The sequence below is a fragment of the Micromonospora sp. BRA006-A genome (assembly GCF_033433935.1).
GTDB lineage: Bacteria > Actinomycetota > Actinomycetes > Mycobacteriales > Micromonosporaceae > Micromonospora > Micromonospora aurantiaca.
In genome coordinates, this window is record NZ_JANCLW010000001.1 from 2,432,580 (window position 1) to 2,487,531 (window position 54,952).

Sequence of the window (54,952 nt, forward strand, 5' to 3'; positions counted from 1 at the left end):
GGCTGCCCCCGGACGACCCGGTGCAGGACGCGCTGTCCGCCGCCGGGGTGCAGCAGCGGGCCAGCCGGGCCGCCCGGGAACGCCTCGACGAACTGGCCGAGGGCGCGCCGGAGGCGGTGGTGGAACGCCTGCGCGGGCTGACCACCTCGCGGGCCAACCTGGCCTGGGAGCGGCTGGGCGGCACCGGACGGGAGACCCCCTCCCAGGCGTACGCGCGCCTGCGGCAGGAGATGATCGACGCGGAGCGGGAGGTGTTCCGGGCCGCCCGCGACTCCGGCCAGATCCCGGAGGAGGTGCTCACCCGCGCCTATCGTGATCTGGATCTGGAGGAGTCCATGCTGCGACAGGAGGTCGTCGAATGAGTTGCCAGCACCTGGCCGAGGCGGGCACGGCCGAGCCCGGCACCACGACCGAGTGCCCGGACTGCGTGGCCATCGGCAACCCGGACTGGGTGCACCTGCGCGCCTGCCTGACCTGCGGGCACGTGGGCTGCTGCGACTCGTCGCCGTACCAGCACGCCACGAAGCACTTCGAGTCGACCGGGCACCCGGTGATGCGGTCGGTCCAGCCGGGGGAGTCGTGGCGCTGGTGCTTCGTGGACGAGGAGATCGGCTGACTCAGCCGACCCGGCGCTCCAGCACCTGCCCGGTCCACGTCGGGCGGCCCGGCCGCTCCACGGTGAACGGCTCGGTGGCGGTGAACCCGCAGCGCTCGTAGAACCGCACGAGCGCCCGGTCCGGGCTGCGGAAGCAGTCCACCCGCAGCAGGCCGACGCCGCGGTCGCGGGCCAGCTCCGCCGCGTACGCCAGCAGCCGCGCCCCGACGCCGCGTCCCGCGTACGCCCGGTCGGTGACCAGCAGGTTCACGTACAGCTCCGGCTCGGTGGCGGGCGGCACGTACTCGGTCGCCGCGCCCACCACCAGCGCGCCCGCCACCGTCGCGTCGATCTCGGCGAGGTACAGGCCGTCGCCGGTGGCCCACGCCTCGGCCTGGGCGATGCGGCGCGGGTCGATCGACGCCGGCTCGGTGCCCCACTGGTCGGTACGCCCCAGTTCGGTCAGCCAGGCGGTGGCGCTGTCGAGCAGCCGCAGCAGCGTGGGCGCGTCGCCGGGCCCACCCGGGCGGATCGTGATGCTCTGCCGGTCGGTCATCCCGCCATGCTGCTACACGCGGGTCACGCGGGTCACGCGGGTCACGCGGGCACACCGGCGGGCCGGGTCTCCGGCGCCCGCCGGTTCGCGATCGCCCGGCCGGCCAGCGCCGGAGCGGCCAGCCCGGCGGCGGCGAGTATCCCGCCGAGCACCAGCCAGCCGACCGGACCGCCGCCGAGCACCAGCAGCGTGAGCAGTCCCCGGCCGAGCGCCTGGGCCAGCCCGGCGAGCAGGCCGTCCGCACCCTGGTAGGCGCCGATCGCGCCGGGCGGGGCCAGGTCGTAGGCGAGGCCCGCGCCGGCCGTGCCGTGCCACAGGTCGCCCACCGTCCACACCGCAGTCGCGACGAGCAGCAGGATGACCGCCGGGAGCACCGGCAGCGCGGCCGTCGCCGCGTACAACGGTGTCGCCGCCGCGAGCACGAGCCCGGCCCGGCGCAGCTTCCGCGCAGCCGGCGCGGCCCGCTCGGCACCCCGGCTCAGCCGGACCGCGAGCAGCACGGTGAGGACCGTGTTCGCCAGCAGCACCGCCGACACCACGGGTGGCGGCGCGCCGGCCCGGTCCACAGTCCACAACGGCACGACGAGCACGAGCACCGTCACGTGTGTGCTGAGCACCGCCGACACGCCGCTCACCGCGAGGAACCGCCAGTCCCGCAGCGGTCGCCCGCGCCGCGGCGTGCCCGGCATGCGTCGCTCTCCGGCGGCCACGGGTTGTGGCGGCAGGCGCAGCAGCAGCGCTGCCGAGAGCAGGTAGGTGGCAGCGTTGCCGACGATCAGCACCTGGTACGCCCGGTGCGTGTCCACCGCGAGCGCGATCCCGGCCAGCGCGGTACCGGCGGTGATGCCCAGGTTCGCCACCGCGCGCAGCGTCGCGAACGCGTGCACCCGGCCGTCCGGGCCGCCCACCGCCGCGACGAGCGCCGCCCGTACCGCCAGGTTGCCGGCGGCGAGCAGCGCCTCCGGCACCGCCACCGCCAGGAACGCCGGAAACGAATTGACCAGCAGGTACGCCAGCGCGGCGACCGCCTGACCCACCTGGAGGACGGCCCGGAGCGTACGCGGATCCCACCTGTCCGCCAGCGCGCCCAGCGGCACGCTCGCGCTCAGCCCGACCAGCCCGGCGACGGTGAGCCCGGCGCCCACCGAGGTGGCGGAGAGGCCCACGTCCCGGGTCAGGTAGAGCGCCCCGCCCGCCAGCCACAGTCCCGCGCCGACGGTGTTGACGAGCGTGGCGTACGCGAGCGTGCGCAGCGGCCCGGGTGGCGGGAGCGGCGAGACGCGTCCCATCAGCGGGGTCCGGCGAGGGCCATGCGGTCGACGCTAGGGCCGTTCCGCCGGGCCCGGAGCCCCGCCCGGGGCGACGCCCGTCACACCACGAGGCGGCGCTGGGCCTCGACCCGGCCGAGCGGATCGCGATGCGCGGCGGCGATCGGTGGCCTTCCAGAAAGGTGAGACCTCAAGCGATATGACTCTCAGGCATATTCATGCCTCACGGTCATATCGCTTTCGGGGTGTTCCTTGTTCTCGCCACGACACGCCGGGGCGGAGGCCTGACGGAGAGCGTGCGGGGTCGGCGGGTGGGCCGCACGTCGCGAGGGGCATCGCCGCGAGGCGGGCCGGGAGCGGTTAACCGGTCGACCGGGGACGCGGGCCGTGCCACGATCGCGCGGTGCCCGCCTCCGTGACCGCCCTGCTGCGCCGGCAGTTCGACCTGACCTGGGCGCTCGCCGAGTACCACCTCGACCGGCTGGAGCCGGCTGACTTCCTCTGGGAGCCGGCCGCGGTGTGCTGGACCATGCGCCGGGATCCGGCCGGCGGGTGGCGTCCCGACTGGGCCGACACCGAGCCGGACCCGGTGCCGGTGCCCACGATCGGGTGGCTGACCTGGCACGTCGGCTGGTGGTGGTCGGTCGCGGCCGGCCACGTGCGGCAGCGGCCGGCGCGGGAACGCGACGACATCCGCTGGCCCGGACCGGGCGCGGAGACGGTGGCGTGGCTGCGGGAGCTGCGGTCGGAGTGGACGGACACGCTGGACGGGCTGACCGAGGCCGGCCTGGACCGGCCGTCCGCGTACCCCTGGCCCGCCGACGCCGGGCTCACCGTCGCGGACCTGGCCGCGTGGGTGAACGCCGAGCTGATGAAGAACGTGGCCGAGATCGGGCAGCTCCGGCTGCTGCGCGCGGCGGCCTGAGCCGGGCGGAGCTCAGTGCGCGCCGCCGAGGTTGAGCACCACCACCCCGGCGATGACCAGTCCCGCCCCGACCACCTTCGTCACGCTCAGCGGCTCGCCGAGGAACGCCGCGCCGATCGCCATGATGGCGGCCGTGCCGAGTCCGGACCAGACCGCGTACGCGACGCCGACCGGGATGTCCTTCACGGCCAGCGAGAGCAGCCCGAATGCGGACAGGTACGCCACGGCGAGGCCGGCAGTGGGCCAGAGCCGGGTGAAGCCGTCGGTGGCCTTGAGCAGACTGGTGCCGATCACCTCGGCGGTGATCGCGCCGAGCAGGAACAGGTACGCCATCGCAGGACCGTACCCGGTCCTGCGATGGCGTCCGGTCAGCTCGGTCAGGAGACCGTGCAGGCCTTTCCGTTCAGGGTGACCAGCCCCGGATCCGGGTTCGGGATCCGGGAGGCGGTCCCGTTGAAGCCGAACGTGGTGGACGCGCCCGGCGCCAGCTTCGCGTTCCAGGACAGGTTCTTCGCGGTGACCGTGGCGCCGCTCTGGCCGAGCTGCGCCGACCACGCGTGGTCGACCTTCTGGTCGCCGAGGAACGCCCAGCGCAGGCTCCACCCGTTCACCGCCGTCGTGCCGGTGTTGCGCACCGTCACCTGGGTGGTGAAGCCGGACGGCCAGCTCCCGTGCGTGGTGTAGGTGACCGCGCAGGACGGCGCCGGCACCGCGCCGGCGTCACCCTGGTCGGCCAGGAACGACGCGAGCCAGGTCAGCGCCGAGTTCCAGTTGATCGCCACCTCGTTCGTCGCGTACGAGTTGATGTCGTCGACGTAGCAGAACATCGGCGCGCACCCGGCGAGCAGGTTCGCCGCGAACGGGTCCTGCAGCGCGGCGTTCGGACCACCGGCGAGCGAACCGGCCGGCGGGCGCGGCAGGTCCGGGTTCAGCTGGTGGCCGAAGATCCGGCTGTGCTGGTTGCGGGCGTGCTGCTCGCCCCACCCGGTCACGTACGACATGTTCAGCGCGTTGCGGCCGAACAGGTAGTCCGCGGCCTGCACCGCGCCGTCCCGGTACTTCGCGTCCCGGCTCAGGTCGAACGCGGTGGCGAGCACGATGGCGTTGTTCACCAGGTTGCTGTTGCTGCCCCAGACGTACGCGTCGGCGCTGCCCGGGAACGGCAGCCCGTACGCCTGGCCGGCGATCGTGGCCAGGTAGCTGTCAGCGGCGGCGGTGATCGACTCGCGGATGCGGGTCTTCTCCGCGGCGGGCAGCGTGTTCGGCACGGTGGCCAGGTCGAGGCGGCCCAGCGCGGCGACGCTCTGCCAGCCGAACGCGCCGTTCGGGGCGAACACGTCGGCGGTGTGCAGCGGCGAGCCGGTGACGTCGGCCAGGTACGCCTTGTCGCCGGTGGTCAGCCACAGCTCGGCGGCGGCCCAGTAGAACTCGTCGGTGACGTTCGTGTCGTCGTACGCGCCGCCGCCGGTGCCGTCGCCGGCCGAGGCGTAGATCGCCGGGTGCGCCTTGGCCGCCGCGTACGCGGTCTTCGCGGCGGTGCCGCAGCGCGCGGCGAACGCGGCGTCGTACGGAGCGTACAGCCGCTGGCACTGCGCGGCGACGGCGGCCAGGTTCAGCGTGGCGGCGGTGGACGGCGCGTGCAGCTCGCGCGGCTGCGGGTCGTCCTGGGGCTGCAGCGGCAGGCCGGTCCAGTTCCGGTCGTGGATCTTGTGGTGGACCATCCCGGCCAGCGGCTCGCCCGCCGGCACCTGCATGCGCAGCAGGAACTCCAGCTCCCAGCGGGCCTCGTCGAGCACGTCCGGCACGTCGTTGCCGCGCTCGGGCAGCCGCAGCGTGGAGTCGCCCAGGGCGGCACCGCCGCCGGCGGTCTCGGCCGTCTTGGTCCGCTCGAACGTGCTCAGCAGCTGGTAGGCGGCGATGCCGCCGTTGACGACGTACTTGCCGTGGTCGCCCGCGTCGTACCAGCCGCCGCGCACGTCCAGCGAGTAGTCGCAGACGCCGGCCTGGCACGGCACGTCGGTGTCACCCTGGTTGGGCGCGACGCCGAGGTGGCCGGCCGGGCGGGCGTACTCCTCGCCGATCAGGTCGCCGTCGATCTCGATGCCGCTGCGCTGGGCGTAGAAGAACTGCAGCGAGTCGGCGCGCAGCCGGTCGTAGAGCGCGCCGGAGATGTCGAACGGGTGGCTGGTCTCGCCGTCCACTGTCAGCGTGTAGCCGGTGCCCGGCGTGCGGTACGCGGAGAAGTCGACCGTCTGCACGTTCTGCGCCGAGGCGGCGTCGGTGCCGCGCGGCGTGGTCTGCCCGCCGGCGACCACCGCGCCGCTGCCCGACTTCAACTGCCACGGCAGCGCGTCGGTGGCCTCGGTGACCACAGTCGCGTGCTTCGGCCCGCCGGGCAGGTAGCCGACCTGGTTGACCCGGACCCGGGGCCCGGTGTCCGGCTCGTACGGCGGCGCCGGCTCCCCGCCGCGCAGCGACACGTTGTCCAGGCAGAACGTCTGCGCCTGGGCGCTGCCACCGACCTGGAAGATCAGCTGGGCGGTGGGGTTGTCGGCCGGGGAGGTGAAGGTGGTGGTGACGTGCTTCGCGGTGCCGGTGGCGGTGGCGTCGACGCTCGCGTACGTGGTGTAGGGGGCGCTGCCGAGCTGGAGCACCGCCTTGACGGCCGCGCCGGGGGTCGCGGAGACGTCGAAGGACAGCTCGTACTCGGCACCCTGGGTCAGCGGCACCGCGTCCTGGCCGATGCCGGCGTCCCACGGGTTGGCGGTGCCCGCCGCGACGGAGGTGCAGAGCCGGCCGTCGACGACCGCGAGGTCGCCGGTGCCGTAGGAGAACCAGGGGGAGACACCGGCGCTGAAGTCGCCGTTGCGCAGTTGTTCGGGGGCGTCCGGCGGCACCTCGGCGCTCGCCGGACCGGCGGTGAGGCCGGTGAGCGCCAGCGTGGTGGCCGCGAGCGCGGCGAGCCGACGACGGGATCGGGTCACGGAGATTCCTTCCGTGCTCGGGGGTGGTGGGGAGACCGAGAGCTGGGAGCGCTCCCAATATCAGCCCGATGTTTCCACCGCGTTCCGTCGCTGTCAATCGATCCGGCCCGATGAGGCGCCCCGCCCGCGCGCGGCGCGATTCGGCGCGCCACGTACGATGTCAGTGATCTCCTAGAGACATCCGAGCCCTCGACCTGGCAGGCTGCGACCCATGACCCTGAAGCTTCGTTCCGTCGGAGCGAGCGACCGTGGGCTGATCCGCAGCGGTAACCAGGACGCGCAGCACGCGGGCGCCTGGCTGGTCGCGGTCGCCGACGGCATGGGCGGCATGGCGGCCGGCGACCTGGCCAGCCGCATCGCCATCGACGCGGTCGCCCCGTTGGACGTGGAGACGCCGGAGGACGCGCTCGTCGCCGCGCTCCAGGGCGGGATCGAGCTGGCCACCGCGCGGATCCGCCAGGCCGTCGAGGAGGACCCGGAGCGTCAGGGCATGGGCACCACGCTCACCGCGCTGCTGTTCGCCCGTACCGGCAGCTGTCTCGCGCTGGCGCACGTCGGCGACTCCCGGGCCTACCTGTACCGCGAGGGCGTGCTCAAGCAGGTCACCCGCGACGACACGTTCGTGCAGATGCTCGTCGACCAGGGCGTCATAACCGCCGAGCAGGCCAGCAGCCATCCCCGGCGCGCGGTGGTGACCCAGGCGTTGCAGGGCGACGAGGTCTCCCCGTCGTACGCCACGATGGTGCCCCGGGCCGGTGACCGCTGGCTGCTGTGCAGCGACGGCCTCTCCAACGTGGTCCGCGCGGACACGCTCACCGAGGTGCTCAGTGAGCAGCCGGAACGCGACGCCTGCGCGGCCCGGCTGATCGACCTGGCGTTGCGGGCCGGCGGCCCGGACAACATCACCGTCGTGATCGCCGACGTCGTCGAGGAGTAGCCCTCACCGCCGCCGCGGAGCGGCCCTCCGGGTCGGCTCGGCGGTGGTCGGGTCCTCCGGCCACGGATGGCGCGGGTAGCGTCCGCGCAGCTCCGCCCGTACCTGCTGATAGCCGGTGCGCCAGAACGACGCCAGGTCGGCGGTGACCGCCACCGGCCGCCCGGCGGGGGAGAGCAGGTGCAGCAGCACCGGCACCCGCCCGTCGGCGATGCGCGGCACGTCCCGCCAGCCGAACGTCTCCTGGAGCTTGACCGCCAGCACCGGCGCGGCCGGGTCGGCGTAGTCGACCCGGATCCGCGAGCCGCTCGGCACCTCCAGGCGCTCCGGGGCCAGCTCGTCCAGCCGCGCCGCCTGCCGCCAGTCCAGCAGCCGCCGCAGCGCCGCCGCCACGTCCACCCGGTGCAGGTCGGCCCGGCGCCGGGCGCGGGCCAGCTCCGGGCCCAGCCAGACGGGCGCGCCGGCGGTCAGCGCCGCGTCGGAGACGTCCGGCCAGTCGTCGCCGAGCGCCTGGTGGCAGAACGCCAGCCGGCGACGCAGCCCGGTCGCCTCCGGCGTCCAGCGCAGCAGGCCCGGCCCCTCCTGCCGCAGCCCGTCCAGCAGCGCCGCCGCGACCAGCTCCGGGTCCGGCGCGGTGAGCGGCCGGTCGACCAGTTCGACGGCGCCGAGCCGGACCACCTCGCGGGCCACCACGTCTCCGCCGGACCAGGCCACCTCCCGCCCGGTGTCCAGCAGCGCCGCCCCGGCCTCCCGGGCGGTCGCCTCGTCGATCGGCGCGGCGAGCCGCACCCGGGCGGCGGGCGCGCCGGGGGAGCGGTCGGCCACCGCGACGGCCAGCCACGCCGCTCCGGTCAGCCCCGACCCGGGCGCCAGCTCCGCGGCGGTGCCGCCGGCCATCAGGTACGCGGTCCCGCCCGGCCGCCGTGCCCGGGCCAGCCGTTCCGGGTACGCGAGTCCGGCGAGCAGCCCCGCGGCCAGATCGTCCGGCAGGCGCTCCCTCTCGTCTCCGGCCGACCGGCCCGCGTCGCGCCGCAGCGCCGCCCGGCCGGCCGGCGCCCCGGTCTGTCGCCGGTCCGCCGGGCCGGCGGGTGAGCCGGGGTGCTCGTCCGCGCCCTTTGCGGGCAGGGCGGCGCGGAGGCGGCGTACCTCGGCGCGCCAGCGGGCGGTGGCGGCCGGGTCGGTGCCGTCGCGCAGCCGCCGCCAGCGGGCGGGCAGGTCGTCCCCGGTCCCGCCCAGCGTGTCCTCGCCGAGGATCGCCACCACCTGGGCGGCCCGGTCGGCGCCGACCCGGGGCGCGCCGTCGAGAAGCGCCCGCGCCAGCCGGGGATGCGTGCCCGCCGCCGCGACCGCCCGTCCCCGCGCGGTGATCCGGCCGTCGTGGTCCACCGCGCCGAGGGTGGTCAGCGTCTCCCGCGCCACCGTGAGCGCGGCCGGCGGCGGTGGGTCGGGCAGCGCCAGCCCGGTGCCGTCCGGTGTGCCCCAGGCCGCCAGTTCCAGCGCGAACCCGGTCAGGTCGGCGGTGGCGATCTCCGGTTCGGGCTGCGGGGCGAGCCGCTCGTGTGCCGCCTCCGACCAGCAGCGGTAGACCGCGCCGGGTGCCTCCCGTCCGGCCCGGCCGGCACGCTGGGTGGCCCCGGCCCGCGACACGGGCACCGTGACCAGCGCGCCCAGCCCTCGGGCCAGGTCGGTGCGGGGTACCCGGCTCAACCCGGCGTCCACCACCACCCGGACGCCGGGGACGGTCAGGCTGCTCTCCGCCACCGCCGTCGCGAGCACCACGCGCCGTGCGGCGGCCGGGGTGAGCGCCGCGTCCTGGGCGGGCCCGGGCAGCCGTCCGTGCAGGGGCAGCACCGTGATGTCGCGGAGGTCGGCCAGCCGGCGCGCGACGGCCCCGATCTCGCCCGCGCCGGGCAGGAAGACGAGCACGTCGCCGTCGCGTTCGCGTAGCGCCCGGCGGACCGTGGCTGCCACGTGGTCGAGCAGTGCCGGGTCGACCCGGCCGGCGCCGGGCGGCGTCACCGGGCGCGGCGGCGGCGCCCACACCCGCTCGACCGGGTGCAGCGCGGCCTCGGCGCGTACCACGGGGGCGGGGTCGCCGGCACCGAGCAGCGCGGCGAACCGGTCGGTCTGCGGGGTGGCCGACATCGCCAGCAGCCACAGGTCGGGGCGCAGCGTCGCGCGGGTCTCGACGCCGAATGCCAGCGCCAGGTCGGCGTCGAGGTGCCGTTCGTGGCACTCGTCGAGCAGTACCGCGTCCACGCCGGGTAGTTCCGGGTCGTGGTGCAGACGGCGGACCAGCAGGCCGGTGGTGACCACCTCGACCCGGGTACGCGGGCCGGTCCGGCGCTCGCCGCGCACCGCGTACCCGATCCGGTCGCCGACCCGCTCGCCGAGCAGGGCGGCCATCCGGTGCGCGGCCGCGCGGGCGGCGACCCGCCGAGGCTGGGCGATCACCACGCGGCCGGTGAGCGCATCGGCGACCGCGAGCGGCGCGGTGGTGGTCTTGCCGGTGCCGGGCGGCGCCACCAGGACGGCGGTGCCGCGCTCGCGCAGCGCGCCGACGAGCGCCGGCAGGACCGGGCGGACCGGCAGGTCGAGCGGGATGTCGGCGAGCACGGCCCCACTCTCGCACCGCGCCGCCGGACGGTCCGCGCTGCCCCCGGAACGCGGAACGGCCCGGCCGGCGCACCGCCGACCGGGCCGCGTGGCCGCCGCGCCGGGTCCGCCGACCCGGCCGCCGCCCCCTTGCTAGTACGTTCCGTCGAGCTGACCGCGCAGCTTGGTCAGGGCCCGGGCCAGCAGCCGGGACACGTGCATCTGCGAGACGCCGATCTGCTCGGCGATCTGCGACTGGGTCAGGTTGCCGTAGAAGCGCAGCGTGAGGATCTTCTGCTCGCGCTGGTCGAGCGTGGCGAGCGCCGGGCCGAGGGCGACGCGCATCTCGGCCAGCTCGAACTCGCCGTCCTCGCCGCCGAGCAGGTCGCCCAGCTCGGTGGCCCGCTCGCCGTCGCCGGTCGGGGTGGACAGCGACACCGCGTTGTAGGCGCGGGCGCCCTCCAGGCCCTCCAGCACCTCTTCCTCGGTGAGCTTGAGGTGGGCGGCGATGTCGGCGACCGTCGGGGAGCGACCGAGCGTCTGGAGCAGCGTGCTGTTGGCGTCGGAGATCGCCAGGCGCAGTTCCTGGAGCCGGCGGGGCACCCGGATGTCCCAGGTGCGGTCGCGGAAGTGGCGCTTCAGCTCGCCGATGATGGTGGGGATGGCGTAGCCGGCGAAGTCGACGCCGCGCGACGGGTCGAACTTGTCGATCGCCTTGATCAGGCCGATCGCCGCGGTCTGTGCCAGGTCGTCGTTCGGTTCGCCGCGGCCGCTGTAGCGGTGGGCCAGGTGGTTCGCCAGCGGCAGCCACGCCTCGATGGCACGGTCGCGCAGCGCGGGCCGGGACGGGTGGCCGGCCGGCAGCGCGGCCATGGCGGCGAGCAGGTCGGCGGCGCTGTCGGTGAGCGAGCGGGGGTCGAGCTTCGCGGAGCCGGCCGGCGTGGTCGCCGGGGCGCTGGTCGTGGGAGCGGTCATGGGTGGTCCTCCCTGCACCTCGTCCACGGAAGAAAAAAGACGTGACGCTCAGGTTTAGATGTCGGTAGTACGTTCGGAAGCCACCATAGCCCGATCGTGCTGCGGAAATCTAGCCGAAAGTACGATGCACTTAAGGTGTAAGCAGCCATGAAAGGCGTTAACCGGTTGATATCCCGCTCGCCGGGGTGGTGGGGCGGCGGTGGCCGGTCGGCTCCGGTCGTACCCCGATCGGTCAACGAAGAATCCGACAGGTGGTCGATGTGTCGGCTTTCTGTCGTTGTCCCGCCGACGGGACCGCCCGTAGCGTCCGTAGCGACACGTCAACGGAGGCACCGTGCTGGATCCCGCCGCGCCGCAACTCGTCATCAACGCCCGGACGCTGCTGTTCAGCTGGCTCCCGGCGGATCCCGGCGCGGTCGAGACCCTGCTGCCCGCCGGTCTGCGCCCGCACCCGCAGCGTCAGGTGTTCGTCAACCAGTACGTGGTCGACGACGAGACGCAGACCTCCGGCTTCGGCGCGTACTCGCTCACCTACCTCGGTGTGTCACTGGCGGACATGGATCCGCCCGACGGCGAGACGCCGGGTGGCTGGTGGACGCACTACCTCGCCTCCAGTGAGCGGGTCCGGCGGTACGCCGCCGCGCGGGGCGCGCCCGCAGCCGCCGGGGAGACCCGCCTGGACCTGCGGGGCGGCCGGCTCACCGCCGAGACCCGGGCCGGCGACGGCACGCTGCTGATCCGGGTCACCGCCCGGGTCGGGCACACCGGCACCGAGGCGCACATGGGCCACCACCGCTACCTCACCCGCAACGACGGCGAGCTGATCGTCACCGACTATCCGTACGTGGCCGAGCCGGTGTCCCCGTTCGAGGTCGAGTCGGTGGAGTTCCCGGCACCGGAGCACCCGGTCCACGCGCTGCGGCCGGCCAACCCGCTGCACGTGTGCTGGGGCTTCTACTCGCCGCGCGTGTCGTTCGCGTACCCGGCCCGCCCGAACGTGCCGGACGAGCCGGCGGACCTTCACCAGGTGCCGGCCCGCCGGGCCCGCAGCGGCCTGCCGTCCGGGTCGTAGACCAGCCGGTACGCGGGCAGCGCCCAGAGCCGCGTACGCCAGGGCAACCGCTCCGGGCGGTGCGGCCGCAACCGGCCCGGCGGACGGGGACCGGCCCGGCCCCCGGCGTGCCAGCGCTCCAGCTCATCCGCCGCCGCGGTGATCGCCGCGACCGCGTCCGCCGGGTCCAGCAGGTCGTCGTCCTGCGCGCCGCCGGGATCGCGGTCCAGATGCTCGCGCCACAGCCGCAGCCGCAGGTCGCGGGCGAACACCCGGGCGCCGTCGCCCAGCCCCGCCGGGTCGGACGGCGCACGCTCGTCGCGGGTGTCGTCGAGCACCGCGCAGGACAGCTCGCTGTCGTGCGTCCAGGACCGGCGGTTGAAGTTGTCGCTGCCCACGCTGGCCCACACGTCGTCCACCACGCAGACCTTGGCGTGCACGTAGACCGGCGTGCCGTCGTGGTTCTCCACGTCGAACACGTGCACCCGCTCCGGCGCGGCCCGGTGGCACAGCGACAGCGCCTGCTCCCGGCCGACCATGTTCGGCGGCAGCGCGAGCCGGCCGTCCACGTCCGGATGCCGGGGCACGACCGCCACCAGGTGCAGGTCCGGGTGCTCCTGCAACGCCTGCGCGAACAGTTCGGCCACCTCGGTCGACCAGAGGTACTGGTCCTCCAGGTAGATCAGCCGCCGGGCCCGGCGTACCGCCTTGGTGTAGCCGCGGGCCACCGTGCGCTCGCCGTCCGGGGCGAACGAGTAGCGGGGCCGCACCGCCGGGTAGGTGCGCAGCACCTGCACGTGGTGCGGCCCGCAGGCCGGCGGGTCGGCGGGCTGCGCGGGCAGCGGGTCCGGGCGCAGGTCGGAGCCGCGCAGCCGGTCCCGCAGGTACGCCATCGGGTTCTCCGAGTCCAGCGGCATCGGGTCGGTCCACCGCTCCCGGAACGTGGTGTCGAGCGCGCCGACCACCGGCCCGCGCAGCGCGAGCTGCACGTCGTGCCAGGGTGGCGTGGGGCCGTACCGGGGGGACATGCCGACCGGCTGCGGGTCGCCGGCGTGGCTCGCGTCGTCGCGGCGGCTGTGGCACAGGTCGATGCCGCCGGCGAAGGCGATGTCGCGGCTCGGGTCGCCGGGCCGGCGCAGCACCACGAGCTTCTGGTGGTGCGAGCCGCCGCGGCGGACCCGCTGGTCGAGCAGCACCTCGCCGCCGGCCGCGCGGATCGCCTCGCTGAGGTCGCGGTTCTCCGCCTCGCTGTAGGAGAGCGTGTCGAGGTGGGAGCGCCAGAGCAGGCCCTTGACGATGACCCCGCGCTGGGCGGCCGGCGCGAACAACTGCGCCACGGTGGGGCCGTCCGGGCGCATCCGCTCGTCCGGGTCACCGCGCCAGTCGGTGAAGAACAGATGGTCGCCCACGGACAGCGCCTCCACCTCGCTGACCAGGCGGTCGAAGTACGCGCCACCGTGAATCAACGGCTCGGCGAGGTTTCCATCGGCCCAGACGGGTAACTCAGACCCCGGGTTGGCGCGTTCCTGTGCGGTGAGGAACCAGTCCCGCAGAGTCACGTTCCACCCCCCGAGGTCGACGACGTCCTCACACGGTAGGACCCCCGGCAGGGCCCCGCACGTCGAGCAGCAGGTCGGCGTCGGTGCCGCGCGTCAGGGGTGCGCCGGACCCCTGGATCGCGATACCGAGGAGGCACCGACATGCCCGCCGAGACGACGAACACCGTGACCGACCGCGACCAGGCGGTGGAGGGGGAGCGGGGTGCGCTGGTGGCGGTCCTGTTGATGGTGATCCTCGGGGTGGCCGGGATCTTCGCCGTCTCCTGAACCGTGCCGGGGCGCCCCGGCGGACCGGGGCGCCCGTAGCAGGTCAGGGCCGGTCGCCCTGGCCGTCGGTGTGCGGCACCCGCCCGGTCGGGATCACCCCGAGCCGGCCGGCCTGGAAGTCCTCGACCGCCTGGATCAGCTCGGCGCGGGTGTTCATCACGAACGGGCCGTAGTGCGCCACCGGCTCGCGGATCGGCTGGCCGCCCATCAGGTAGAGCTCCAGCGCCGGGGCGTTGGAGTCCTGCGTCCGGTCGGCGGTGATCCGCAGCGCCTCACCGGGACCGTGCACGGCGAGCTGGCCGAGGTGGATCGGCCGCCGGTCGGTGCCGACAGTGCCGCGGCCGGCCAGCACGTACACCAGCGCGTTGAAGTCCGACCGCCACGGCAGGCTCAGTTCGGCGCCGGGCTGCAACGTGACGTGCGCGATGGTGATGGGCGTGTGCGTCGACCCCGGCCCTCGGTGCCCGGCGACCTCACCCGCGATGACCCGGATCAGGCCGCCGCCGTCGGGCGTGGTCAGCAACGCCGACTCCCGGCCGCGGATGTCCTGGTAGCGGGGCGCGCTCATCTTGGCGACGCGGGGCAGGTTGACCCAGAGCTGCAGGCCGTGGAACAGCCCGCCGCTCATCACCAGGTGCTCCGGCGGCGCCTCGATGTGGAGCAGGCCGCTGCCGGCAGTCATCCACTGGGTGTCGCCGTCGGTGATGGTGCCGCCGCCACCCGTCGAGTCCTGGTGGTCCATGATCCCGTCGATCATGTAGGTCACCGTCTCGAATCCGCGGTGCGGGTGCCAGGAGGTGCCCTTCGGCTCGCCCGGCGCGTAGTCGACCTCGCCCATCTGGTCGAGGTGGATGAACGGGTCCAGCTCGGTCATCGGCACGCCGGCGAAGGCCCGGCGGACCGGGAAGCCCTCACCCTCGTACCCGCTGGGGGCGGTGGTGACCCGGCGGACCTGACGGTATTCGGTGGCCTCGCCGAGCTCGGGCAGGCGGGGCAGGACGAGGACGTCGTCGACGGTGATCGCGGGCATCGCGGGACTCCTTACTTGTCGGCCGGGGTGGACGACGCGGTGTGGCCGGCGCGCAGGCGCCGGCCGAGCCGCTCGAAGACCCGGGTGAGGCAGGCGACCTCGGCGTCGTCGAGGTCGTCGATCAGGTGGGCGCGTACGGAGCGCAGGTGGTGCGGCGCGGCCTCGCGCAGGGCGAGCAGGCCGGCGGCGGTGAGCACGGCCTCGCTGCCGCGCCGGTCCGCCGGACACGCCTCCTTCGCCACCAGGCCGCGCTTGCGCATCGTGGTGATCTGGTAGGTGAGCCGGCTCGGTGAGAACACCAGCCGGTCGGCCAGCTCACCCATGCGCAGCCGCAGACCGGGCGCCTCGGAGAGCAGCACCAGCACGTGGTAGTCGGCGAAGCTCAGGTCGCTGTCGGCGCGCAGGTCGTCCTCGAGCCGGGTGAACAGCCGCTGGCTCGACTCGATGTACGCGCGCCAGCAGGCCATCCGCTCGGCGTCCAGGCTCTCCGTCACGGCTCCGAGAGTAGCACTATTTAAAATTTAAACAAGTGGCCCCGTCGCGCTCGGACGGCCAGGTTCGGGGGGCTCTTCAAAACTTGAACGGGTGACCCGGGCTAGGGTCGGGGGATGGACGATCTCGACCTGCTCGACTGGCGGGAGCGGGTGGCCCGGCTCTACCTGTCCGACCTCGACCTGGCCGGGTTCCGGGCCGCGCGCGACGAACTGTTCCGAACCCACCCCAGCAGCCCGGTGCCGCCCGCCGACCGGCCCGGCTTCACCGGCCTGCGCTGGTACCCGCCCGACCCGTCGGCGGTGGTCGAGGCGCCGCTGCGACCGGCCTCCGGTGAGCTGCGCATCGACACCGGTGGCCCGGACGGCGTGGTCGCGTACCGGCGGGTGGCGGTCGCCGGGACGCCGTGGGGCCCGCTGACGCTCTGGTGGATCGAGGCGTACGGGGGCGGGCTGTTCCTGCCGCTGCGCGACGGCACCTGCGGCGACGGCTCGTACGGCGGGGGCCGGTACCTCACCGACACGGTCAAGGGCACCTTCGGCCGGGGCCTGACAGTGCTCCCCGGCGACCGGGTCCGGCTGGACGCCAACTACCTCTACAACCCCAGCTGCGCCTACGACGACAGGTGGGCCTGCCCGCTGGCGCCGCCGGAGAACCGGGTGGACGTGCCGCTGCGGGCCGGGGAGCGGGCGTACCACTGACGCGGCGAGGGAGGACCCCGGCGGGGCCCTCCCTCGATGCCGCGTACCGCCAGTCAGCGGGCGGTGGCGCCGGTCGGTGTCAGGTGCATCCGGCTGAGCAGCTGCTGGGCCTGACCGGCCAGCTCCGCGTCCACAGTGACCGCGTACTGGGCGGCCCGCAGCGAACTCGCCGAGGTGAAGTCACGCTGCCCACCGCTCATCGCGTGCGCGACAGCGCCGAACACCGCACCCCAGATCGCGCCGATCACCAGCCCGACCAGGATCACCGCCAGCCAGTTGCCGGCCGTGAAGATGCCGAACAACAAGCCGATGAACAGACCGAACCAGGCGCCGGTGCCGGCCCCGAGCAGGGCCGCCCGGCCCGTGGTGAGCCGTCCCATCACGGTCTCCACCAGCGTGAGGTCCGTACCGACGATCGAGGTACGTTCCACCGGGAACCGGTTGTCGGCCAGATAGTCCACGACGCGCTGGGCGGACGGATAGTCCGGGTACGAGCCGATTGTGACGGTCGCCGAACCAGCAGGCGGTCCGTGCCCGTCCCCGCTCGGCGGCGTCGGGCGACCGCCCGGGCCGGACGGGAGGTTGTCGCTGCCCGGCATTCCGGGTTGCCAGGCCGCGGTCGGAGTCGAGGGTCTGGTCATGAGCATCCTCCTTCGTCAACCCGCCGCGTTCCCGTCGCCGGGCAGCGGTAACGCACCGGGCCGGACCGATGTGGCGAGGCATGCCGATGCCCCGGGCCGGGTAGCCACATCCGTGCCGACCCGACGGATCAGCGACCACGGCTTCCTCGCCGACGGGCGCAGCGCGGCCCTGGTCGACCGCGAGGGCGCGGTCAACTGGTGGTGCCCGCCCCGGTTCGACGCGCCGTCGGTGTTCGGGCGGCTGCTCGACTCCGACGCCGGACACTGGAGCATCCGCCCCGAGGGCGCGGCCACCAGCACCCGGTCCTACCTGGACGACACGCTGGTGCTGCGTACCGTCTTCACCACGGCGACCGGCACGGTCGCCGTCACCGACGCGCTCGCGCTGGAGCACGGCGCGCGGGGTCACGACATCGGGATGCGCTCACCCCGGGTGCTCGCCCGGCTGGTCGAGGGGCTCACCGGCGAGGTGCCGATGCGCGTCGAGTACGCGCCGCGGTTCGAGTACGGCCGGGTCGGCGCCTACCTGACCGAGTGCGACGGCGTGGTCGCCGCCACCGCCGGCGCCTGCCGCCTGGAGCTGCGCGCCGACGTCCCGCTGACCATCGCCGGGGGAGCCGCCACCGGGGAGTTCACCGCCCGCGCCGGCAGCACCCACCGCTTCACCCTCGGGTACGCCCCGACGTACGCCGGCGCCGCACCCGCACTGCCCGACGCCGCCGAGACGGTGGCCGAGACCGTCGCCGCCTGGCGGTCCTGGTCGGCGCTGCACGACTACCAGGGCGAGTACCGCGACGAGGTGCGGCGCAGCGCGCTCGCAGTGCAGGGCATGACGTACGCGCCCAGCGGCGCGGTCGTCGCGGCGGCCACCACCTCGGTGCCGGAGCGGCCCGGCGGCGACCGCAACTACGACTACCGCTACGTCTGGTTGCGCGACTTCAGCCTCACGCTCCAGGCGCTGTGGCGGGCCGCCTGCCCGGACGAGGCGGACCGGCAGTTCACCTGGGTGGCCCGGGCGATGGGCCGGATCGGCGACGAGCCGGTGCCGGTCATGTACGGCGTCGAGGGGGAGCGGGACCTGACCGAGCACGACCTCGACCACCTGGCCGGGTACGAGCACAGCCGGCCGGTGCTCGTCGGCAACGACGCCTGGCGGCAGCGGCAGAACGACGTGCTGGGCGAGGTGCTCGACGCCGCGTGGCTGATGCGGTACTACCTCGACCCGATGTCGCCGGAGGTCCGCGACCTGCTGCGGACACTCGCCGACCAGGCCGAGCGCGGCTGGCACCGGCCCGACGCGGGGATGTGGGAGGGGCGCGGCCCGGAGCGCCACTACGTGTCGTCGAAGGTGGAGTGCTGGACCGCGCTGGACCGGGCGGTGCGGTTCGGCTCCCGGATCGGCGAGCCCGCCGACGTGGCGCGCTGGGCAGCCGCGCGCGACGAGGTACGGGAGGCGGTGCTCACCCACGGCTGGAACGAGCGGGCCGGCGCGTACACCGGGGCGTTCGGCTCCGACGCCCTGGACGCCTCGGTGCTGGTCATGCCGCTGGTCGGCTTCCTGCCGGCGAGCGATCCGCGGATGCGCGCCACGATGGACGTGCTGGAGCGGCGGCTGTCCCGCGACGGGCTGCTGCGCCGCTTCGACGGCGACCCGGCCGGGTTCGTGATCTGCTCGTTCTGGCTGGCCGCCTGCCTGGCCGAGGCGGGGGAGCTGGACCGGGCCCGGCGGCTGTTCGAGCGCCTCGCCGCCCGCACCAACGACCTCGGCCTGTACGCCGAGCAGATCGACCCGGACACCGGCGAGCAGATGGGCAACTTCCCGCAGGCGTACTCGCACATCGGCCTGATCACCGCCGCCGGCCGCATAACGGACGCCGCCGCGCGGTTCGGGGACGACCGACCGGCCGTGCCGACCGGCGTGGCCCGCACGGAGGAGTAACCGGATGACTGGTGGGTAGGACCCGCCCTGATCACCGGCTCGGACTCGGGCATCGGCCAGGCCACCGCGATCGAGTTCGGCCGTGAAGGGGCCGACGTGGCCGCTACGTGTTGTTGGTGGCGCGCGGGCTGGCCGTCGGGAGCCTGCGCGCCACCAACAGAGTTCAACTGACCTGAGGCTGCGACTCCACGTACTGCCTGGGTCGACGCATCCAAGCGGCCGCGGCTCCGACCAGGAAAGTGAGCACGCCGATGCCCGTGATCAGCGCCATCAGATAGAAGTATGTCATCGAGGCACCATTCAGCGCGCCAGCATCCCCGACGGGCAGGATCGTGCCGACCGCTCTCCCCTTCACCGCGTCCAGCGGTAGCGTCCCCGACTGCTCCGACACGAAGAAGCGGGAGTCCTTCGCCAACTCCGAGTTGTCGCCGGTTACGAAGACGCGTCCGGCCGGCACCGTCGACTCGAACGGTGCGGTCGCTGCTGGTGCCATCGGCCCGATCCTTGTGCCGTTTACCTCCAATGCGGCCCGGTCGTCGCAGCAGGAGAGCTTGTCGCCGGGCAGCCCTGCCACCCGCAGCAGAGACTTGCCGCCGTCCGGCTCGCCCGGCCATCGGCCACGGTCGAGTAGGACGATGTCGCCACGATTCGGCCGAGATCGGTCGGCGGTGTCGACCACGACTGTTCGGCCCATCGGCAGTGCTGGCGCCATCGTGTATGCAGGCTGCCGGAAAAAGTCGTACCGGCTGTTGATCATTGTGAGTCCGGCTAGCGCCAGCAGGATTCCCACCAGAGGTACGAGCAGGAGACGTCGAAACACCTGCGGCCGGTTCCGCATCCTTGGTTCTTGAGCCTGTTGAACCGCCACTGCCTACTCCCTCTTCAGATCCTCTGAACGCAGCCGTCGCACGACCACGAAGCTTCCTGTCACTACAGCCACCACAAGCGAACTCACCAGGAACGGCGCCATGGCATCCAACGGGCCCGCATACCAGTCGCGGTTGACGTCGTTGAGCCGCAGAGCCAGGTTGCCGGCGAGATAGCTGGCGATCGCAGACGCGGTCAGCACGGTGACGAGAGCCGCGAGAAGTTGCGTGATCTGTATGGCTCTGATGGTGCGTTTCCGCATGCCGACCACCATCAGCACGGCCACGTCCCGCCGGCGTTCTGTCGCGTGATCTATGACCGCGACCCCGAAGGCGATGATCGCGACCAGGAAGCCGACGAACACGCCGAAGCTGATGACGCCGCGTTGGTTGCGTACCAACTCCATCAGATCGAGATCCTCACCCCAGACGCGCACCTTCATGGTGGGTGCGATCCTTGCGACGGCGGTCTTGAAGTCGGTGAGCTTCTGCGGGTCGGGCTCCACCAGGAAGCTGGAACTGACCTCTTTGGACCATCCGAACGCGGGGCCGTCCGTGGCGATGTACAAGGCCCCAAATGCCTGGATCGGGAATGGGGCATCATCCGGCACGACCAACCGTTGCTCCGGCACCTTGACGAGTTCCTTGCCGCCGTCGGCGCGTGCGAAGTCGAACTCCGTGCCAGGCGGGATCTCGAAAGCGGTTCCCACCATCTCGGTGCCCGTGAGTCGGTAGGTCTCGCCGGAACGGCATTCCGTCAGCGGCATGCGCACCAGTTGTCGAAGACTCGAACAGTTGATCGTGACAAGTCGGTAGCCTGCCGCCCTGGCCTGGGCCACCACGCCGTCCCCAGCCGGCGGGGCCGAGAAGTCCACGATGCTGCTCTGCGAATTCCATTTGAAGCGTGCGGGAAGGTCGAAGATGGTTTCCCGGGCTGCGGTGCTCGCCTCTGCGACTCCCTCGATGTCGACGCTGTAGTTCTCGGCTTGCGGGTTGGAGCGGAGTTCCATGTCCTTGAGAACCCCTGAGCTGACGCCGGCGACAAGCACCAGCAGGGCGAGCCCGGTGAGCAGGCGCAGGGTGGTGGCTGGCTGCAGTGCGAGCCTGCTGCCGGCCATCCGGACCGAGAGCGGCAAGCGGGCGACGGACAGCAGTCGCGCAGAGGCCGCGATGATTGGCCGCAGGCCCAACAGCAGGCCAAGCAGCATTATCGCCACCGCGCCGATGGCGACGTAGGCGGTGGTGTCGGACATGGCCAGCCGGGTGCCTCGTGCGACGTTCTGCGGGGCCGAGAGGAGAAGGAAGGAGACCGCCCCGAACCCGAAAATGAGAGGAAGCAGCAGGAATGGGCGAGGCTTCGGCTCGGCGACATCGACACGTGCGGTCAGCGGTCGGGCCAGGCTGCGGCGTAGCCCGGCCGATCCCACCAGACCCGCCGTAACACCGACGGCAATCACTAGCAGCGTTGTGGCGACGGGACCGAAGCGAGCATTCTGCGCAAACCACGTGAAGCCGAGAGCATTGCTCTCGGCAAGCAGGGGATGCAGCAGTTCGAAGAGCAGGATGCCGAGCAGTGCGCCCGCAATGCCGAGAATAGCGGACTCGACAAATGCCAGCCGAAGAGCGGTGTCGCTTCTGACGCCGATCAAGCGCAGCGCCGAGTAGCGCCTGGCCCGGGTGGCGGACGCCAGCCGTCCACAGACGACGAGGTAGGCGACCACCGGCGGCAGCACGAGAAGGGCCAGACTCTGGGTGAGCCCCGTCTGCTGCTTTTTCAAGGTCAATGTGTCGTAGGTCCCGAAGCCCACGCCGTCGTGCGGCTCGGTGACCTCGTCCACCGCCACTCCGACGTAGGCGAACAGCTCATGCTGGTCGACGAGGCCCGAAGGCTTGATCTCCCCGATGACGTGCCCCGGCACCACCGTCCGCAGTTCCGGGTCGCTGCGAAGTGCGGCGGCCAAGGCGGGGGAGGCAACCACTTCGGCGGGCCCAGGTAACCGTTCGACCCCCGGAGCTGCGGCAGTACCTGGCCGGACATCTGCGATGAACAGCCGGCCGAGCCGCTGACCTTTCCAGACGTCGACAGCAGGACTGAATACGAACAGATGATCCTGACCGTCGGCGGCAGGTTGGGGATCTCGCGCGTTCATCACCTCAGCGCGGTTGTCGAGGACGCCGGGTAGGACTGCTACCAGGCAGCTCGCCACCACCCCGAGCGCGATGCCGCAGATGACGAGAACAAGGCGCAGGACGCCGGAGCGTCCGCCGCCGCGTAGGAGCCGCAGGGCCAACCGCACTGTCATTGATCGTCAGCCGTCCGTCCGTCGCGCATTACGATCACTCGGTCTGCTCGGTCGGCGACGCGTTGGTCGTGGGTGACCAGAACGATGGTGGTGCCGCTCTTTCGTGCCAGGTCGAGGAGGGCGTCGAGCACGATCTCCCCGTTGACGGAATCGAGGGCCCCCGTCGGCTCGTCGGCGAAAAGCATGCTCGGGCGGTGGGCGATCGCCCGCGCCACTGCGGCACGCTGCGCCTGCCCACCTGAGACCTGGGCAGGTCGACGGTCAGCTTGATCCGCGATGCCGAGCAGTTCCACGAGTTCGGTGACTCGGCCCTTCACTGTGGCGCGAGCAACATTGTTGAGTTCCAGGGGCAGAGCGATGTTCTGCCGAAGTGTCAGTTCCGGCACCAGCTCGGCGAACTGAAAGACGAAGCCGAACTCTTTTCGCCGCAGATCGGCGCGCGCGTTTTCGCTGAGTTCGTCGATGCGGACGTCCTTGAAGAGGATTTCACCCGCGTTCGGTCGTAGCAGGCCCGCCATGCAATAAAGCATCGAAGACTTTCCCGAGCCGCTGGGTCCCACGAGTGCGACGACAGAGCCTTCGGCCACGGTGGCGCTGGCACCGGCCAGCGCCACCGTGCTGCCGTAGCTCAGCCCGATGTCACGGGCAGACAGCATGTTCTATCCTTAACGGTAGTACCACTGAGAGACGCCGCAGGTGTCCGATCCGATGTCGTCGACACAGACTTGGTACTGACCCTTGCTGACGCGAGTCGCCGAACTGTCGTAGAACTCGCGGCCCTCGCTGCCGCAACCGGCAGAGCTGCCGTTGCTGTCGCCGCGCTTCGAGGACCATCCGTACCCGTCGACGCGGCCTTGGCCGTAGACGCCGTTTCCGTCGTTCTTGTTGTCACACACCGAGCCGGATACGTAGAAGCCGCCGTGAGCAGTACCCGCCGGGTACAGCGTCCAGCTTCCCGAGAAGCTGCCCTCGTTGCTGCTGCTCGTCTTCAGGTTCAACGAACCGCCCGCGAATGCAGCGGTAGCGGCGCCGAAGGTGAAGACCGCCGCGAACGCGACGACGGATCCGGCCAGTTTTAATCGTCTATTCAACCGAACCTCCGCAATTGGTGGTCGCAATAGGCGCAGTCGCGCCCGATTGCATCGGAATGCGAACGGACGAAGCCCGGCCCTTGATCGATAGGAGTCATCGCGTTCGTGATAAGAGGATAGAATTTCCACCGGTTGATCGTTGCCCGCTTTGGTGTGACTTGGGTCACATCGAGTTTAGCACGCGAGTGATCCGGTGAGCGACCGGGCTGATGGACGGTGCTTTCTGGAGCGAGCTCGGCATCTTTTGAGCTCGCAGTAATTGGGGCGATGGCGGCGGGGTCAACCCCTTTTCCGCAAGCGCTTGCGACCCTGCCGTAGAGCAATCTGAGCGCTCTCACCTTGGTGGGTCGCCGGTGGATGCGCGGGCGATGCGGGAGGATGGTCCGGTGGATCTCGTGATCATGGCGGACACACATGTGCCGAAGCGGGCGCGGGATCTTCCGGCGGTGCTGTGGGCGGCCGTGGAGGCCGCGGACGTCGTGGTGCACGCGGGGGACTGGGTGGACGTGGCGCTGCTGGACGCGCTGGAGGAGCGGTCGCGCCGCCTGGTCGGCGTGTACGGCAACAACGACGGGCCGGAGCTGCGCGCCCGGCTGCCCGAGGTGGCCCGGGTCGAGCTGGACGGCCTGCGGGTCGCCGTGGTGCACGAGACCGGCCCGAAGACCCGCCGCGAGGAGCGCTGCGCCGCCGCGTACGGCGACTGCGACCTGCTCGTCTTCGGGCACTCGCACATCCCCTGGGACACGGTCGCCCCGGGTGGTCTGCGCCTGCTCAACCCCGGCTCACCCACCGACCGGCGGACGCAGCCGTACGCCACCTACCTGACCGCGCGGGTGGCGGCGGGGCGGCTCGACCGGGTCGAACTGCACCGCCTGCCCCCGCGCTGACCTCAGCGGCCCCGGCCGGTCTCCGCCTGGAGCTCGTCGATCCGCCGGGACGCCTCGGCCTTGGTCAGGCCCTCCGGCACCGGCTCGCCCGCCTCCTGGGCCAGGGTGTGCAGGTACGACTCCTGGGCGGCGGTGGGCGGCTCGTCGCCGGTGACCCAGTCGTCCGGGTCCTTGACGGCGGCGTCCGGGTTCACGTTCCTGCCGTTGGTGTTGGCGTGGTCGGCCATGCTGATCACCTCTCCTCGAACAGGTGTACCACTACCCCCGGCCCGGCTGGTTCATGCCGCCCGCCGCCTACGATCAGCTGGTGACGGCGGAGCGGGCGGGCGTGGTGGTGGTCGGCGCGGGCATCGCCGGGGTGGCGTGCGCGACCGAGCTGGCGCGGGCCGGTGTCCCGGTGCGGGTACGCGAACGGGCCCGGGTCACCGGCGGGCGGATGGCCAGCAAGCGCTTCGACGGCCGCCCGGCCGACCTGGGCGCCGCGTACTTCACGGTGGACGACCCGGACTTCGCCGCCGTGGTGGACCGGTGGCGGGCCGCTGGGCTGGCGCGGGAGTGGACCGACACGCTCGTCGCGTACGGGCCGGGCGGGCGCGAGCAGGTCACCGGCCCGATGCGCTGGGCCGCCCCGCGCGGGCTGCGCTCACTCGTCGAGCAGCTCGCAGGCGACCTGCCGGTGACGCACGACCGGCTGGTGATGAGCGTCGAGCCCGGCCTCCGGGTGGACGGCACCGAGGCCGAGGCGGTCGTGCTCGCCATGCCCGGCCCGCAGGCGGCGCTGCTGCTGGACCCGGCGCTGGCCGAGGCGACCCGGGCGGTGGCCGCGCAACGCTGGTCGCCGGCGCTGAGCGGGGTGCTGCACTTCCCGGCCCGCCGCTGGACGGACTTCCGCGGGGCGTTCGTCAACGGCCACCCCGTACTCAGCCTGGTTTGCGACGACGGCGACCGCCGTGGTGACGGCGCGCCGGTGCTCGTCGCGCACACCACAGCCGAGTTCGCCGCCGGGCACCTGCTCCAGCCCACAGCCGCCCGCCCGGCGATCGAGCAGGCGGTCCGCGACCTGCTCGGACTGCCCGAGCCGGCGGTGTCGGCCCACGTGCACCGCTGGACGTACGCGTCCCCGGCCGCGCACGCCGGGAGCGCCACGTTCCACCTGGACGACGACGGCATCGGCCTGGCCGGTGACGCGTTCGGCCGCCCGCGCGTGCAGACCGCCTGGCGCTCCGGACGGGACCTGGGCCGCGCGCTCGCCGCCCGGCTGGGCTGAGAGCCCTCGGCCCGGGCAGGTCAGCCGGTGGCGCCCACCGGTTGCGCCGCCGACCCGGCCCGTGTGTCCTCGCCGGTGCGTTCGCCCTCCCGGTCCAGCAACTGCATGACCGGTGTCGCGGCGATCCCGTGCGCCACCACCGACACCACCACCACGAGACCGACTGTGGCCCAGACCAGATCCGCCTGCGGGAAGTCGGTCTTGCTGGTGGCGTACGCCAGGTAGTAGAACGAGCCGACGCCGCGGATGCCGAACAGCGAGATCACCCAGTGCTCGGCCGGTCTGCCCGGCGCCCCGCGCAGCGACAGCCACGCGGCCAGCGGCCGGATCACCAGCACCAGCGCCAGCCCGGCCAGTGCCGCCGGCCAGGTCAGCGGCGCGAGCAGCCCGCCGATCACCGCGCCGCCGAACAGCAGCAGCAACAGCACCGTGAGCAGCCGCTCCACCTGCTCGGCGAAGTCGTGCAGCACGGAATGGAACTCGTGCGTACGCTCGGCGGCCCGGATCGCGCGGGCGGCCACGAACACGGCCAGGAAGCCGTACCCGCCGATCACCTCGACCAGCCCGTACGCGAGGAACGTCGCGGCCAGCGCGAGGAAGCCCTCGGAGTGCCGGGCCAGCCGCAGCTTGCTCGGGGCACGGAAGAACAGCTTGCCGAGCAGCCAGCCGACGAGCAGCCCGCCGCCCACCCCGGCGGCGAGTTTGTAGAACACGTCCACCGCGAACCACTCGGCGAGCCAGCCGGACGGCGCGAGCCCGGTGGTGGCGATCGCGATGGCCGCGTACACGAACGGGAAGGCGAGCCCGTCGTTCAGGCCCGCCTCCGAGGTGAGCGCGAAGCGCACCTCGTCCTCCGAGTCCTCCACATCTGTCGGTTCGCCCACCTGCACGTCGGAGGCGAGCACCGGGTCGGTGGGCGCGAGTGCCGCGCCGAGCAGCAGCGCCGCGGCCGGCACCAGACCGGCCCACCACCAGCCGAGCAGCGCCACCGCGGCGATGCACAGCGGCATGGCGATCGCCAGCAGCCGCCACGTCGACGACCAGCGGGCCCAGCTCAGCGGACGGTCGATCTTCAGGCCGGCGCCCATCAGCGCGACGATCACCCCGACCTCGGTGAGGTGGGTGGTCAGTTCCGGCCAGCGCAGCGGGTCCGGTGTGGGCAGACCGGTGGGCAGCACGAACACGAGCATGCCGAGCCCGAGGAACGCGATCGGCATCGACAGCGGCCGCCGCTCCAGCACCCGGGGTAGCACCCCGGCCAGCAGCGCACCGACGCCCAGCAGAGCGAACGCGACATCGACCGGTTCCACGACACCACCCTTCCGGCGCCCGGCGGCCGGGCGGTGGAGTCCAGCAGTGCCCCGAAGCGGGTCCGGTTAAGCGTGCGCGTGCCCGCCGGTCGACCGGCCGGTCAGCCGAGCGTGCCGATGGCGCTGTCCGGCAGGGCGTGCAGCAGCGCCGCCGGGTCGTCGTAGACCGCCACCGCGCCCGCGCCGGCCAGCTCCGCCCGGCCGGTGCCGCCGCAGGTCAGGCCGATGCAGGGGATGTCCAGCTTGCCGGCGGCTGCCACGTCCCAGACCGAGTCGCCGACGAACACCACCCGCTCGGCGGTCAGCCCCGACTGCTCAAGCGCGGCGACCAGGATGTCCGGCGCCGGCTTGCTCTCCTGCGCGTCGGCCGACGAGGTGACCGAGTCGATCACGTCGTCCGCGTCCAGCGCGGCCCGTAGCGCTGTCACCTCGTGCTCGGCGGCCGAGGTCGCCAGCACCACCCGCAGCCCGCGCTCGGCGCAGGCGCGCAGCAGTTCCCGGGCACCGGGCAGCGGCGCCAGCCGCTCCCAGTACTCCGCGTACAGCGCGTCGTGCGCGTCGCGCAGCCGGCCGTCGGCGTCCCGGTCCCGCTCCGCGCCCAGCAGGTGGTCGAGGAGCTTGTCCGAGCCCATGCCGATGGACCTGTGGATCCGCGCCATCGGCACCCGGTGGTCGGCCTGGCGCAGCGCCTCCCACCAGCTCACCGTGTGCAGGTACGTCGTGTCGACCAGGGTGCCGTCCACGTCGAACAGGACACCGCGTCGCTTGTCGTCGGCCATGTCCGGCTCCTACCCGGCCGGGGCGTCGCCGACGCGCGGCTCACCCGCCGGAATGAGGATCTCGAACCACACGGTCGATCCGCGTACGGCCGGGTCGGTGCCCCACGCGTCGCTCAGCTCCTCGATCAGGCCGAGCCCGCGGCCCCGGCTGCTGAGCGTGTCGGTCTGCGCCCGGGTGACCTGACCCCGGGTGCCCGAGTCGGCCACCGACACCAGCAGCCGCTCCGCGGACAGGTCGACCTCGACCCGGGCGGCGGTGCCGGCGTGCAGCAGGGCGTTCGTGGTCAGCTCGCTGGTGCACAGCACCGCCGCGCCGATCACCGCCTCCGGCACCCGCCACTCGCCGAGCTGCGCGGTCATCCAGTGCCGGACCCGGCTCGGCGCGGTCGGCTCGGCCGGCACCTCCATGCTCGCCGACCGGCTGGGGCGCACCGCGTACTCGACGGCGAGCACCGCCACGTCGTCCTCGGTGGCGCCCGGCACCGACGCGGTCGCCACCGCGCACAGCGCGCGTGGATCGCCGCCGGCCGCCCCGGTCACCGCCGCGCCCAGCCCGGCCATCCCGGCGGCCAGGTCCTGCCAGCGCCGCTCCACCACGCCGTCGCTGTAGAGCAGCAGCGTGTCGCCGGGCCGGAACGGCACGGTGGCGGTACGTGCCCGTCCACCCAGGCCCAGCGGAGGAGCGGGCGGCACGTCGACGAACTCGGCCACCGGTGCGCCGGGCCCGGCGCGGCGGATCAGCGGCGCGGGATGACCGGCGCTGGCCAGCGTGACCAGCTCCCGGTCCGCCTCGACCACGCCGAAGACCACCGTCACGAACAGCTCCTGGGTGCCGCCCTCGACGCCGAGGCTGGCGACCAGCCGGTCCAGCCCGTCGAGCACCGCGTCCGGCCGCGAGTCGACCAGGGCGAGCGCGCGCAGCGCGGCGCGTACCTGGCCCATTCGGGCGGCGGCCTGCACGTCGTGCCCGGCCACGTCGCCCAGCACCACGCCGAGCGCACCGGTGGGCAGCAGGAACGCGTCGTAGAAGTCGCCGCCCGCCGCGTTACCGTCCACGCCCGGGTCGTAGCGCGCGGCGATGCGCAGCCGGGGCAGGTCCGGCAGCCGTTCCGGCAGCATGCTGCGCTGCAACATCTGGGCGGTGCCGTGCTGGGTCTCGAAACGGCGGGCCCGCTCGGCGGCCTGGCCGACGAGTTCGGCGGACGCGGCCAGCAGCGCCCGTTCCGCCGGCGACCAGGGCCGCGGCGTCCGGTAGCCCACTGTGAGCGAACCCCGCACCACAGTCGTCCGCAGCGGCAGCGCCGCCAGCGCGCGGATCTTCTCGTCGTGCCGGTCCGCCGCGACGCCGCGCAGCGGCTGCCCGTCGGCGGTGAACGAGGCGACCCCGCTGCGCGCGGTCACCACCGCGGGCAACGCCGACTCGGCGGACATCCGCCGCCACAGCGGGGGCAGCCGTTCGTCGGCCTCGTCGAGCAGCTCACCGCGGATGCGGCGAACCAGCCGCCACGCGCTGCCCTCGTCCACCGCGAACGACACCCGGTCGGCGTCGAAGGAGTGCAGGCAGTAGCGCAGTGCCACCCGGGCCACGTCGTCGAGCGTGAGCGTGCCGGCCAGCGCCGCCGCGAAGTCGCTCAGGCTCTGCAACTGCTGGGTCAGCTGGGTGGTCTGCGCCGAGACGGTGAGCACGCCGACGATGCGGCCGGCCGAGTCGCGGACCGGGCAGTGACCCCTGGTGAACACGGCCGGCTCCGTCGGACCCTGCCGGTCGGCCGGCAGCACCGCCTCCCGTTGCAGGAACGGCTCGCCGTGCCGGTAGACCCGCTCCAGCGCCTCGCCGGCGCCCGGGTCGCGCCACACCTCGGCGAACGCCTCGGCCGCCGGCCGGCCCAGCGCCTCCGGGTGCCGGTCGCCGATCAGCTCGGCGTACCCGTCGTTGTAGAAGACCACCAGGTCGTCGCCGAGGAGCAGGGCCATCGGGACCGGGGAGGCGAGCACCACGTCCGCGACGGCGCGGACCGCGGGGTCCCAGGTGTGCGGGGCGCCCAGCGGCGTACCGGCCCACGGGTGAGCGGCCCCGGCCGCCTGCCCGCCGACGACGGGATCGGTGGGCGCTCCCGGTGCGGGGGCGGACGGTGTGGGAACCCGACCGACGGTGCCTGGCATGACCGCAGCCTAACCGGAGCGTGGCCGGGTGGTTCCGATCATGCGTCCGTGGCGGATACGGGTACCGCCAGGCGCGGATGTTCGGGCAGGTCACGGCCGGTTCGGCGGGCCATGTCGGGAAATTGCCCCGGTCCGGCCCGGCGTGCTGCCCAGGTCACCGGGTATGCGGGCGGCGCAGTTCACGCGACAGGAGGGACATCATGCCGAAAACCCTCGCGGTCGGACAGGTCGACATCAGTGCGGCCTGGACCGACTTCTGGAGGTCGGTGCTGCTCTTCGTACCGCGGGCGATCGCGTTCATCGCGATCCTCGTCGTGGGTTGGCTCATCGCCCGAGCCGTCCTCAAAATCGTGGACGCGGCACTGGAACGGGTCGGGTTCGACCGCGCCGTCGAACGCGGCGGCGTCAAACGGGCCCTGGAACGCACCAAGTACGACGCCAGCGACATCCTGGCCAAACTGGCCTACTACGCGGTCCTGCTGTTCACCCTGCAGTTCGCCTTCGGGGTGTGGGGACCGAACGCGATCAGCGACCTGATCCGTGGGGTGGTGTCCTGGCTGCCGCGGGCCTTCGTGGCGATCGTGATCGTGGTGATCGCCGCCGCCATCGCCAACGCCGTCCGGGACCTGGTCTCGGGTGCGCTCGGCGGGCTCTCGTACGGCCGGGTGCTGGCCGACGTGACGGCGATCTTCATCCTGGCGCTCGGCATCATCGCCGCGCTGAACCAGGTGGGCATCGCCACCACGGTGACCACGCCGGTGCTCGTGGCGTTCCTCGCCACCGTGGCCGGCATCCTGATCGTCGGTGTCGGTGGTGGTCTGGTCAAGCCGATGCAGGACCGCTGGGACGGCTGGCTGCACCGGGCCGCCGAGGAGTCCCGTGCGATCCGGCAGCAGCGGCAGGCGCAGCAGGCCGGCCGCGGCGACTACGAGCGGCGGATGGCCGACCGGGGCGGGCAACCGGCACCGGCGGCGCCGCAGTCGTCCATGTCGGGCGCGGGCACGTACCGCTCCGGCGAGGCGGGCGACGAGACACAGCAGTTCCGCCGGCCGAACGGCTGACGGCAACGGTTGACGGGGTGTCCGCGGGGCGATCGCGGGCGCCCCGTAGCCGTGTCCGGGTCAGGCCAGGTGGCGCGGGTCCAGTCCACGGGCCAGCAGGCACACCGCGAGCAGGCGGGTGAGCGTCCAGTCCGGCGCGGACCAGTCCGGCTCGGCCGGCGGCGTCCAGCCGTGCTCGGCCGCCGCGTCGCGCAGACCCTCGGCGTACCCGGCCAGCGCCGCCACGGTGAGCGGGCGGCGGTCGCCGTCGAGGGTGTCGCGTACCCCGGCGGCGTGCTGGTCGACCTCGGCGAGCAGCCCGGGGTTCGCGTAGGCCGCGGCGAGGCCGGCGGTGCCGACGGCGGCGGTCAGCGAGGTGAGGGTCGTCCGCGCGGCCACGGCCGCGGAGCGGCGGGTCGCGACCCGGTTGTTCGGCACGCGCATGGTGTCCGAGGCTAACGCCGCCCGCCGGGGGCCGGCCTCGGCCGAGCGGGGGATGCCCGGGTCGTCCGGGGGAGCCGTCGCGTCGTCCGGCGGGATTGAGTCGCCCGTGCGGGGGCAGAAGTCCGGTACGCAGAGCACGCGACCGGGGTCACGGAGGGACACGATGGGACAGCGGGCCGACGGACCGGACCGGGCACACCGGCGCCCGGAGGGAGTGAGTGACGCCACGGTCGAGGCGCTCGGCAAGCTCAGCGAGGCCCTGGAGTGCGTCGAGCGGGCCCGTGGGCACCTGTACGAGCTGCACCAGCTCATCGGCCACGCCGACCTGATGCTCGACGACGCGGTGGAGATGTTCCGCGCCGCCGGTCACCCGGCGCTCGCCGAGCGGATCGACAGGGAACTGCTCGGCCGCAACGTCATCGCCGGGCGGTGGACGTTCCAGATCGTCGAGGACTTCGACGACGGCTACTACGCGCTCTTCCGGGAGCTGGATCGGCAGGCCCGCGACGAGCTGGTCGAGGGCCGGCGGCACCTATACGAGGCGGAGATGAAGGAGCGCCGCCGCAGCCGGGGGATGCCGGGGCACGAGGCGCGCCCCGGCACTCGCTGACTCAGTCGGAGGAGCGTGCTTCGGCCGGGCGGCGGCGGGCGCCGTCGTCGGCGATGATCACGGTCGCGACCATCAGCGCCACCACCAGGCTGAACAGCCAGGAGCTGTCCTCGGTGAACCGGGCGGAGACCGGAGCCTGGATCGCGGCGAGCAGGAAGCCCAGCCACGCGAGCTTGCGCTGACGGTTGGAGAGGAAACCGGAGCCCTGTTGCATCCCGAAAGTCTTGCGCGCATCAGGGGGAGTGCCGTCAGCCGTTCGGCCGATTCTGGATGGGCTGTCCGTTTTCCCGGCCGTCCGTACCGCACTTCTTGTCGTTTCGGCCGAGCATGAATCCGGCGGCCGCGGGCATCGGCACTGGTGCCCGCAGCCGCCCGGCGATCACATGCTGTCGGGACCGGTCCGCCCGATCGTCGACGGCCGGTAGGCCCGGTCCGCATCGGTCATCTCACGCCGCTCGGCCTCCGGGCCGGCGCCCCGGTCCACCGCCTCCGGGCCGTGCCCGAACGCGGCCTCCTCGCCCGCGTCGTTGGCGGTGACGTCGTCGCCCTGGCCGTCCGTGGCCGACCGGGCGATGGCCTGGTCCAGCTCGTGCAGGGGAGTGCGGTCCTCGTCGCGCCACACGTGGCGGTCGTTGTCGGTCATTCCCCTGCGGTACCCGGACCGGATGATCGCAAACGGCCGGACACGGCGATGGCCGCCGGCACCGCCGGCGGCCATCGGAGACTCGGGTACGGGGGAGGTGGCTCATGGGGTGGGGCGGTCGACGGCACCGCGCCAGGCGCCGGTCTCCTGACCGCGCCGCTCGATGAACTGCTTGAACCGCTCCAGGTCGCCCTTGGCGCGCCGGTCGACCACGCCCAGCTTGTCGCCGGCCTGCTCGACCACGCCGTGCGGCTCGAACTCCATCTGCAGCGTGACCCGCGTGTGCCCCTCGTCGAGGCGGTGGAAGGTCACCACGCCCGCCTGCTGGGTGCCCCCGGTGGAGCGCCAGGCCACCCGCTCGTCCGGCAGCTGCTCGGTGATCTCGGCGTCGAACTCGCGCTTCACGCCCGCGATCTCGACGGTCCAGTGGGTCATCGTGTCGGAGAGCTGCCGGACCTCCTGCACGCCGTCCATGAAGTGCGGGAACTCCTCGAACTGGGTCCACTGGTCGTACGCGGTCCGGATCGGGACGTCCACGTCCACGTGCTCGGTAACGCCACTCATGTCGGGGTTCCTCCTGTTCCGCCGGTGGGTGTCTCGTACGGGCCGTGGGCCGGCCCGCTCACCAGCGCGTCGTCTCGTTCCTGTGCCCGAGTGCGGCCCACACCTCGGAGATCGTCTGGTAGTGGGCGTCAGCGGGCAGGGTCTCCAGGGCGGCGACGATGTCCGTCGGCGCCTCGTTCTCCCGTGCGTTCGCCAGCAGCGCCTCCCGGTCACCGGGCAGGGCGGTCATCGTGATGAACCGCCCCAGACGGCTGCGCGCCTCGACGTCCTCGGAGCTCATGCCCTGCGGCGTGCCGCTGCGCAGCTCTCCGGCCGGCGCCGTGGTGGCCTCCGGCTGGTCCTCGCCGGCCGGCTCCGGGATCCGGAACTCCTCGGCCCGCGAACCGCCGGTGCCGGCGCTCTGGACGAGACCGCTGACCTCGCTGCTCATCTGGTCGTCGACCCTGGGCGAGTGCTTGCTGCTGCCACGTTCCATGCCTTGGGAGATGCCCCGGGGGACCGCCGGTAAACCGGCGCCGCCCGGGAGAGCCGGTCATCCGGGCGGCAACCGGTCGGCCGTCTTCTCCCCGTCCGTCTTCTCGTCGCCGGCCGGGGCGCGCGGCGGCAGCACCGGGTCGTCCGGCTCCTCGACCCCGGCCTGCATCGCCCGCCCGCGTTGCAGCTCCGCGTTCACCTGCACGCCGAGCATCAGCGCGCAGTTGGACAGGTAGAGCCACACCAGGAACGCGATGACCGCGCCGAGACTGCCGTACGTGACGTCGTACGAGCCGAAGTTCGCCACGTACAGGCCGAAGCCGAAGGACGCGAGCACCCAGGCCACGAGCGCCAGCGCGCCGCCCGGGGTGAGCCAGCGGAACCGCGGCTGGCGGACGTTCGGCGCGATCCAGAACAGCAGCGACAGCAGCGTCATCGCGACCACGGCGAGCAGCGGCCACTTCGCCACCGACCACGTGGTGCGGGCCACCGCACCGGCGTGCAGCAGATCCCCCACCGCGTCGGTGACCGGGCCGCTGACGATCAGCCCGGTGGCCACCACCGCGAGCAGCACGATCGTCACCGCGGCCATGCCGATCTGCAACGGGCGCAGCCGATAGAACGGCCGGCCCTCCCGCACCCCGTAGATCGCGTTGGAGGCGCGGGTGAACGCGCCGATGAACCCGGACGCGGACCAGAGCGCGCCGAGCAGACCGAAGCTGAGCAGCACCTTCGCCGAGCCCTGCTGCTCGACCACGTTACGCACCACACCCACGAACGCGTCGTTGCCGACCACCGAACCGGCGCCGATCTCCCGGGCCAGGTCGATCACGGTGTCGACGGTGCGCGGGCCGTCGGAGACCAGGCCGACCAGCGCCACCACCACGATCGTGGACGGGAACAGCGCCAGCACGCCGTAGTAGGTGAGCGCCGCCGCCCAGTCCGCGCAGTTGTCGGTGACGAAACCCCTGCCGCTGCGCACCAGCACACCGCGCCAGGTGCGCCAGTTGAGCTGCCGGATCCGGCGCGGGAGACGGGACCGCGTCCGGCCGCCGGCCGTCTGTGGTGTCGTCACGGTCATGTCCGCCTCCTCCAGGCCCCGCCACCGGGCGTGGGCGGGCGGTACCCCCGGGGGGAAATCGACAAACCGGGTGCCGGTTTGCCCGCCGGGCGGGAGGGAACCACACCAGACACCCGATCGAGACTCCAGGAGGAGGACGAGATGCCCGGGCGCGAGGTACTGCCCAGCACGCTGCGGCGCTCCCCGGCGAAGGCGCAGCGGACCTGGGAGAAGACGCACGACTCGGCGGTCGAGACGTACGGCGAGGGGGAGCGGGCGCACCGCACCGCCTTCGCCGCGGTCAAGCACGAGTTCGAGAAGGTGGGCGACCACTGGGAGCCCAAGGGCCGCAAGGGGCCCAGCGACAAGCAGGCCGAAGGCGGTGGCCCGGCCCGGCGCGCGCCGACGGCCGGCGGGGTGGACGCCAACGCCACGAAGGACCACCTCATGGAGGTGGCGAAGAAACTGGACGTGCGCGGCCGGTCCCGGATGACCAAGCCGGAACTGGTCAAGGCGATCGAGAAGGCGAACAACAACGCGACCCGCAAGGCCCGCGGGGGTCGCTGACCCCTGGGGGTACGCGTCGAGCCCGGGACCGCCTCGGTCCCGGGCTCGCGTCGTGCCGTCTCACCAGTGGCCGCCGCCCGGTGCCTCCAGGTGCACCGCCTTCACGGTGCTGAACTCGTCCAGCAGCTCCGGGCCGTACCCGAAGCCCTGACCGCTGCCCCGGCGCGGCTGGGCCGCGCCACCCGGCGCCCCGCCGAACACCGAATTGATCTTCACGGTGCCGACCGGCAGCTCCCGCCAGGCGCGCTGGGCGTGGCTCATCGAGCCGGTCAGCACCGTGGCGGCCAGGCCGTACGGGGAGTCGGCCGCGCAGCGCAGCCCCTCGCTGAACGAGTCGACCACCACCACCGGGGCGACCGGCCCGAACGTCTCCTCGCGGACCAGCGCCATGTCGTGCCGGCAGCCCTCGATCACCGTCGCCGGATAGAACGCGCCCGGCCCGTCCGGCAGTACGCCGCCGGCGCGTACCCGGGCGCCGTCGGCGAGCGCGGCGGTGACCTGCCCGTGCACGTGGTCCCGATGTCGCCGGTCCACCAGCGGCGCGAGCTGCGTGCCCGGGTCACGGCCGGGGCCCACGGTGAGCGCCTCGGCGCGCGCCACGAGCGCGTCCAGGAAGCCCTCGGCGACGTCGCGGTGCACGTAGATCCGCTCCACCGCCACGCAGATCTGACCGGCGTTGGCGAAGCAGCCGAGCGCCGCCTGGTCGGCCGCCCAGACCGGGTCGACGTCCGCGTCCACCACGAGCGGGTCGCTGCCGCCGTTCTCCAGCAGCACCTTCGCCCCGGTATGCGCGCCCGCGGCGGCGATCGCCCGGCCGCTGGCGGTGGAGCCGACGTGCGCGATCACGTCCAGTTCCTGCCCGGCCAGCGCGGCGCCCACCTCGCCACCGCCGGTGAGCAGCGACAGCACCCCGGCCGGCAGCGCCGAGTCCAGCGCGCGGGCCAGCAGCCAGCCGGTGCCCGGGGTCCGCTCGCTCGGCTTGTAGACCACCACGTTGCCGGTGACCAGCGCCGCGCCGAGCAGGCCGCAGGACACCGCCACCGGGTCGTTCCACGGGGTGATCGCGGCGACCACGCCGCGCGGCTCGGGAGCCATGAAGTCCAGCGCGTCGTGCGCGCCGTGCAGCGTCCGGCCGCCCCGGACGGGGGCCAGTTCGGCGTACTGTCGGAGTGTGCCGACGCCCGCCGCCACCCCGCCCCGCGCGTCGTCGAGCGGCTTGCCCATCTCCGCCGTGGTCGCCTCGGCCAGCTCGTCTGCCGCCGCCTCGACCGCGTCCGCCGCCCGGTGCAGCGCTGCGGCCCGTTCCGCCGGTGCGGTCGCCGCCCACTCCGCCGCCGCGCCCCGGGCCGCCTCCACCGCCTTGGCCACCTCGTCGGCCGTCGCGACGGGCGTCCGCGTCACCGGCGACCCGTCCGCCGGATCGTGGACGAGCAGCTCGCCGCCCTCGCCGCCGGCGCCCCACACCCCACCAATGAGCTGCGCAACCGTGTACATGCGGCCGTGCTTGCCCCGGCCTGGGCGGGACAAACGCGTTTCGCCCGGTGAGCGGCCGGGTAGCCGGATCCGATGACCTCCACCGCAGACGCCGTCGTCATCGGGGCCGGGCACAACGGGCTGGTGGCCGCGAACCTGCTGGTGGACGCCGGCTGGGACGTCGAGATCCTGGAGGCCACCGAGGTGCCCGGCGGGGCCGTGCGCTCCGCGTACGTGACCGCACCTGGTTACCTCAGCGATCTCTACAGCTCCTTCTACCCGCTCGGCTACGCCTCCCCGGTGCTCGACGGGCTGGGCCTGGAACAGCACGGCCTGTCCTGGACGCACGCGCCGGACGTCCTGGCGCACCTGCTCCCGGACGGCCGCGCCGCAGTTGTGAACCGCGACCTGGACACCACCGCCGCCTCACTGGAGGCGTTCGCCCCCGGCGACGGGGAGCGCTGGCGGCACGCGTACGCCGACTGGTGTCAGGTCTCCGAGCCGATGCTGCAGACCATCACCACCCCGTTCCCGCCGGTACGCGGCGGGCTGGGTCTGCTGCGGCAGCTCCGGGTCGGCGGCGCGTTCCGCCTGGCCCGCCGCCTCGTGCTGCCGGTCCGCAAGCTCGGCGCGGAACTGTTCGAGGGCGAGGGCGGCCCGGCCCTGCTGGCCGGCTGCGCCCTGCACACCGACCTGTCCCCGGAGGACGCCGGCTCCGGCGTGTACGGCTGGCTGCTCGCCATGCTCGGCCAGCAGGTGGGCTGGCCGGTGCCGGTCGGCGGCGCCCAGAAGATCACCGACGCGCTCGTCGCGCGGCTGGTCGAGCGGGGCGGGCGGATCACGTACGGCGCCCGGGTCGAGCGGGTGCTCACCGCCCGGGGCCGGGCGATGGGCGTCCGCACCGCCGGCGGCACCGACTGGCGGGCCCGGCGCGCGGTGCTCGCCGACGTGCCCGCCCCGGCGCTCTTCCTCGACCTGGTCGGCGCGGCGGCGCTGCCGCCCCGGATGGTGGAGGACCTGGCGCACTTCAGGTGGGACGGCTCCACGCTCAAGGTCGACTGGGCGCTGTCCGCGCCGGTGCCGTGGAAGAACCGCGACCTGGCCGGCGCCGGCACCGTGCATTTGGGCGCCGACCTCGACGGGCTCACCACGTACGCGGCCGAGCTGGCCCGCGGCGAGCTGCCACGGGATCCGTTCCTGCTGGTGGGGCAGATGTCGGTGGCCGACCCGAGCCATTCACCACCCGGCACCGAGTCGCTCTGGTCCTACACCCACCTGCCGTTCCGCCGCGACTGGCGGGCCGAGGAGGTCGCGGGGCACGTGGAGCGGATGGAGGAGGTGCTGGAGGCGGCGGCACCCGGGTTCCGGGCGTCGATCGTCGGACGGCACGTGGCCGGCCCGGCCGACCTGGAGGCCGCCGAGCCGAGCCTGGTCGGGGGAGCGCTGGGCGGGGGCACCGCCGCGGCGTACCAGCAGTTGTTCCTGCGGCCGATCCCCGGCCTGGGCCGCGCCGACACCCCGGTCGACCGGCTCTACCTGGCCAGCGCCTCCGCCCACCCCGGCGGCGGCGTGCACGGCGCGCCGGGGGCGAACGCGGCACGCGCCGCGCTGGCACGCGACCGGGCGGTCACCGGCGAGGTGTACGCCCGCACGATCGCCGCCGCCCACCGCACCATCTACCGCTGACCCACCCGCGCCTCCACCCGTCCCGGACAGCTCAGCGGCATCGGCCGACCGCCGACTGGCCATCGTCGTCGCCGCACTTCTCCACTCAGGGCTGTCCCGGGGCGTCACGCTGAGTGTCCGATGCCGCCCCGGCAGTGTGACCACGCCGCCGCCTTTGCTCTGCAGCCGCATACGCATCGGTCACGCATCGTGTCCGCAGCGGGCGCCCGGCGAATCGGTGCTCCGGACAGCGGTCCTGCTCAGGGCGGTGCTGCGCCGATGGCTGCAGAGCAAAGGGGCCCGACGAGGAGAGCGTTGAGACGACCGCGCCCTCACGCGCGGTGACAATGACGCAGCGTGAGGGCGCGGTGGAGGTGCGGGAGAGCGGGTCAGGAGTCCAGGTTGCGGTGCCGGCTGCGCAGCTTGAACGGCATCAGCGCGCTCTCGATCTTCGTGGCGGTGGTCATCTTCGAGTCGCCGTCGCGGCGCTCCTCGAAGCGGATCGGCACCTCCAGGATCGTGTGGCCCAGCTTGGTGGCGAGGTAGTGCATCTCCACCTGGAAGCTGTAGCCGTTGGACTGGACCCGGTCCAGCCCGATCGCGCGCAGCGCGTCCGCCCGCCAGATCTTGAAGCCGGCGGTCAGGTCGCGGATGCGGACCCGCAGCAGCGTGTGCACGTACAGGTTCGCCCAGCCGCTGAGCGCACGCCGGTACAGCGGCCAGTTCTCGTCCAGCTCACCGCCGGGCACGTAACGGGAGCCGATGACCACCGAAGCCTGGGTGGACAGCAGCGCGCCGAGCATGCCGGGCAGCGCCTCCGGCGGGTGCGACAGGTCGGCGTCCATCTGCGCGACGAAGTCCGCGCCGTCGTCGAGCGCCCGGCCGATGCCGTCCACGTACGCCCGGCCGAGGCCCTCCTTGCCCGGGCGGTGCACCACCATCACCCGGTCCGGGTGCTCGATGGCCAGTTTGTCGGCGACCTCGCCGGTCCCGTCCGGGGAGTTGTCGTCGGCGACCAGCACCTTCAGCCCCGGCAGCGGCAGCGCGAGGAGGCGCTCGACCAGCACCGGGAGGTTGCCCGCCTCGTTGTAGGTCGGAACGACGACGGTCAGGCGCGCATCCCCCCACGGGGAGGGTAACTGCACGGGTTCGATCATCACGGACATCCTCGGTCAGCCGACAGGTTCACCTGAGAGGGTAGCCAGTCCCTCGCGCGGCGGCCGCACAGACGCCCCGCCGGCGATCGATCACCGCTCCGGCTTCTGCCGCGTCGCGATGTCGGACAGCCGGGCCAGCGTCTCCCGGTTACGAAGATGCAGCACCAGGTCGTTGAGCTTGGTCCGGATCCACCGCAACGGCCCGGCGGCGAAGTCCTCGCCGAGCGTCACCCGGGTCCTGCCGTCGTCGAGCGGCTCGAGCGCGAACGCCACGATCGCCTCCCCGGCCGGCCACAGCCCGGCGCGCAGCACCAGCCGGTGCGGCGCCTGGCACTCCAGCACCGTCGACTTGTCCTGGAGCGAGAACGGCCACGGCCCGGCCCGGTGGTGCAGCCGGCTGCCGACGCGCGGCCACGTGTCGTCGACGTCCCGCACGTGCGCGGTGCCCACCACCCAGTCGCTGTACGTCCACCCGTCCGCGAGCACCTCGAAGACCTGCTCCGGGGGCGCGTCGATCACCTTCTCCACAACCGCCATCACCGAGCGGTACCCCCGCGAGGGCGGTCGCTAACGGCGATCCGGGTTAGCTTCTCCGGGGCGGCGGGTATCGCCGGACCGGGCCGGTCGTGGCAGTCGTGCACCCGGCTGTGCGGCACCGGCGGGGCGGCCTGGCGCCGACACCGACGTTTACTCCTCGGGGCCTCGGGAACCCGCCGCCCGTGCGACGGGACCAGGAGCGGGATCAGTGCAGGTCAGCCCGGGTTGACCCGGGTGCTGACCGGTTCCCGTCCGGCCTGTACGACGCGGTCCTGCTGGACCGGGACGGCACGCTCGTGGAGGACGTGCCGTACAACGGCGACCCGGAGAAGGTACGGCCGGTGCCCGGCGCCCGGGAGGCGCTGGACCGGTTGCGGGCGGCCGGGTTGCGGCTGGCCGTGGTCACCAACCAGTCCGGCCTGGCCCGGGGATACTTCACCGCGCACGACCTGCGCCTGGTCAACAACCGCGTGGAGGAGCTGCTCGGGCCCTTCGACCACTGGGTGATCTGCCCGCACGCGGAAGCCGACGGGTGCGCCTGCCGCAAACCCGCGTCCGGCCTCGTCCACGAGGCGGCCCGCGCGCTCGGCACCACGCCCACCCGGTGCGTGCTGATCGGCGACATCGGCGCGGACACCGCAGCCGCAGCGGCTGCCGGCGCCGCCGCGATCATGGTGCCCACCCCCGCGACCCGGGCCGCCGAGGTGGCCGCCGCGCCCACTGTCGCCGCCGACCTGCCGGACGCGGTGGGCATCGTGCTGGCCCGGATGCGTCTGACGGCCGCGCCGCACCCCGCGCGCCGGTCGCGTCGCGGGACAGTGCTGGTGGTCCGCAGCGACGCGGCGGGCGACGTGCTGGTGACCGGTCCGGGCATCCGGGCGGTAGCGGCCGGAGCGGAACGGGTGGTGCTGCTGTGCGGGCCGCGCGGCCGGACCGCCGCCGAACTGCTCCCGGGGGTGGACGAGATCATCGAGGCGCCGCTGCCGTGGATCGACGCGCCCGCCCCGCCCGTCGACCCCGGCGCCGTGCGCGCGCTCACCGACCGGCTCTCGGAGGTACGCGCCGACGAGGCCGTCGTGTTCACCTCCTTCCACCAGTCCGCCCTGCCCCTCGCCCTGCTGCTGCGCATGGCCGGGATACCGCGGATCAGCGCGATCAGCGACGACTACCCGGGCAGCCTGCTCGACGTCCGCCACCGCGTTCCGGCGGGCGTACCCGAACCGGAACGTGCCCTGTCGCTCGCGGTCGCCGCCGGCTTCGCGCTGCCCGGCCACGACGAACCGGCGCTGCGCATCCGCACCGACCGGCTTCCGCCGCGCGCGGCGGAAGCCGGCGAGCCCGGCTACGTGGTCCTGCACCCCGGCTCGTCGGTGGAGACCCGCGCCTGCCCGGAGGAGCTGGCCACCCGCGTGGTCCGGGTGCTCGGCGCGGCCGGTTACCGGGTCGTCGTCACCGGCGGGCCGGACGAGCGGGAGCTGACCGCGCGCGTCGCCGCGGCGGGCGGCGTGGACCTGGGCGGGCGGACCGGGCTGGACGACCTGGCGGCGGTGATCGCCGGAGCCGCCGCGCTGGTGGTGGGCAACACCGGACCGGCGCACCTCGCCGCCGCGCTCGGCGTGCCGGTGGTGAGCCTGTTCGCCCCGACGGTGCCGTTCGGGCAGTGGGGGCCGTACCGGGTGCCGACGGTGCGGCTCGGCGACGCGGGGGCGGCGTGCCGGGACACCCGTGCCACCATCTGCCCGGTGCCCGGGCACCCGTGCCTGTCGGCTGTCGAGCCGGGACGGGTGCTGGAGGCGTTGCGGCTGCTCGGCGTGCCGGCGCCGGTGGCGGGCGGGGTGGCCGGATGAACATCCTGCTGTGGCACGTCCACGGGTCGTGGACGACCTCCTTCGTGCACGGCAAGCACCGCTACCTGGTGCCGGTCACCCCTGATCGGGGGCCGTACGGGCTGGGCCGGGCGCGTACCTACCCGTGGCCGGACAGCGCCGTCGAGGTCACTCCCGACGAGCTGCGCGACACCGACGTCGACCTGGTGATCCTGCAACGCCCGGAGGAACTCGACCTGGCCGCCGAGTGGCTCGGCCGCCGGCCCGGGCGGGACGTGCCGGCCATCTACGTCGAGCACAACACCCCGAAAGGCGACGTGCCGAACACCCGGCACCCGATGGCCGGCCGCGACGACCTGCTGCTCACCCACGTCACCGCGTTCAACGAGCTGTTCTGGGACAACGGCGGCACCCGCACCACAGTCGTCGACCACGGCGTCGTACCGCCGGCCGTCGAGTGGACCGGGGAACTCGACCGCCTCGCCGTGGTCATCAACGAGCCGGTACGCCGCTGGCGGGTCACCGGCACCGACCTGCTCGCCCGGTTCGCCGCGCTGGCGCCGCTGGACGTCTACGGGATGAAGGTGGACGGTCTGGCCGCCCACCTCGGTCTGCCCGAGGACAGGCTGACCAGCCACGACGACGTACCCCAGCACGCCATGCACGCCGAGCTCGCCAAACGGCGTGCGTACCTGCACCTGTGCCGCTGGACCTCACTCGGCCTCAGCCTCATCGAGGCCATGACCATGGGCATGCCCGTGGTTGCACTGGCGACCACCGAGGCGGTGGAGGCGGTGCCACCGGCCGCGGGCGCGCTGTCCACCCGCGTCGACACGCTCGTCGACGCCGCCCGTGGCCTGCTGGACGACAGGGAGTCCGCCCGCCGGGCGGGCGCCGTGGCCCGGGCCGCCGCCCGGGACCGCTACGGCCTGGATCGATTCCTCGCCGACTGGGACCGGCTGCTGGAGGAGGAAGTATGCGCATCGCGATGATCTCGGAGCATGCCAGCCCGCTCGCCGTCCTCGGCGGGGAGGACGCCGGTGGCCAGAACACGCATGTCGCGGAGCTCTCCGCCGCGCTCGCGGCCGCCGGTCACGACGTGCGCGTCTACACCCGGCTCGACGCGGTGGACCTGCCGGTGAGCGTCCGCACCCCGGACGGGTACGAGGTGGTGCACGTACCGGCCGGGCCGGCCGAACCGGTGGCCAAGGACGACCTGCTGCCGTACATGCCGTCGTTCGGGCAGTGGCTTGCCGACCGGTGGCGCACCGGCGACTGGCAGCCCGAGGTGGTGCACGCGCACTTCTGGATGAGCGGGCTCGCGGGTCTCGCCGCGGCCCGCCGCGCGGGCGTGCCGATGGTGCAGACGTACCACGCGCTCGGCACCGTCAAGCGCCGCCACCAGGGCGTGCAGGACACCAGCCCGCCGGGCCGCGTCGAGCACGAGCGGAAGCTGGGCCGCTCGGTGGACCGGGTGGTCGCCCAGTGCCAGGACGAGGTCGCCGAACTGGTCCGGATGGGCGTGCCCCGGTCCCGGATGACAGTGGTGCCGTCGGGGGTGAACCTCACGACGTTCTCCCCGCTCGGCCCGGTCGCCGACCGCGACGGCGGCCGGGCCCGCATCCTCACCGTCGGCCGGCTGGTCGAACGCAAGGGCTTCCAGGACGTCATCCGGGCCGTCGCCGAGGTGCCGGACGCCGAGTGCGTCGTCGTCGGCGGGCCACCGGCCGGACTGCTGGAGACCGACCCGTACGCGCTGCGCCTTCGCGCACTTGCCCACTCGCTCGGCGTCGCCGACCGGGTCCGGCTGGTCGGCGCGGTCCCCCGGGAGGAGATGGGCCGCTGGTACCGGTCGGCCGACGTGCTCGTGGCCGCACCCTGGTACGAGCCGTTCGGGCTCACCCCGCTGGAGGCGATGGCCTGCGGCGTACCGGTGGTCGCGACCGCCGTCGGCGGGCTGATCGACACGGTGGTGGCCGGACGCACCGGCGACCTGGTGCCGCCCCGGGAGCCGGCCGCCCTCGGCGCGGCGCTCCGGGGCCTGCTCGGCGACCGGATCCGCCGCTTCGCGTACGCCACCGCCGCGCTGGAGCGGGCCCGCACCCGCTACTCCTGGGCCACCACCGCGGACCGCCTCACCGAGCTGTACGGAGAGGTGGCCACCGTGCGCCGCCCGACCCGGGTGGTCGCCTGATGACGGCCGGGACGCCGGCCGCCGGCGCGACCGTGCTGGAGGACCACCTGAGCCTGCTGGCAGCCGCGCTGCTGCCGCTGCGGGAGGCGGAACAGATGCTGGCCCGCTGGGGTGAGGAACTGGCGCAGCGGCTCGCCGCCGGTGGCCGCCTGCTGGTGGCCGGTAACGGCGGCAGCGCCGCCGAAGCCCAGCACCTCACCGCCGAACTCGTCGGCAAACTCCGCCACGACCGCCAACCCCTCTCCGCCATCGCCCTGCACGCCGAGACCAGCGCCGTCACCGCCATCGCCAACGACTACGGATACGACGAGACCTTCGCCCGGCAGGTCCGCGCCCACGGCCGGCCCCACGACCACCTCCTGCTCATGACCACCAGCGGCACCAGTACCAACCTCCTCACCGCCGCCCACGCCGCCCACCAGACCGGCATGCGCTGCTGGGCCTTCACCGGACCCGCACCCAACCCCCTCGCCGACCTCTGCCACGAGTACCTGGCGATCGACTCGCCGGACGGGCAGGTGGTGCAGGAACTGCACCTGGTGGCCTCGCACGTGCTCTGCGAGTACGTCGAGCTGGCGCTGCCCGCCGCGCTCGCCGCCCGGCCCGCGGCCGGGCCGGTACGCGCCGGCGTCGAGGTCGTCGTCGGCGAGCCGGACCCGACGGCGCCGGCCGGACGGGGAGGCGCGGCATGAGGGGACCGGTGGTGGTGCTCGGTGACACGCTGCTGGACCGCGACGTCGAAGGTCTGGTGAACCGGCTCTGCCCGGACTCCCCGGTGCCGGTGCTGGACGAGACCGTCTCCGCCGACCGGCCCGGCGGTGCCGGGCTGGCCGCCGTCTTCGCCGCCGCGCAGGGCGCCGAGGTCGCGCTGGTCACCGCCGTCGCCGACGACGCGGGCGGGGCCCGGCTGGGTACGCTGCTCGCCGCCGCCGGGGTCCGGTTGTACGCGCTTCCGCTGGCCGGCGCCACTCCGGAGAAGATCCGGCTGCGGGCGCGCGGGCGGGTGCTGCTGCGCCACGACCGGGGCGGGAGCGCCGGTACCCCGGGTCCGCCCAGCGACGCCGTGCTGCGGCTGATCGCCGGCGCGTCCGCCGTGCTGGTCAGCGACTACGGCCGGGGCGTGGCGGCTCATCCGGTGCTGCGCGCCGCGCTGACCGCCACCCGGGCGCCTGTGGTCTGGGACCCGCATCCGCGTGGACCGGCCGCCGTACCCGGTGTGCACCTGGCGACCCCGAACGAGCCGGAGGCCCGCGAGCTGGCAAAGACGCCGCCGGGTGGTTCCCGCCTGGCCGTCGCGTCCCGCAGCGCGCACGCGTTGCGCCGCCGCTGGCAGGCGCGCGCGGTCGCGGTGACGCTCGGCGGGGACGGCGCGCTGCTCAGCCACGCCGGATCCACGCCCCTTGTGGTGCCGGCGCCGCCCGCCGAGGGGGACACCTGCGGGGCGGGCGACAGGTTCGCGTCCACCGCGACCCTCGCCCTGGCCCGGGGGGCGCTGGTGTCCGAGGCGGTGCAGGAGGCGGTCGCCGAGGCGTCCGCGTACGTGGCCGACGGCGGCGTCGCGGCCGCGCTGCCCGCGCCGGTGCGCGCGGTGGCCCCGGAGGTGGTCACCGGCGGCGGGGACCGGATCGGTGCCGGGGCGGCCGGCGAGGTGGTGGCCCGGGTACGCGCGGCCGGCGGCACCGTCGTCGCCACCGGCGGCTGCTTCGACCTGCTGCACGCCGGGCACGTGGCGACGCTCCAGGCGGCCCGGCAACTCGGCGACTGCCTGGTGGTCTGCCTCAACTCCGACGCCAGCGTCGCCGGGCTCAAGGGCCCGGAGCGCCCGGTCGTGCCGCAGGGCGACCGGGGACGGCTGCTCGCCGCGCTCGGCTGCGTCGACGCGGTGCTGATCTTCGACGAGCCGACCCCGGAGGCGACGCTGTCCTGGCTGCGCCCGGACATCTGGGTCAAGGGCGGCGACTATGCCAGCGGCGGCGGCCCGGAGACGCTGCCCGAGACGGAGATCCTGGCCCGCTGGGGCGGCCACACCGTGGTCGTGCCGTACCTCGACGGGCGCTCGACCACCGACATGATCGCGGCGGCGCGGGCCGGGCGGGGCAGCGGCGGCTGGCCGGCCGCGCCGGTCGACCCGGCCGAGGCCGTCGCGCAGGTCCGGTCCACGGCGAAGGGAGCACGATGAACGAGCGACGCATCCGACCCGGCGTGGTCGCGCCAGCCGGTCCGACGGTGGCGGCGTGAGCGCCGGCGCGCCCGGAGCCGGGCCGACCGTCCTGGTCACCGGCGGCTCCAGCGGGCTCGGCGCGGCGGTGGTCGCCGCGGTGGCCCGCGCCGGGGGACGCCCGCTGGTGCTGGACCGGCAGCGCCCCGCCGACGGGGTGCCGTGGGTCGAGTGCGACCTGGCCGACACCCGCGCCGCCGAGGCCGCCACCCGCGACCTCGCGGAACGCTCCGGCGGGCTGGACGCCGTGGTCACCGCCGCCGGGATGGACGTGCCCGGGAGGCTCGCCGACATCCCGGCCGAGACGTGGGAACGGATCGTCACCGTCGACCTGCTCGCCACGGCCGCGGTGATCCGGGCCGCGCTGCCCTGGCTGGAGGCGTCCCGGGGCAGCATCGTCACCGTCGCCTCCACGCTGGGCGTGAAGGCGGTCAGCGACGCGACCGCGTACTGCGCGGCGAAGTTCGGGGTGGTCGGCTTCACCCGGGCGCTCGCCGCCGAACTCGCCGGTGCGGTCGGCGTGACGCTGCTGATCCCGGGCGGGATGCGGACCGCGTTCTTCGACGAGCGCGACGCGCAGTACCGCCCCGGCCCGGACGCGGTGCTCAACGAGCCCGCCGACACCGCCGCCGCGGTCATGTTCGCGCTGTCCCAGCCGGCCGGCTGCGCGGTACGCGAGATGGTGGTCTGCGCCGCGCAGGAGTCCTCGTACCCGTGATCCTGGTGCTGCGCGCGCTCGGGGTCGGTGACCTGGCGACCGCCGTGCCGGCGCTGCGTGGCCTGCGCGCCGGCCTGCCGGGCCGGGAACTGGTGCTCGCCGCGCCGGCCTGGCTGGCGCCGCTGGCGGAGCTGACCGGGGCGGTCGACCGGGTGCTGCCCACCACCGGGCCGGACCGGATCGGGTGGACCGGACCGCCGCCGGAGGTGGCGGTCAACCTGCACGGCCGGGGGCCGCGGTCGCACCGGGCGCTGGCCGCCGTCCGCCCCGGCCGCGTGCTGGCCTACCGCAACCCGGGCGCCGGGCACCCGGACGGCCCGGCCTGGGACGACGACGAGCACGAGGTCCGCCGCTGGTGCCGGCTGCTGCACGCGTACGGGCTGCCGGCCGATCCGGCGGACCTGGCGCTGCGACGCCCGGCGGCGACCGGCGTACCGGCCGGGGTGACGCTGCTGCACCCGGGCGGCAAGATCCCGGCGAAGCGCTGGCCGGCGGACCGGTTCGCCGGGCTGGCCCGGGAGCTGGCCGCGCGCGGGCACCGGGTGGTGGTGACCGGCTCGCCGGACGAGCGGACGCTGGCCGAGCGGGTCGCCCGCGACGCCGGGCTGCCGCCGCGGGCGGTGCTGGCCGGCCGGACCGGACTGGCCGAGATGGCCGCGCTCGTCGCGGGCGCGCGGCTGGTGGTCAGCGGGGACACCGGCGTGGCGCACCTCGCCACCGGCTACGGCACCGCCTCGGTGGTGCTGTTCGGACCGGTGCCGGCGGCACACTGGGGCCCACCGCCGGACCGGCCCCGGCACCGGGCTCTGGGTGCGATCGAGCCCACGCCCGTCAACCCGGATTCGACCGGGTCGGGCCGGGTAGGAACCCACCCGACATTGGATGCCATCGGGATCGACGAGGTGGTGGCTGCGGTGGCCGACGTGGAACGGGTCTCCGGTGCGGTTGCGGCGTAGCGATCCGGGCCGGCCGGGGTACGCGCGCCGGCGCCGCGGCAAGGGCTGGCTGTTCCTCGACCCGGCCGGTGAGCCGGTACGCGACGCTGGGGAGCTGACCCGGCTGCGCGAGCTGGTGATCCCGCCCGCCTGGCAGGACGTGTGGATCTCGCCGTACCCGAACGGCCACATCCAGGCCACCGGCATCGACGCGGCGGGTCGCAAGCAGTACCTCTACCACCCGGGCTGGCGGCGCAAGCGCGACGAGGCCAAGTTCGACCACGTGCTGGAGGTGGCGCACCGGCTGCCCGCGCTACGCGACCGGGTCACGCACGACCTGGCGCTGCGCGGCCTGCGCCGGGAGCGGGTGCTCGCCACCGTCGCCCGGCTGCTCGACATGGGCGCGTTCCGGGTCGGCAGCGACCAGTACGCCACCGGGGACGACCCGACGTTCGGGGTGGCCACGCTGCGGCCCGAGCACGCCCGCTCCCGGGGCGGGTGCGTGGTGTTCGAGTTCCCGGCCAAGGGCGGCATCGACCAGGTCCGCCGGATCGAGGACGCCGAACTGTGCCGGGTGCTGCTCAACCTGCGCCGCCGCCGACGCGCCCAGGAGCGGCTGTTCGGCTACTGGGACGGCCGCTCCTGGCGCGACGTGCGCAGCGACGAGGTGAACGACTACCTGCGCGACGCCAGTGGCGGCGAGATGACCGCGAAGGACTTCCGTACCTGGCACGCGACGGTGCTGGCCGCCGCCGAACTGGCCACCGTGGGCCCGCAGCGGTCCGCCACCGCCCGCAGGCGTGCCGTGGCCGGGGTGATGCGCTCGGTGGCCGAGCTGCTCGGCAACACTCCGACGGTGGCCCGCACCTCGTACGTGGACCCGCGCGTGGTCGACCTCTACCACGAGGGGGTGCTGGCACCGGTGCAGCCGGAGATGCCGCGCGACGCGGTGGAGAAGTCGGTGCTGGCGCTGCTGGAGGAGGAGGCCGGCTGACCGCCGACCGGCCCCGTCGGTCCTGGGGGAAGCGCGACGGGGCCGGAAGACTCGGCCGCCGGTGCGGTCCCGGGGAAGCATCACCGGGCGGGGCCGCCCGCGGCCGGGACCGCCGCGGGCGCCACGCCCGGCCCCCCGATATCCGTGGGCTCACCGCGAGCGGTAGCCCAGGTTTCAGTATGTACGGGACAGGTTGACGGCGGATGCCTCGCTGTTGACGATCCGTGCCGGTTCCAGGTGACGGGCCCGGAACGCCTGCGGTGTCTCGCCCTGCGCGGCTCGGAAGACCCGGCTGAAGTGCGCCTTGTCGCGGAAACCCCAGCGGGCGGCGATGACCTGGATCGAGCGGTCGCTCAGCGCCGGGTCGGCCAGGTCGCGGCGGCACCGGGCCAGTCGCTCGTCCCTGATGTACGCGGCCACAGTGGTCTCCTCGTCCTCGAAGAGCCGGTGCAGCGAGCGCACCGAGATGTGGTGCGCGTCGGCGATCGCGCCCGGATCGAGCGAGGCGTCACCGAGGTGCTGGCGCACGTACGCGCGCACCTGGGCCTGGAGGGCGCGGCGCCGGACCTCGGTGGGCACCTCGTCCTCGGACACCAGGTTGCGGCCGAGCAGCGTGGCGATCAGGTCGAGCCCGACGGCGCCGAGCCGCTCCGCGTCGGCTGCGTGGTACTGCTCGGGGTGGGCGGTGATCCGGATGAGGAAGTCGGCGACCAGCCCGCCGACGCCCTCGGAGCCGGACATCCGGCCGGCGAACAGCGGAGCGAGCCGGCGGGGCGGCAACGGCAGCGCGTCGTACGGCATCAGCGCCACGATCGAGCGGGCGTACGCGGGCCCGGCGGTGTCGGCGTGGTGGCTGACCTCGTGCGGGCGGGAGCAGTCGTAGAAGGTGAGGTCGCCGGGGCGGCAGCAGGCGCGCTGCCCCGCCTGGTCGGCCTGGCTGGTCCCGGTGAGCGTCAGCGCCAGCAGGTAGTAGTCGGGGTCGGAACGCTGGATCAGCTTCGAGGTGCGCACGCAGTCCACCGACGGGTAGCGGTAGCGGATGAGCTGCATCCGGCCCAGGTCGATGAACTCGGCCCGGGCGACGAAGTCGTCGGCGTGCGCGCTGTGCACCCGCAGCGGTGTCGGCGTGCCCGCCATCATGTCCAGCCACATGCCGAACCGCTCCGGCGGCGGCAGCGCCTCCGTGTCGAACACCTGACGTCGCAGCTTCCCGTCCATCAACGACCCCCGTGGCTCACCACTCCTGCTCTAAGCAGGACGCCCCACGGGGCCGAAAAGCGACACCCGTGGGGCGTGACGTCCGTCATTGACGGATCTGCGGATCTCCTGTTAGGAGTCCGTTCAGTCGTTCAGCACCTGGGACAGCCGGTCCCGGAAGCGGCGCTCGGAATCGGTCACCGCGTCGCCGCCCAGGCCCAGGATGCCGCCGGTGGAGGCCGCGCCCACCACCTGCTCGGCGATCTCCACCAGCCAGTGCCGGTACGCCCCGGCCTGCCCCTCGTCCACCCGCGCGGTGAGCAGCGCGGACGCCTGCCCGGCCCGGGCCAGCACGTCCTCGATCATCGCCTTCGGGTCCTGCGGCGTGATCACCGGCAGTTCCGCGCCGGTCTCCGGGTCGCCCACCCGGTCGACGACCTCACCGGCCACCGCGGCGACCAGCGGGCTGGCCGACTCGCGGCCGGCGGCGATGGTCTCCAGCCCGGCGGCGTTCTCCGCCATGGTGCGGCGGGTGCCGTCGGACTCGGCGGCGGCCGCCGCGGTGAGGACCGACTGCGGCAGCCCCACCAGCAGCCCCCACTCCTCGTCGGAGACGCCGAACCGGGTGTACGCCGGCTGCTCGATCACGATCAGGCCCCTTTCGCCGTGGTCGTCGTTGTCGACGGGCGCCCCCGCGGCGCCCGGGTCAGGCTAGTCCAGCTCCAGCAGGCCCTGTTCGGACACCACGCGCACGGACAGCGTCTTGTAGCCCACCTCGTCGAAGAGCACCGTCATCCGGTCCTCCTCGTAGCTGAGCACCAGGCCTGCGCCCCACTCCGGGTGGCGTACCTGGCTGTGCACCGGGAACGGCCCGACCGCGCCGTCAGCGGCGACGCTGGTGCCCGCGTGGCAGTTGTCGCAGTGCCCGCAGACCTCGTTCATCTGCTCACCGAAGTACGCCAGCAGGGCCTGGCCCCGGCACCCGGTGGTCTCGGCGAACGCGCGCATCATGTCGGTACGCGAGCGGGTCACCGTCTGCTGCCGTTCCGCCTCGGCCAGCGCGGCCCGGCCCGACTCGGCGGCCGCCGGGGCGTACCGGGGCGCGCCGATGCGCTGCCTGGCGCGTGGCTCGGCGGCACCGACCTGCTCCAGCAGGGACAGGTACTGCCCCATCTTGTGCGGACCGAGGCCGGTCAGCTCGCGCAGCTCCTTGCGGTTGCGGGCCTTGCCGCGCAGTACCGCCGCGAGCTCGGTCAGTTCCTTCTCGTCCGGCAGGCCGCCGCTGAAGTAGCGCTGGAGGCCGACGTCCTCGGCGCGCCACAGCAGCAGCACCCGGGCCGGCGAGCCGTCGCGCCCGGCCCGGCCGATCTCCTGGAAGTAGCTGTCCGGGGAGTCGGGCAGCGCCATGTGCACCACCCAGGCGATGTTCGGCTTGTCGATGCCCATGCCGAACGCCGACGTGGCCACCATGATCGGCACCCGGTCGGCGAGGAACGCCTCGTGCAGCTCGTGCCGGGCCGCGGTGGGCATGCCGCCGTGGTAGAACTCGGCCGGGAAACCGGCGCCGGTGAGCCGCTCGGCCAGCTCCTCGGCGGCCCGCCGGGTGGGCACGTAGATGATGCCGGGCCGCTCGTCGTCGCGCAGCAGCGCGATCAGCCGCCGCCACCGGTAGTCGTCGGTCGGGCAGTGGGCCACCTCCAGGAAGAGGTTGGGCCGGTCCAGCCCGGAGACCACCACCTCCGGCTCACGCAGCCGCAGCCGGGCGATGATGTCGTCGCGTACCGGCGGGGAGGCGGTCGCGGTGAGCGCCACCACCGGCGGGCGGCCGAGGCCGTCGATCAGGTGACCGAGCGCCAGGTAGTCCGGCCGGAAGTCGTGGCCCCACGCGGAGATGCAGTGCGCCTCGTCGATCGCCACCAGCGCCGGCTTCAGCTCGCGGACCTCGGCGAGGCGGTCCGGGTTGCTCAGCGCCTCCGGCGTGATGAACAGGAACTCCGCGCGCCCGGCACGGATGTCCTCGATCGCCTCGGCCTGCTGGGCGGCGCTCTCGTCCGAGCTGATCCGTACCGCGCGCAGCTCCGGGCGCTGCCGTTCGTTGAGCGCGGCGATCTGGTCCTGCTGCAACGCCAGCAGCGGGGAGATCACCACCGTCGGGCCGGGGATCAGGCTCGCCGGGATCTGGTAGATCGCCGACTTGCCGGCGCCGGTGGGCAGCACCACGAGTGCGTCGCGGCGCTTCATCACGGCGCGCATGGCGGCGAGCTGGTTGGGCCGCAGCGCGGTCCAGCCGAACAGGTTCCGCGCCGCCCGGCGCAGGCTGGAGGAGTGCGTGGTCAGTTTCATCAAGCGCCTCAGCTACCCCCGGCGATCCCGCGCGAAACCGGCGCCGCCGCTCACCGCCGGGCGCGGATCAGCGGCGGAACATGGCCCGGATCGCGATCAGCAGGAACAGGCCGCCGACCACCAGGCCGAGCAGGCGTACGCCGGGGATGTCGGCGGCGCTGGTGGCGTCGGCGAGCGGCAGAACGGACATGTGGGAACTCTCCCACGCGAGGTCCGGGGGCGCCAGCGGCTAACAGTAAGGATTGTTGACTATTTAGCTGGGCGGTGTGACCATGTCAGCACCCGCCGGCCCCGGCGGGTCCGTGGGGGAGACGGGGGTACGACAGCACATGAGCGAGCGGACCGAGGGATCGACCGGAGACCTGGCGGCGCTCGCCGCCGCCGTCCTGCAACCGGGGTTCGTCGGCACCACACCGCCGCCGTGGGTGTGCCGCTGGCTCGGCGAGGGCCTCGGCTCGGTGGTCCTGTTCGCCCGCAACGTCGTCGACCACGAGCAGGTCGCCACGCTCACCGCGAACCTGCGCGCCGAGCGGCCGGACGTCATCGTGGCGATCGACGAGGAGGCCGGCGACGTCACCCGGATCGAGTCCGCCCGGGGCAGTTCCCGTCCCGGCAACTACGCGCTCGGCGCAGTCGACGACCCGGCGCTGACCGAGGAGGTCGCCCGCGACCTCGGCGCCGAACTCGCGGCCGTCGGCGTCACGCTGGACTACGCCCCGGACGCCGACGTCAACTCCAACCCGGCCAACCCGGTCATCGGGGTGCGCTCCTTCGGCGCCGACCCGGACCTGGTCGCCCGGCACACCGCCGCGTGGGTACGCGGCCTCCAGGCCGGCGGCGTCGCCGCCTGCGCCAAGCACTTCCCCGGGCACGGCGACACCCGTGTCGACTCGCACCACGACCTGCCCCGCATCGACGGCGACCGGGCCCGCCTCGACGCGGTCGAGCTGGCCCCGTTCCGCGCCGCCGTGGCCGCCGGGGCGCAGGCGGTGATGACCGGCCACCTGCTGGTGCCGGCGCTGGACCCGGAACTGCCCGCCACGCTCAGCCCGCGCGTGCTCGGCGGCCTGCTGCGCGAGGAGATGGGCTTCGGCGGCGTGGTGGTCACCGACGCGGTGGAGATGCGCGCGGTGGCCGACCGGTACGGCTTCACCGGCGGCGCGGTGCGCGCGCTCGTGGCCGGCGCGGACGCGATCTGCGTGGGCGGGGAACGGGCCACCGAGGCCGACGCCCGCGAGCTGCGCGACGCGATCGTGGCGGCGGTCATCAGCGGGGAACTGCCCGAGGAGCGGCTCGCCGAGGCGGCCAAGCGCGTCGGTCAGCTCGCGGCGTGGAGCGTCGCCGCCCGCGCCCGCCGGGTCGCCGGCCCGCCGTCGGCCGACGGCTCACCGATCGGGCTCACCGCCGCCCGCCGCGCGGTACGGGTCACCGGCGACGCCGCACTGCTGCCGCTGACCGGTCCGGCGCACGTGGTGGAGTTCGCGCCGCCGCGCAACATCGCCATCGGCGAGGAGACGCCGTGGGGCATCGCCGAGCCCCTGGCCCACCTGGCGCCCGGCACCACCACCGCCCGCTACGCCGCCGACGCCGTCCCGGCCGACCCGGGCGCGGCGCCCGCCGGCCGGCCGCTGGTGCTCGTGGTGCGGGACCTGCACCGCCACGACTGGATGCGGGACGCGGTACGCCGGGCGCTCGCCGCCCGCCCCGACGCGGTGGTGGTCGAGCTGGGCGTGCCCGAGCTGGTCACCGGCGCGGTGCACCTGGCCACCCACGGCGCCACCGCCGCCGCGGCGCGAGCCGCCGCCGAGGTGCTGACCGGGGCGCGCTGACTCCCGGTCCGGCCGGGTGGGGAGGTCCCCCGGCCGGGCCGGGCCTCACTGCTTGCCGGCCACCAGGTCGGCGTACTCCGGGTGGCGCTCGATGAACGAGGCCACGAACGGGCACTGCGGCACGATCCGGCCGCCCCGGGCGCGGACCTGGTCCAGCGCGCCCCGGACCAGCGCGGCCCCGACGCCCTGACCCTGGAACCGGTCGTCGACCTCGGTGTGCGTGAACACGAGCGTCTCGCCCCGGGGCGTGTACGCGGTGAACCCGGCCAGCGCGTCGTCCACCAGGATCTCGAAGCGGCGCTCGGCGGTGTTCTCCTCGACCAGAAAGCTCACCGGATCATTCTCCCTCCGGGCCCGGCCAGCCGGTCCAGTTCGGCCAGCAGCCGGTCCACCTCGTCGACGGTGTTGTAGTGGTAGACGCTCGCCCGCACGGCCCCGCCGCTGCCCCGCAGGCCCATGCCCTCGAAGTACTCGTAGGCGTAGTAGTCGCCGTGCGACAGACACAGGCCGGCCTCGCCCAGCGCCGCCGCGGTCTGCGCGGGTGTCGCTCCGGCCACCCGGAACGACACCGTCGGGCAGCGCCGGGCGGGGGAGCCGTACACGATCACGGACGGGCGGTCGGCGAGCCCAGCGAGCAGCCGGTCGAAGACCGCCTCCTCGTGCGCCTGCGCGGCGGCCAGCCCGGCGCGCACCCGCTCCCGCCGGTCGCCGGTGGCCTCCGGGTCCAGACCGGCCAGGTGGTCCACCGCGGCCGTCACGCCGGCCAGCAGCGGGAAACTCGGCGTGCCGTACTCGAACCGGTCCGGCACCGCGTCGGCGGAGGGCACGAGCTTCGCCGGGCGCAGCGCCTCCCACCGCGCCGGGTCGGCGACCATCGCCGCCAGGTGCGGCCCGGACCACTTGTACGCGCTGGTCACCAGGAAGTCCGCGCCGAGCGAGGCCAGGTCGGTCGGGCCGTGTGGCACCGAGTGCACGCCGTCCACGCACACCAGCGCGCCGGCGGCGTGCGCGGTCTTGGCGATCGCCGCCACGTCCGGCACGGTGCCGATCGCGTTGCTGCCGGCGGTCACCGCGACCAGCCGGGTCCGCTCGGTGACCAGGTCGGCGTACTGACCGGCGGGCAGCTCACCGGTCGCCGGGTCGAACTCGGCCCAGCGCACCGTGGCGCCGGACGCCTGCGCGGCCTGCACCCACGGGCGCACGTTCGCGTCGTGGTCCAGCCGGGAGACGACCACCTCGTCGCCCGGACGCCAGCCGGCGCCGAGCGTCCGGGCCAGCGTGTACGT

At 74.0% G+C, this 54,952-nt stretch carries 56 protein-coding genes (2 of these 56 only partly in view); 23 read left to right on the plus strand and 33 right to left on the minus strand.

Going from position 1 to position 54,952, the window contains the following annotated elements:
* Both NMK34_RS11575 and NMK34_RS11580 read left to right on the plus strand, forming a co-directional pair.
* Nucleotides 1-362 carry the final stretch of a Na+/H+ antiporter gene (locus NMK34_RS11575; RefSeq protein WP_318333390.1) on the plus strand. Its footprint begins 1,219 nt before the window's first position, so the window shows 362 of its 1,581 coding nt (coding positions 1,220-1,581); its start codon lies off the left edge, out of view; the stop codon is at nucleotides 360-362.
* Nucleotides 359-616: a UBP-type zinc finger domain-containing protein gene (locus NMK34_RS11580; protein WP_210894907.1), complete on the plus strand. Its 258-nt coding sequence runs from the start codon at nucleotides 359-361 to the stop codon at nucleotides 614-616. Before NMK34_RS11575 ends, NMK34_RS11580 begins: the two co-directional genes overlap by 4 nt.
* A 1-nt stretch (nucleotide 617) precedes the next feature.
* Here NMK34_RS11580 and NMK34_RS11585 read toward each other — a convergent pair whose 3' ends face one another.
* Entirely contained in the window at nucleotides 618-1,151 is a 534-nt protein-coding gene (locus tag NMK34_RS11585) for a GNAT family N-acetyltransferase (protein WP_318333391.1), read from the minus strand.
* A gap of 41 nt (nucleotides 1,152-1,192) precedes the next feature.
* On the minus strand, nucleotides 1,193-2,440 hold the full coding sequence (locus NMK34_RS11590) for an MFS transporter (RefSeq protein WP_318333392.1): 1,248 nt from the start codon (nucleotides 2,438-2,440) through the stop codon (nucleotides 1,193-1,195).
* 382 nt (nucleotides 2,441-2,822) lie between these two features.
* Here NMK34_RS11590 and NMK34_RS11595 point away from each other — a divergent pair, with 382 nt between their 5' ends.
* Nucleotides 2,823-3,344 (plus strand): DinB family protein, encoded by a 522-nt coding sequence (locus NMK34_RS11595; protein ID WP_318333393.1) that lies wholly within the window; start codon nucleotides 2,823-2,825, stop codon nucleotides 3,342-3,344.
* A 12-nt stretch (nucleotides 3,345-3,356) separates the two neighbouring features.
* On the opposite strand, the gene NMK34_RS11600 is transcribed toward NMK34_RS11595, so the two are convergent.
* Nucleotides 3,357-3,677 (minus strand): DMT family transporter, encoded by a 321-nt coding sequence (locus tag NMK34_RS11600; RefSeq protein WP_282313780.1) that lies wholly within the window; start codon nucleotides 3,675-3,677, stop codon nucleotides 3,357-3,359.
* 44 nt (nucleotides 3,678-3,721) lie between these two features.
* Nucleotides 3,722-6,328 carry a glycoside hydrolase family 9 protein gene (locus NMK34_RS11605; protein WP_318333394.1) on the minus strand — a complete coding sequence of 869 codons (2,607 nt, stop codon included), beginning with the start codon at nucleotides 6,326-6,328 and terminating at the stop codon, nucleotides 3,722-3,724.
* 211 nt (nucleotides 6,329-6,539) lie between these two features.
* Here NMK34_RS11605 and NMK34_RS11610 point away from each other — a divergent pair, with 211 nt between their 5' ends.
* Nucleotides 6,540-7,265: a PP2C family protein-serine/threonine phosphatase gene (locus NMK34_RS11610; RefSeq protein WP_194800983.1), complete on the plus strand. Its 726-nt coding sequence runs from the start codon at nucleotides 6,540-6,542 to the stop codon at nucleotides 7,263-7,265.
* Between the two features lie 3 nt (nucleotides 7,266-7,268).
* Here NMK34_RS11610 and hrpB read toward each other — a convergent pair whose 3' ends face one another.
* Nucleotides 7,269-9,878: an ATP-dependent helicase HrpB gene (gene hrpB / locus NMK34_RS11615; RefSeq protein WP_318333395.1), complete on the minus strand. Its 2,610-nt coding sequence runs from the start codon at nucleotides 9,876-9,878 to the stop codon at nucleotides 7,269-7,271.
* Nucleotides 9,879-10,010: 132 nt separating this feature from the next.
* Complete coding sequence (locus NMK34_RS11620; protein WP_135239312.1) at nucleotides 10,011-10,832, minus strand: SigB/SigF/SigG family RNA polymerase sigma factor; 822 nt, start codon at nucleotides 10,830-10,832, stop codon at nucleotides 10,011-10,013.
* 334 nt (nucleotides 10,833-11,166) lie between these two features.
* Here NMK34_RS11620 and NMK34_RS11625 point away from each other — a divergent pair, with 334 nt between their 5' ends.
* Nucleotides 11,167-11,904 carry a hypothetical protein gene (locus NMK34_RS11625; RefSeq protein WP_318333396.1) on the plus strand — a complete coding sequence of 246 codons (738 nt, stop codon included), beginning with the start codon at nucleotides 11,167-11,169 and terminating at the stop codon, nucleotides 11,902-11,904.
* Here the strand turns inward: NMK34_RS11625 and NMK34_RS11630 are convergent.
* Complete coding sequence (locus NMK34_RS11630) at nucleotides 11,853-13,442, minus strand: phospholipase D family protein (RefSeq protein WP_318333397.1); 1,590 nt, start codon at nucleotides 13,440-13,442, stop codon at nucleotides 11,853-11,855. The two genes, NMK34_RS11625 and NMK34_RS11630, sit on opposite strands and share 52 nt — an antisense overlap.
* 141 nt (nucleotides 13,443-13,583) lie before the next feature.
* Between NMK34_RS11630 and NMK34_RS11635 the strand changes: the two genes are divergently transcribed.
* Nucleotides 13,584-13,709, plus strand: coding sequence for a hypothetical protein (locus tag NMK34_RS11635; RefSeq protein WP_013285371.1), 126 nt, complete (start codon nucleotides 13,584-13,586; stop codon nucleotides 13,707-13,709).
* Between the two features lie 43 nt (nucleotides 13,710-13,752).
* Here the strand turns inward: NMK34_RS11635 and NMK34_RS11640 are convergent, their stop codons facing one another.
* Nucleotides 13,753-14,739, minus strand: coding sequence for a pirin family protein (locus NMK34_RS11640; protein WP_135239315.1), 987 nt, complete (start codon nucleotides 14,737-14,739; stop codon nucleotides 13,753-13,755).
* Between the two features lie 11 nt (nucleotides 14,740-14,750).
* Complete coding sequence (locus NMK34_RS11645) at nucleotides 14,751-15,233, minus strand: MarR family winged helix-turn-helix transcriptional regulator (RefSeq protein ID WP_318333398.1); 483 nt, start codon at nucleotides 15,231-15,233, stop codon at nucleotides 14,751-14,753.
* Nucleotides 15,234-15,347: 114 nt separating this feature from the next.
* Here NMK34_RS11645 and NMK34_RS11650 point away from each other — a divergent pair, with 114 nt between their 5' ends.
* Nucleotides 15,348-15,932: a DUF1684 domain-containing protein gene (locus NMK34_RS11650; RefSeq protein WP_318333399.1), complete on the plus strand. Its 585-nt coding sequence runs from the start codon at nucleotides 15,348-15,350 to the stop codon at nucleotides 15,930-15,932.
* Between the two features lie 53 nt (nucleotides 15,933-15,985).
* On the opposite strand, the gene NMK34_RS11655 is transcribed toward NMK34_RS11650, so the two are convergent.
* Nucleotides 15,986-16,573: a general stress protein gene (locus NMK34_RS11655; RefSeq protein ID WP_318333400.1), complete on the minus strand. Its 588-nt coding sequence runs from the start codon at nucleotides 16,571-16,573 to the stop codon at nucleotides 15,986-15,988.
* 112 nt (nucleotides 16,574-16,685) lie between these two features.
* On the opposite strand from NMK34_RS11655, the gene NMK34_RS11660 reads away from it, so the two are divergent.
* A complete protein-coding gene (locus NMK34_RS11660; RefSeq protein WP_318333401.1) occupies nucleotides 16,686-18,512 on the plus strand; it encodes a glycoside hydrolase family 15 protein in 1,827 nt (608 codons plus the stop codon).
* 163 nt (nucleotides 18,513-18,675) lie between these two features.
* Here NMK34_RS11660 and lepB read toward each other — a convergent pair whose 3' ends face one another.
* The 4 genes from lepB to NMK34_RS11685 all read right to left on the minus strand — a co-directional run bounded on the left by lepB (nucleotide 18,676) and on the right by NMK34_RS11685 (nucleotide 22,772).
* A complete protein-coding gene (lepB, locus tag NMK34_RS11670; RefSeq protein WP_162881525.1) occupies nucleotides 18,676-19,302 on the minus strand; it encodes a signal peptidase I in 627 nt (208 codons plus the stop codon).
* A gap of 81 nt (nucleotides 19,303-19,383) precedes the next feature.
* Nucleotides 19,384-21,675 (minus strand): FtsX-like permease family protein, encoded by a 2,292-nt coding sequence (locus NMK34_RS11675; RefSeq protein WP_091329014.1) that lies wholly within the window; start codon nucleotides 21,673-21,675, stop codon nucleotides 19,384-19,386.
* Nucleotides 21,676-21,677: 2 nt separating this feature from the next.
* A complete protein-coding gene (locus NMK34_RS11680) occupies nucleotides 21,678-22,337 on the minus strand; it encodes an ABC transporter ATP-binding protein (RefSeq protein WP_091329013.1) in 660 nt (219 codons plus the stop codon).
* A 9-nt stretch (nucleotides 22,338-22,346) separates the two neighbouring features.
* The gene (locus NMK34_RS11685; RefSeq protein ID WP_141722509.1) at nucleotides 22,347-22,772 is read right to left on the minus strand and encodes a hypothetical protein; all 426 of its coding nucleotides are present in this window, start codon (nucleotides 22,770-22,772) and stop codon (nucleotides 22,347-22,349) included.
* Nucleotides 22,773-23,158: 386 nt separating this feature from the next.
* Between NMK34_RS11685 and NMK34_RS11690 the strand changes: the two genes are divergently transcribed.
* Complete coding sequence (locus NMK34_RS11690; RefSeq protein WP_114919967.1) at nucleotides 23,159-23,659, plus strand: metallophosphoesterase family protein; 501 nt, start codon at nucleotides 23,159-23,161, stop codon at nucleotides 23,657-23,659.
* A 2-nt stretch (nucleotides 23,660-23,661) separates the two neighbouring features.
* Here NMK34_RS11690 and NMK34_RS11695 read toward each other — a convergent pair whose 3' ends face one another.
* The gene (locus NMK34_RS11695; RefSeq protein WP_071098797.1) at nucleotides 23,662-23,886 is read right to left on the minus strand and encodes a DUF3072 domain-containing protein; all 225 of its coding nucleotides are present in this window, start codon (nucleotides 23,884-23,886) and stop codon (nucleotides 23,662-23,664) included.
* Between the two features lie 53 nt (nucleotides 23,887-23,939).
* Here NMK34_RS11695 and NMK34_RS11700 point away from each other — a divergent pair, with 53 nt between their 5' ends.
* Complete coding sequence (locus NMK34_RS11700; RefSeq protein WP_377647839.1) at nucleotides 23,940-24,926, plus strand: NAD(P)/FAD-dependent oxidoreductase; 987 nt, start codon at nucleotides 23,940-23,942, stop codon at nucleotides 24,924-24,926.
* Nucleotides 24,927-24,946: 20 nt separating this feature from the next.
* Here the strand turns inward: NMK34_RS11700 and NMK34_RS11705 are convergent, their stop codons facing one another.
* The 3 genes from NMK34_RS11705 to NMK34_RS11715 form a co-directional block, all read right to left on the minus strand.
* Nucleotides 24,947-26,236 (minus strand): cation:proton antiporter, encoded by a 1,290-nt coding sequence (locus NMK34_RS11705; protein ID WP_047894735.1) that lies wholly within the window; start codon nucleotides 26,234-26,236, stop codon nucleotides 24,947-24,949.
* A 101-nt stretch (nucleotides 26,237-26,337) separates the two neighbouring features.
* Entirely contained in the window at nucleotides 26,338-27,015 is a 678-nt protein-coding gene (locus NMK34_RS11710) for an HAD family hydrolase (RefSeq protein ID WP_013474823.1), read from the minus strand.
* A gap of 9 nt (nucleotides 27,016-27,024) precedes the next feature.
* Nucleotides 27,025-29,178 carry a SpoIIE family protein phosphatase gene (locus tag NMK34_RS11715; RefSeq protein ID WP_318333402.1) on the minus strand — a complete coding sequence of 718 codons (2,154 nt, stop codon included), beginning with the start codon at nucleotides 29,176-29,178 and terminating at the stop codon, nucleotides 27,025-27,027.
* 200 nt (nucleotides 29,179-29,378) lie between these two features.
* Between NMK34_RS11715 and NMK34_RS11720 the strand changes: the two genes are divergently transcribed.
* Entirely contained in the window at nucleotides 29,379-30,239 is an 861-nt protein-coding gene (locus NMK34_RS11720) for a mechanosensitive ion channel family protein (protein ID WP_013285384.1), read from the plus strand.
* 60 nt (nucleotides 30,240-30,299) lie between these two features.
* On the opposite strand, the gene NMK34_RS11725 is transcribed toward NMK34_RS11720, so the two are convergent.
* Complete coding sequence (locus tag NMK34_RS11725; protein WP_318333403.1) at nucleotides 30,300-30,662, minus strand: DUF6401 family natural product biosynthesis protein; 363 nt, start codon at nucleotides 30,660-30,662, stop codon at nucleotides 30,300-30,302.
* A 163-nt stretch (nucleotides 30,663-30,825) separates the two neighbouring features.
* Here NMK34_RS11725 and NMK34_RS11730 point away from each other — a divergent pair, with 163 nt between their 5' ends.
* A complete protein-coding gene (locus tag NMK34_RS11730; RefSeq protein WP_013285386.1) occupies nucleotides 30,826-31,272 on the plus strand; it encodes a hypothetical protein in 447 nt (148 codons plus the stop codon).
* Nucleotide 31,273: 1 nt separating this feature from the next.
* On the opposite strand, the gene NMK34_RS11735 is transcribed toward NMK34_RS11730, so the two are convergent.
* The 5 genes from NMK34_RS11735 to NMK34_RS11755 form a co-directional block, all read right to left on the minus strand.
* Entirely contained in the window at nucleotides 31,274-31,486 is a 213-nt protein-coding gene (locus NMK34_RS11735) for a hypothetical protein (protein WP_018784964.1), read from the minus strand.
* 165 nt (nucleotides 31,487-31,651) lie between these two features.
* On the minus strand, nucleotides 31,652-31,915 hold the full coding sequence (locus NMK34_RS11740) for a hypothetical protein (protein ID WP_030270328.1): 264 nt from the start codon (nucleotides 31,913-31,915) through the stop codon (nucleotides 31,652-31,654).
* Nucleotides 31,916-32,017: 102 nt separating this feature from the next.
* Complete coding sequence (locus tag NMK34_RS11745) at nucleotides 32,018-32,479, minus strand: SRPBCC family protein (RefSeq protein WP_013285389.1); 462 nt, start codon at nucleotides 32,477-32,479, stop codon at nucleotides 32,018-32,020.
* A 58-nt stretch (nucleotides 32,480-32,537) separates the two neighbouring features.
* Nucleotides 32,538-32,954, minus strand: coding sequence for a DUF2795 domain-containing protein (locus tag NMK34_RS11750; RefSeq protein WP_043325035.1), 417 nt, complete (start codon nucleotides 32,952-32,954; stop codon nucleotides 32,538-32,540).
* Between the two features lie 57 nt (nucleotides 32,955-33,011).
* Nucleotides 33,012-34,034 (minus strand): YihY/virulence factor BrkB family protein, encoded by a 1,023-nt coding sequence (locus NMK34_RS11755; protein WP_318333404.1) that lies wholly within the window; start codon nucleotides 34,032-34,034, stop codon nucleotides 33,012-33,014.
* A 141-nt stretch (nucleotides 34,035-34,175) separates the two neighbouring features.
* Here NMK34_RS11755 and NMK34_RS11760 point away from each other — a divergent pair, with 141 nt between their 5' ends.
* Complete coding sequence (locus tag NMK34_RS11760) at nucleotides 34,176-34,580, plus strand: ChaB family protein (RefSeq protein WP_030499864.1); 405 nt, start codon at nucleotides 34,176-34,178, stop codon at nucleotides 34,578-34,580.
* A gap of 60 nt (nucleotides 34,581-34,640) precedes the next feature.
* Here NMK34_RS11760 and NMK34_RS11765 read toward each other — a convergent pair whose 3' ends face one another.
* The gene (locus NMK34_RS11765; RefSeq protein WP_318333405.1) at nucleotides 34,641-36,074 is read right to left on the minus strand and encodes an aldehyde dehydrogenase family protein; all 1,434 of its coding nucleotides are present in this window, start codon (nucleotides 36,072-36,074) and stop codon (nucleotides 34,641-34,643) included.
* 72 nt (nucleotides 36,075-36,146) lie between these two features.
* On the opposite strand from NMK34_RS11765, the gene NMK34_RS11770 reads away from it, so the two are divergent.
* Entirely contained in the window at nucleotides 36,147-37,739 is a 1,593-nt protein-coding gene (locus tag NMK34_RS11770) for an NAD(P)/FAD-dependent oxidoreductase (RefSeq protein WP_318333406.1), read from the plus strand.
* A 368-nt stretch (nucleotides 37,740-38,107) separates the two neighbouring features.
* Here NMK34_RS11770 and NMK34_RS11775 read toward each other — a convergent pair whose 3' ends face one another.
* The gene (locus tag NMK34_RS11775) at nucleotides 38,108-38,875 is read right to left on the minus strand and encodes a polyprenol monophosphomannose synthase (RefSeq protein WP_194801004.1); all 768 of its coding nucleotides are present in this window, start codon (nucleotides 38,873-38,875) and stop codon (nucleotides 38,108-38,110) included.
* A 90-nt stretch (nucleotides 38,876-38,965) separates the two neighbouring features.
* On the minus strand, nucleotides 38,966-39,412 hold the full coding sequence (locus tag NMK34_RS11780) for an SRPBCC family protein (protein ID WP_318333407.1): 447 nt from the start codon (nucleotides 39,410-39,412) through the stop codon (nucleotides 38,966-38,968).
* A 182-nt stretch (nucleotides 39,413-39,594) separates the two neighbouring features.
* Here NMK34_RS11780 and NMK34_RS11785 point away from each other — a divergent pair, with 182 nt between their 5' ends.
* Genes NMK34_RS11785 through NMK34_RS11820 form a run of 8 tightly spaced genes read left to right on the plus strand, consistent with a single transcriptional unit; the run spans nucleotide 39,595 to nucleotide 48,297 of the window.
* A complete protein-coding gene (locus tag NMK34_RS11785; RefSeq protein WP_412098870.1) occupies nucleotides 39,595-41,259 on the plus strand; it encodes an HAD-IIIA family hydrolase in 1,665 nt (554 codons plus the stop codon).
* Nucleotides 41,256-42,230 (plus strand): glycosyltransferase, encoded by a 975-nt coding sequence (locus tag NMK34_RS11790; RefSeq protein ID WP_318333408.1) that lies wholly within the window; start codon nucleotides 41,256-41,258, stop codon nucleotides 42,228-42,230. Before NMK34_RS11785 ends, NMK34_RS11790 begins: the two co-directional genes overlap by 4 nt.
* Nucleotides 42,215-43,432, plus strand: coding sequence for a glycosyltransferase (locus NMK34_RS11795; RefSeq protein ID WP_318333409.1), 1,218 nt, complete (start codon nucleotides 42,215-42,217; stop codon nucleotides 43,430-43,432). The genes NMK34_RS11790 and NMK34_RS11795 overlap by 16 nt, the downstream gene beginning before the upstream one ends.
* Entirely contained in the window at nucleotides 43,432-44,124 is a 693-nt protein-coding gene (locus tag NMK34_RS11800; RefSeq protein WP_318333410.1) for an SIS domain-containing protein, read from the plus strand. Before NMK34_RS11795 ends, NMK34_RS11800 begins: the two co-directional genes overlap by 1 nt.
* Complete coding sequence (locus NMK34_RS11805; protein ID WP_318333411.1) at nucleotides 44,121-45,611, plus strand: PfkB family carbohydrate kinase; 1,491 nt, start codon at nucleotides 44,121-44,123, stop codon at nucleotides 45,609-45,611. Before NMK34_RS11800 ends, NMK34_RS11805 begins: the two co-directional genes overlap by 4 nt.
* A gap of 55 nt (nucleotides 45,612-45,666) precedes the next feature.
* A complete protein-coding gene (locus NMK34_RS11810; RefSeq protein WP_318333412.1) occupies nucleotides 45,667-46,368 on the plus strand; it encodes an SDR family oxidoreductase in 702 nt (233 codons plus the stop codon).
* On the plus strand, nucleotides 46,365-47,324 hold the full coding sequence (locus tag NMK34_RS11815; protein ID WP_318333413.1) for a glycosyltransferase family 9 protein: 960 nt from the start codon (nucleotides 46,365-46,367) through the stop codon (nucleotides 47,322-47,324). Before NMK34_RS11810 ends, NMK34_RS11815 begins: the two co-directional genes overlap by 4 nt.
* Complete coding sequence (locus tag NMK34_RS11820) at nucleotides 47,308-48,297, plus strand: DNA topoisomerase IB (protein WP_318333414.1); 990 nt, start codon at nucleotides 47,308-47,310, stop codon at nucleotides 48,295-48,297. The genes NMK34_RS11815 and NMK34_RS11820 overlap by 17 nt, the downstream gene beginning before the upstream one ends.
* A gap of 174 nt (nucleotides 48,298-48,471) precedes the next feature.
* Here NMK34_RS11820 and NMK34_RS11825 read toward each other — a convergent pair whose 3' ends face one another.
* From NMK34_RS11825 to NMK34_RS11840, 4 genes are all read right to left on the minus strand, one after another.
* Nucleotides 48,472-49,515: a helix-turn-helix domain-containing protein gene (locus tag NMK34_RS11825; RefSeq protein ID WP_318333415.1), complete on the minus strand. Its 1,044-nt coding sequence runs from the start codon at nucleotides 49,513-49,515 to the stop codon at nucleotides 48,472-48,474.
* Between the two features lie 123 nt (nucleotides 49,516-49,638).
* Nucleotides 49,639-50,142: a hypothetical protein gene (locus tag NMK34_RS11830; RefSeq protein WP_135239346.1), complete on the minus strand. Its 504-nt coding sequence runs from the start codon at nucleotides 50,140-50,142 to the stop codon at nucleotides 49,639-49,641.
* 63 nt (nucleotides 50,143-50,205) lie between these two features.
* Nucleotides 50,206-51,837, minus strand: coding sequence for a RecQ family ATP-dependent DNA helicase (locus NMK34_RS11835; protein WP_318333416.1), 1,632 nt, complete (start codon nucleotides 51,835-51,837; stop codon nucleotides 50,206-50,208).
* Between the two features lie 67 nt (nucleotides 51,838-51,904).
* Nucleotides 51,905-52,027: a hypothetical protein gene (locus NMK34_RS11840; RefSeq protein ID WP_318333417.1), complete on the minus strand. Its 123-nt coding sequence runs from the start codon at nucleotides 52,025-52,027 to the stop codon at nucleotides 51,905-51,907.
* A gap of 139 nt (nucleotides 52,028-52,166) precedes the next feature.
* Between NMK34_RS11840 and NMK34_RS11845 the strand changes: the two genes are divergently transcribed.
* Nucleotides 52,167-53,666: a glycoside hydrolase family 3 protein gene (locus tag NMK34_RS11845; RefSeq protein ID WP_318333418.1), complete on the plus strand. Its 1,500-nt coding sequence runs from the start codon at nucleotides 52,167-52,169 to the stop codon at nucleotides 53,664-53,666.
* A 45-nt stretch (nucleotides 53,667-53,711) separates the two neighbouring features.
* On the opposite strand, the gene NMK34_RS11850 is transcribed toward NMK34_RS11845, so the two are convergent.
* Complete coding sequence (locus NMK34_RS11850; RefSeq protein ID WP_318333419.1) at nucleotides 53,712-53,999, minus strand: GNAT family N-acetyltransferase; 288 nt, start codon at nucleotides 53,997-53,999, stop codon at nucleotides 53,712-53,714.
* On the minus strand, nucleotides 53,996-54,952 hold the 3' portion of the coding sequence (locus NMK34_RS11855) for a cysteine desulfurase-like protein (protein ID WP_318333420.1). Its footprint extends 270 nt past the window's final position; the window shows 957 of its 1,227 coding nt (coding positions 271-1,227); the start codon falls outside the window, past its right edge; the stop codon is at nucleotides 53,996-53,998. The genes NMK34_RS11850 and NMK34_RS11855 overlap by 4 nt, the downstream gene beginning before the upstream one ends.

Bases quoted from the DNA above. Each gene is read 5' to 3' on its own strand.
- NMK34_RS11755 (WP_318333404.1), bottom strand. From the start codon at position 34,034: ATGACCGTGACGACACCACAGACGGCCGGCGGCCGGACGCGGTCCCGT.
- NMK34_RS11770 (WP_318333406.1), top strand. From the start codon at position 36,147: ATGACCTCCACCGCAGACGCCGTCGTCATCGGGGCCGGGCACAACGGG.
- NMK34_RS11745 (WP_013285389.1), bottom strand. From the start codon at position 32,479: ATGAGTGGCGTTACCGAGCACGTGGACGTGGACGTCCCGATCCGGACC.
- NMK34_RS11695 (WP_071098797.1), bottom strand. From the start codon at position 23,886: ATGGCCGACCACGCCAACACCAACGGCAGGAACGTGAACCCGGACGCC.
- NMK34_RS11750 (WP_043325035.1), bottom strand. From the start codon at position 32,954: ATGGAACGTGGCAGCAGCAAGCACTCGCCCAGGGTCGACGACCAGATG.
- NMK34_RS11790 (WP_318333408.1), top strand. From the start codon at position 41,256: ATGAACATCCTGCTGTGGCACGTCCACGGGTCGTGGACGACCTCCTTC.
- NMK34_RS11730 (WP_013285386.1), top strand. From the start codon at position 30,826: ATGGGACAGCGGGCCGACGGACCGGACCGGGCACACCGGCGCCCGGAG.
- NMK34_RS11590 (WP_318333392.1), bottom strand. From the start codon at position 2,440: ATGGGACGCGTCTCGCCGCTCCCGCCACCCGGGCCGCTGCGCACGCTC.
- NMK34_RS11740 (WP_030270328.1), bottom strand. From the start codon at position 31,915: ATGACCGACAACGACCGCCACGTGTGGCGCGACGAGGACCGCACTCCC.
- NMK34_RS11800 (WP_318333410.1), top strand. From the start codon at position 43,432: ATGACGGCCGGGACGCCGGCCGCCGGCGCGACCGTGCTGGAGGACCAC.
- NMK34_RS11825 (WP_318333415.1), bottom strand. From the start codon at position 49,515: ATGGACGGGAAGCTGCGACGTCAGGTGTTCGACACGGAGGCGCTGCCG.
- NMK34_RS11835 (WP_318333416.1), bottom strand. From the start codon at position 51,837: ATGAAACTGACCACGCACTCCTCCAGCCTGCGCCGGGCGGCGCGGAAC.
- NMK34_RS11735 (WP_018784964.1), bottom strand. From the start codon at position 31,486: ATGCAACAGGGCTCCGGTTTCCTCTCCAACCGTCAGCGCAAGCTCGCG.
- NMK34_RS11710 (WP_013474823.1), bottom strand. From the start codon at position 27,015: ATGGCCGACGACAAGCGACGCGGTGTCCTGTTCGACGTGGACGGCACC.
- NMK34_RS11600 (WP_282313780.1), bottom strand. From the start codon at position 3,677: ATGGCGTACCTGTTCCTGCTCGGCGCGATCACCGCCGAGGTGATCGGC.
- NMK34_RS11720 (WP_013285384.1), top strand. From the start codon at position 29,379: ATGCCGAAAACCCTCGCGGTCGGACAGGTCGACATCAGTGCGGCCTGG.
- NMK34_RS11585 (WP_318333391.1), bottom strand. From the start codon at position 1,151: ATGACCGACCGGCAGAGCATCACGATCCGCCCGGGTGGGCCCGGCGAC.
- NMK34_RS11845 (WP_318333418.1), top strand. From the start codon at position 52,167: ATGAGCGAGCGGACCGAGGGATCGACCGGAGACCTGGCGGCGCTCGCC.
- NMK34_RS11760 (WP_030499864.1), top strand. From the start codon at position 34,176: ATGCCCGGGCGCGAGGTACTGCCCAGCACGCTGCGGCGCTCCCCGGCG.
- NMK34_RS11610 (WP_194800983.1), top strand. From the start codon at position 6,540: ATGACCCTGAAGCTTCGTTCCGTCGGAGCGAGCGACCGTGGGCTGATC.
- NMK34_RS11700 (WP_377647839.1), top strand. From the start codon at position 23,940: ATGCCGCCCGCCGCCTACGATCAGCTGGTGACGGCGGAGCGGGCGGGC.
- NMK34_RS11620 (WP_135239312.1), bottom strand. From the start codon at position 10,832: ATGACCGCTCCCACGACCAGCGCCCCGGCGACCACGCCGGCCGGCTCC.
- NMK34_RS11635 (WP_013285371.1), top strand. From the start codon at position 13,584: ATGCCCGCCGAGACGACGAACACCGTGACCGACCGCGACCAGGCGGTG.
- NMK34_RS11840 (WP_318333417.1), bottom strand. From the start codon at position 52,027: ATGTCCGTTCTGCCGCTCGCCGACGCCACCAGCGCCGCCGACATCCCC.
- NMK34_RS11765 (WP_318333405.1), bottom strand. From the start codon at position 36,074: ATGTACACGGTTGCGCAGCTCATTGGTGGGGTGTGGGGCGCCGGCGGC.
- NMK34_RS11805 (WP_318333411.1), top strand. From the start codon at position 44,121: ATGAGGGGACCGGTGGTGGTGCTCGGTGACACGCTGCTGGACCGCGAC.
- NMK34_RS11795 (WP_318333409.1), top strand. From the start codon at position 42,215: ATGCGCATCGCGATGATCTCGGAGCATGCCAGCCCGCTCGCCGTCCTC.
- NMK34_RS11655 (WP_318333400.1), bottom strand. From the start codon at position 16,573: ATGACCAGACCCTCGACTCCGACCGCGGCCTGGCAACCCGGAATGCCG.
- NMK34_RS11715 (WP_318333402.1), bottom strand. From the start codon at position 29,178: ATGCCAGGCACCGTCGGTCGGGTTCCCACACCGTCCGCCCCCGCACCG.
- NMK34_RS11780 (WP_318333407.1), bottom strand. From the start codon at position 39,412: ATGGCGGTTGTGGAGAAGGTGATCGACGCGCCCCCGGAGCAGGTCTTC.
- NMK34_RS11650 (WP_318333399.1), top strand. From the start codon at position 15,348: ATGGACGATCTCGACCTGCTCGACTGGCGGGAGCGGGTGGCCCGGCTC.
- NMK34_RS11580 (WP_210894907.1), top strand. From the start codon at position 359: ATGAGTTGCCAGCACCTGGCCGAGGCGGGCACGGCCGAGCCCGGCACC.
- NMK34_RS11725 (WP_318333403.1), bottom strand. From the start codon at position 30,662: ATGCGCGTGCCGAACAACCGGGTCGCGACCCGCCGCTCCGCGGCCGTG.
- NMK34_RS11640 (WP_135239315.1), bottom strand. From the start codon at position 14,739: ATGCCCGCGATCACCGTCGACGACGTCCTCGTCCTGCCCCGCCTGCCC.
- NMK34_RS11680 (WP_091329013.1), bottom strand. From the start codon at position 22,337: ATGCTGTCTGCCCGTGACATCGGGCTGAGCTACGGCAGCACGGTGGCG.
- NMK34_RS11775 (WP_194801004.1), bottom strand. From the start codon at position 38,875: ATGATCGAACCCGTGCAGTTACCCTCCCCGTGGGGGGATGCGCGCCTG.